General features: G+C 40.0%; 53 protein-coding genes and 1 other annotated feature. Of the genes, 15 read left to right on the top strand and 38 right to left on the bottom strand.

What is annotated here, in order from left to right; translation table 11 throughout:
* Positions 1-274: 274 nt before the first annotated feature.
* The 6 genes from glpO to BM057_RS04855 form a co-directional block, all read right to left on the bottom strand.
* Positions 275-2,098: a type 1 glycerol-3-phosphate oxidase gene (glpO, locus tag BM057_RS04880; protein ID WP_092091897.1), complete on the bottom strand. Its 1,824-nt coding sequence runs from the start codon at positions 2,096-2,098 to the stop codon at positions 275-277.
* A 26-nt stretch (positions 2,099-2,124) separates the two neighbouring features.
* A complete protein-coding gene (gene glpK / locus BM057_RS04875; RefSeq protein WP_047392454.1) occupies positions 2,125-3,627 on the bottom strand; it encodes a glycerol kinase GlpK in 1,503 nt (500 codons plus the stop codon).
* Positions 3,628-3,788: 161 nt separating this feature from the next.
* Positions 3,789-5,303 (bottom strand): helix-turn-helix domain-containing protein, encoded by a 1,515-nt coding sequence (locus tag BM057_RS04870; RefSeq protein ID WP_092091895.1) that lies wholly within the window; start codon positions 5,301-5,303, stop codon positions 3,789-3,791.
* A gap of 9 nt (positions 5,304-5,312) precedes the next feature.
* A complete protein-coding gene (locus BM057_RS04865; RefSeq protein WP_092091893.1) occupies positions 5,313-6,680 on the bottom strand; it encodes an FAD-dependent oxidoreductase in 1,368 nt (455 codons plus the stop codon).
* Between the two features lie 254 nt (positions 6,681-6,934).
* Complete coding sequence (locus tag BM057_RS04860; RefSeq protein ID WP_092091891.1) at positions 6,935-8,251, bottom strand: polysaccharide deacetylase family protein; 1,317 nt, start codon at positions 8,249-8,251, stop codon at positions 6,935-6,937.
* Positions 8,252-8,912: 661 nt separating this feature from the next.
* On the bottom strand, positions 8,913-9,878 hold the full coding sequence (locus BM057_RS04855) for a glycosyltransferase family 2 protein (RefSeq protein ID WP_092091884.1): 966 nt from the start codon (positions 9,876-9,878) through the stop codon (positions 8,913-8,915).
* 290 nt (positions 9,879-10,168) lie between these two features.
* Between BM057_RS04855 and BM057_RS11655 the strand changes: the two genes are divergently transcribed.
* Positions 10,169-10,321, top strand: coding sequence for a hypothetical protein (locus BM057_RS11655; RefSeq protein ID WP_177186178.1), 153 nt, complete (start codon positions 10,169-10,171; stop codon positions 10,319-10,321).
* A 158-nt stretch (positions 10,322-10,479) separates the two neighbouring features.
* Here the strand turns inward: BM057_RS11655 and BM057_RS04850 are convergent, their stop codons facing one another.
* The 4 genes from BM057_RS04850 to BM057_RS04835 form a co-directional block, all read right to left on the bottom strand.
* Positions 10,480-11,910, bottom strand: coding sequence for a M24 family metallopeptidase (locus tag BM057_RS04850; protein WP_092091882.1), 1,431 nt, complete (start codon positions 11,908-11,910; stop codon positions 10,480-10,482).
* A 181-nt stretch (positions 11,911-12,091) separates the two neighbouring features.
* Entirely contained in the window at positions 12,092-12,805 is a 714-nt protein-coding gene (gene deoC, locus BM057_RS04845; RefSeq protein WP_092091880.1) for a deoxyribose-phosphate aldolase, read from the bottom strand.
* A 96-nt stretch (positions 12,806-12,901) separates the two neighbouring features.
* On the bottom strand, positions 12,902-13,558 hold the full coding sequence (locus BM057_RS04840) for a uracil-DNA glycosylase (protein ID WP_047392063.1): 657 nt from the start codon (positions 13,556-13,558) through the stop codon (positions 12,902-12,904).
* A gap of 56 nt (positions 13,559-13,614) precedes the next feature.
* Positions 13,615-14,424: an aldo/keto reductase family protein gene (locus BM057_RS04835; protein WP_092091877.1), complete on the bottom strand. Its 810-nt coding sequence runs from the start codon at positions 14,422-14,424 to the stop codon at positions 13,615-13,617.
* Positions 14,425-14,645: 221 nt separating this feature from the next.
* Here BM057_RS04835 and BM057_RS04830 point away from each other — a divergent pair, with 221 nt between their 5' ends.
* Positions 14,646-15,026: a PH domain-containing protein gene (locus tag BM057_RS04830; protein WP_047392069.1), complete on the top strand. Its 381-nt coding sequence runs from the start codon at positions 14,646-14,648 to the stop codon at positions 15,024-15,026.
* 186 nt (positions 15,027-15,212) lie between these two features.
* The gene (locus BM057_RS04825) at positions 15,213-16,136 is read left to right on the top strand and encodes a 1-phosphofructokinase family hexose kinase (protein ID WP_047392072.1); all 924 of its coding nucleotides are present in this window, start codon (positions 15,213-15,215) and stop codon (positions 16,134-16,136) included.
* Between the two features lie 65 nt (positions 16,137-16,201).
* Here the strand turns inward: BM057_RS04825 and BM057_RS04820 are convergent, their stop codons facing one another.
* Entirely contained in the window at positions 16,202-17,512 is a 1,311-nt protein-coding gene (locus BM057_RS04820; RefSeq protein ID WP_092091875.1) for an NCS2 family permease, read from the bottom strand.
* 365 nt (positions 17,513-17,877) lie between these two features.
* Here BM057_RS04820 and BM057_RS11650 point away from each other — a divergent pair, with 365 nt between their 5' ends.
* The 4 genes from BM057_RS11650 (at position 17,878) to BM057_RS11530 (ending at position 20,291) form a co-directional block, all read left to right on the top strand.
* Positions 17,878-18,024 (top strand): hypothetical protein, encoded by a 147-nt coding sequence (locus BM057_RS11650; protein ID WP_092091873.1) that lies wholly within the window; start codon positions 17,878-17,880, stop codon positions 18,022-18,024.
* Between the two features lie 316 nt (positions 18,025-18,340).
* Positions 18,341-19,669: a Y-family DNA polymerase gene (locus BM057_RS04805; protein WP_177186177.1), complete on the top strand. Its 1,329-nt coding sequence runs from the start codon at positions 18,341-18,343 to the stop codon at positions 19,667-19,669.
* Positions 19,666-20,067, top strand: coding sequence for a hypothetical protein (locus BM057_RS04800; RefSeq protein WP_092091870.1), 402 nt, complete (start codon positions 19,666-19,668; stop codon positions 20,065-20,067). The genes BM057_RS04805 and BM057_RS04800 overlap by 4 nt, the downstream gene beginning before the upstream one ends.
* Positions 20,064-20,291 carry a hypothetical protein gene (locus BM057_RS11530; RefSeq protein ID WP_143074473.1) on the top strand — a complete coding sequence of 76 codons (228 nt, stop codon included), beginning with the start codon at positions 20,064-20,066 and terminating at the stop codon, positions 20,289-20,291. Before BM057_RS04800 ends, BM057_RS11530 begins: the two co-directional genes overlap by 4 nt.
* 240 nt (positions 20,292-20,531) lie before the next feature.
* Here the strand turns inward: BM057_RS11530 and BM057_RS12105 are convergent, their stop codons facing one another.
* Entirely contained in the window at positions 20,532-20,711 is a 180-nt protein-coding gene (locus tag BM057_RS12105; protein WP_425439017.1) for a hypothetical protein, read from the bottom strand.
* 236 nt (positions 20,712-20,947) lie between these two features.
* Here BM057_RS12105 and BM057_RS11915 point away from each other — a divergent pair, with 236 nt between their 5' ends.
* Complete coding sequence (locus BM057_RS11915) at positions 20,948-21,175, top strand: Rid family hydrolase (RefSeq protein ID WP_092091866.1); 228 nt, start codon at positions 20,948-20,950, stop codon at positions 21,173-21,175.
* A 104-nt stretch (positions 21,176-21,279) separates the two neighbouring features.
* Here BM057_RS11915 and BM057_RS04785 read toward each other — a convergent pair whose 3' ends face one another.
* The 6 genes from BM057_RS04785 to BM057_RS04760 form a co-directional block, all read right to left on the bottom strand.
* Positions 21,280-21,642 (bottom strand): thioesterase family protein, encoded by a 363-nt coding sequence (locus tag BM057_RS04785; RefSeq protein WP_092091865.1) that lies wholly within the window; start codon positions 21,640-21,642, stop codon positions 21,280-21,282.
* A gap of 19 nt (positions 21,643-21,661) precedes the next feature.
* Complete coding sequence (gene pgeF / locus BM057_RS04780) at positions 21,662-22,390, bottom strand: peptidoglycan editing factor PgeF (RefSeq protein ID WP_092091863.1); 729 nt, start codon at positions 22,388-22,390, stop codon at positions 21,662-21,664.
* Between the two features lie 310 nt (positions 22,391-22,700).
* Entirely contained in the window at positions 22,701-24,245 is a 1,545-nt protein-coding gene (locus BM057_RS04775; protein WP_047392100.1) for a C69 family dipeptidase, read from the bottom strand.
* Positions 24,246-24,640: 395 nt separating this feature from the next.
* Positions 24,641-26,077, bottom strand: coding sequence for a multicopper oxidase family protein (locus BM057_RS04770; protein WP_177186176.1), 1,437 nt, complete (start codon positions 26,075-26,077; stop codon positions 24,641-24,643).
* A 252-nt stretch (positions 26,078-26,329) separates the two neighbouring features.
* Positions 26,330-28,111 carry a DUF2207 domain-containing protein gene (locus BM057_RS04765; protein ID WP_245741801.1) on the bottom strand — a complete coding sequence of 594 codons (1,782 nt, stop codon included), beginning with the start codon at positions 28,109-28,111 and terminating at the stop codon, positions 26,330-26,332.
* Positions 28,112-28,496: 385 nt separating this feature from the next.
* Positions 28,497-29,699, bottom strand: coding sequence for an amidohydrolase (locus tag BM057_RS04760; protein ID WP_092091861.1), 1,203 nt, complete (start codon positions 29,697-29,699; stop codon positions 28,497-28,499).
* A 205-nt stretch (positions 29,700-29,904) separates the two neighbouring features.
* On the opposite strand from BM057_RS04760, the gene BM057_RS04755 reads away from it, so the two are divergent.
* A complete protein-coding gene (locus BM057_RS04755; RefSeq protein WP_092091859.1) occupies positions 29,905-31,098 on the top strand; it encodes a hypothetical protein in 1,194 nt (397 codons plus the stop codon).
* A 112-nt stretch (positions 31,099-31,210) separates the two neighbouring features.
* On the opposite strand, the gene BM057_RS04750 is transcribed toward BM057_RS04755, so the two are convergent.
* The 10 genes from BM057_RS04750 to sufC all read right to left on the bottom strand — a co-directional run bounded on the left by BM057_RS04750 (position 31,211) and on the right by sufC (position 41,736).
* On the bottom strand, positions 31,211-31,657 hold the full coding sequence (locus tag BM057_RS04750; RefSeq protein WP_047392108.1) for a GNAT family N-acetyltransferase: 447 nt from the start codon (positions 31,655-31,657) through the stop codon (positions 31,211-31,213).
* Positions 31,658-31,773: 116 nt separating this feature from the next.
* A complete protein-coding gene (locus BM057_RS04745; RefSeq protein ID WP_092091857.1) occupies positions 31,774-32,544 on the bottom strand; it encodes a hypothetical protein in 771 nt (256 codons plus the stop codon).
* Positions 32,545-32,715: 171 nt separating this feature from the next.
* Positions 32,716-34,140 (bottom strand): NAD-dependent succinate-semialdehyde dehydrogenase, encoded by a 1,425-nt coding sequence (locus tag BM057_RS04735; protein WP_092091853.1) that lies wholly within the window; start codon positions 34,138-34,140, stop codon positions 32,716-32,718.
* A 693-nt stretch (positions 34,141-34,833) separates the two neighbouring features.
* Positions 34,834-35,586: an Abi family protein gene (locus tag BM057_RS04730; RefSeq protein ID WP_245741800.1), complete on the bottom strand. Its 753-nt coding sequence runs from the start codon at positions 35,584-35,586 to the stop codon at positions 34,834-34,836.
* A gap of 2 nt (positions 35,587-35,588) precedes the next feature.
* A complete protein-coding gene (locus BM057_RS11910; RefSeq protein WP_245741799.1) occupies positions 35,589-35,852 on the bottom strand; it encodes a hypothetical protein in 264 nt (87 codons plus the stop codon).
* A 313-nt stretch (positions 35,853-36,165) separates the two neighbouring features.
* Positions 36,166-37,560, bottom strand: coding sequence for a Fe-S cluster assembly protein SufB (sufB, locus tag BM057_RS04725; RefSeq protein WP_092091851.1), 1,395 nt, complete (start codon positions 37,558-37,560; stop codon positions 36,166-36,168).
* A gap of 445 nt (positions 37,561-38,005) precedes the next feature.
* Positions 38,006-38,437: a Fe-S cluster assembly sulfur transfer protein SufU gene (gene sufU, locus BM057_RS04720; RefSeq protein ID WP_092091848.1), complete on the bottom strand. Its 432-nt coding sequence runs from the start codon at positions 38,435-38,437 to the stop codon at positions 38,006-38,008.
* Positions 38,424-39,656 carry a cysteine desulfurase gene (locus BM057_RS04715; RefSeq protein ID WP_143074476.1) on the bottom strand — a complete coding sequence of 411 codons (1,233 nt, stop codon included), beginning with the start codon at positions 39,654-39,656 and terminating at the stop codon, positions 38,424-38,426. The genes sufU and BM057_RS04715 overlap by 14 nt, the downstream gene beginning before the upstream one ends.
* Before the next feature lie 2 nt (positions 39,657-39,658).
* Positions 39,659-40,951 (bottom strand): Fe-S cluster assembly protein SufD, encoded by a 1,293-nt coding sequence (sufD, locus tag BM057_RS04710; RefSeq protein ID WP_092091844.1) that lies wholly within the window; start codon positions 40,949-40,951, stop codon positions 39,659-39,661.
* A gap of 11 nt (positions 40,952-40,962) precedes the next feature.
* Positions 40,963-41,736: a Fe-S cluster assembly ATPase SufC gene (gene sufC, locus BM057_RS04705; protein WP_047392123.1), complete on the bottom strand. Its 774-nt coding sequence runs from the start codon at positions 41,734-41,736 to the stop codon at positions 40,963-40,965.
* Between the two features lie 510 nt (positions 41,737-42,246).
* Here sufC and BM057_RS04700 point away from each other — a divergent pair.
* The 5 genes from BM057_RS04700 (at position 42,247) to nrdF (ending at position 47,745) form a co-directional block, all read left to right on the top strand.
* Complete coding sequence (locus BM057_RS04700; RefSeq protein WP_092091842.1) at positions 42,247-42,990, top strand: gamma-glutamyl-gamma-aminobutyrate hydrolase family protein; 744 nt, start codon at positions 42,247-42,249, stop codon at positions 42,988-42,990.
* Positions 42,991-43,369: 379 nt separating this feature from the next.
* The gene (nrdH, locus tag BM057_RS04695; protein ID WP_047392127.1) at positions 43,370-43,603 is read left to right on the top strand and encodes a glutaredoxin-like protein NrdH; all 234 of its coding nucleotides are present in this window, start codon (positions 43,370-43,372) and stop codon (positions 43,601-43,603) included.
* Positions 43,600-43,965 (top strand): class Ib ribonucleoside-diphosphate reductase assembly flavoprotein NrdI, encoded by a 366-nt coding sequence (gene nrdI, locus BM057_RS04690; RefSeq protein ID WP_047392130.1) that lies wholly within the window; start codon positions 43,600-43,602, stop codon positions 43,963-43,965. Before nrdH ends, nrdI begins: the two co-directional genes overlap by 4 nt.
* Entirely contained in the window at positions 43,958-46,135 is a 2,178-nt protein-coding gene (gene nrdE / locus BM057_RS04685) for a class 1b ribonucleoside-diphosphate reductase subunit alpha (protein ID WP_047392133.1), read from the top strand. Before nrdI ends, nrdE begins: the two co-directional genes overlap by 8 nt.
* A 635-nt stretch (positions 46,136-46,770) precedes the next feature.
* Positions 46,771-47,745, top strand: coding sequence for a class 1b ribonucleoside-diphosphate reductase subunit beta (gene nrdF, locus BM057_RS04680; protein ID WP_092091838.1), 975 nt, complete (start codon positions 46,771-46,773; stop codon positions 47,743-47,745).
* Positions 47,746-48,080: 335 nt separating this feature from the next.
* Here nrdF and BM057_RS04675 read toward each other — a convergent pair whose 3' ends face one another.
* The 10 genes from BM057_RS04675 to ald all read right to left on the bottom strand — a co-directional run bounded on the left by BM057_RS04675 (position 48,081) and on the right by ald (position 56,037).
* Positions 48,081-48,269 carry a hypothetical protein gene (locus BM057_RS04675; protein ID WP_047392138.1) on the bottom strand — a complete coding sequence of 63 codons (189 nt, stop codon included), beginning with the start codon at positions 48,267-48,269 and terminating at the stop codon, positions 48,081-48,083.
* A gap of 175 nt (positions 48,270-48,444) precedes the next feature.
* Entirely contained in the window at positions 48,445-49,293 is an 849-nt protein-coding gene (locus tag BM057_RS04670) for a MetQ/NlpA family ABC transporter substrate-binding protein (protein WP_092091836.1), read from the bottom strand.
* A 39-nt stretch (positions 49,294-49,332) separates the two neighbouring features.
* Positions 49,333-50,040: a methionine ABC transporter permease gene (locus BM057_RS04665; protein ID WP_425439016.1), complete on the bottom strand. Its 708-nt coding sequence runs from the start codon at positions 50,038-50,040 to the stop codon at positions 49,333-49,335.
* The gene (locus BM057_RS04660; protein ID WP_047392143.1) at positions 50,024-51,061 is read right to left on the bottom strand and encodes a methionine ABC transporter ATP-binding protein; all 1,038 of its coding nucleotides are present in this window, start codon (positions 51,059-51,061) and stop codon (positions 50,024-50,026) included. Before BM057_RS04660 ends, BM057_RS04665 begins: the two co-directional genes overlap by 17 nt.
* A 67-nt stretch (positions 51,062-51,128) precedes the next feature.
* Positions 51,129-51,391: a binding site (T-box leader), on the bottom strand.
* 65 nt (positions 51,392-51,456) lie between these two features.
* Entirely contained in the window at positions 51,457-51,804 is a 348-nt protein-coding gene (locus tag BM057_RS04655) for a glycine cleavage system protein H (protein ID WP_047392145.1), read from the bottom strand.
* Entirely contained in the window at positions 51,797-52,171 is a 375-nt protein-coding gene (locus BM057_RS04650; protein ID WP_047392147.1) for an arsenate reductase family protein, read from the bottom strand. Before BM057_RS04650 ends, BM057_RS04655 begins: the two co-directional genes overlap by 8 nt.
* 62 nt (positions 52,172-52,233) lie before the next feature.
* Positions 52,234-53,406 carry an FtsW/RodA/SpoVE family cell cycle protein gene (locus tag BM057_RS04645; RefSeq protein ID WP_047392150.1) on the bottom strand — a complete coding sequence of 391 codons (1,173 nt, stop codon included), beginning with the start codon at positions 53,404-53,406 and terminating at the stop codon, positions 52,234-52,236.
* Between the two features lie 203 nt (positions 53,407-53,609).
* A complete protein-coding gene (locus BM057_RS04640; protein ID WP_245741798.1) occupies positions 53,610-54,596 on the bottom strand; it encodes a YihY/virulence factor BrkB family protein in 987 nt (328 codons plus the stop codon).
* Between the two features lie 58 nt (positions 54,597-54,654).
* Positions 54,655-54,885, bottom strand: a complete 231-nt coding sequence (locus BM057_RS04635; protein WP_047392154.1) for a DUF2969 family protein — start codon at positions 54,883-54,885, stop codon at positions 54,655-54,657.
* A gap of 39 nt (positions 54,886-54,924) precedes the next feature.
* Positions 54,925-56,037, bottom strand: a complete 1,113-nt coding sequence (ald, locus tag BM057_RS04630) for an alanine dehydrogenase (protein ID WP_047392156.1) — start codon at positions 56,035-56,037, stop codon at positions 54,925-54,927.
* A gap of 198 nt (positions 56,038-56,235) precedes the next feature.
* On the opposite strand from ald, the gene BM057_RS04625 reads away from it, so the two are divergent.
* Positions 56,236-57,147 (top strand): AEC family transporter, encoded by a 912-nt coding sequence (locus BM057_RS04625; RefSeq protein WP_047392158.1) that lies wholly within the window; start codon positions 56,236-56,238, stop codon positions 57,145-57,147.
* Positions 57,148-57,671: the final 524 nt, after the last annotated feature.

Raw genomic sequence — 57,671 nt, 5'->3', positions numbered from 1 at the left:
TAAGTATAAAACTTTTTTGGCAAAAATTAATCGGTCTAAAGGATGATTTTCTGAAATCAGATAGAACAGTTAAAAAACGTCGTGGATCTTCCGTGTATAAAAAAACGAATGAACGAGTCAAAACAAGTTTTGAATCTGTATACTCAAAGAGACCTTTCCTGATAAGAAAGGTCTCTTTTTTACTGCTGTCGTTCAATTTTATAGGAGCCAATAGATTACGCAGCTAGAGTACTGTCTATTCACAACATTATCCGCATCTTTTAACCATCTTTAGTTACTTTAAGTCAGCTAAATCAGATTGTGCAATCGCTGCTTCCAACTCTTTCATCTGATGTTTTTTTTCTTCATCTGACCATTGATAGTAGCGCGCCATTTCGTCTATCACCGGTTGTTTGATATCATCCAGTGCATCACGCATAAAGAGCAGATGGTTGGTACGGCGCCAGAAGAAGTCGATCGGTCTGAGCGTCATTTCTTCCTCCAATGCATAATGCAAGCTTAGCGTCTCTTTCAAGCTCAATCCTGGTGCAGCTTCTAGTTCATCCATTAAGGCATAAACTTTCTGCGTGTTTGATCCATACAGATCAGCCAAGTAGGTTGCATCGTTTTTGCTCAAGCCCTTTTCGATCCCTATTTGAGCGATTTTGTCTAGTTCTTCCTCTACATTGGCAGGATCGATCTCGCCTCCAGAAACAGGGTAACGTTTAGAATCAATCAGTGTATAAGTTTGGTCAAATTCATCAGCTAAACGATCGCGTACTAATTTAACCGCGCCTTCTGCCATTTTGCGATAATCCGTCAACTTTCCGCCAGCTAACGTGATCAAGCCGTCTTTGGCTGTTTCAAGCGAACTGCCGCGAGAAACGGCTGAAGGGTTAGACTCATTTTCAGAAAGTGTGCTTTCCAAGTTGCTCAGTACGTCTTCTACATCCCAGCGTGAGGCTTCTTTGCGTTGATATTTGGAAACAACATCAATCACTTTTTCAAAACTTTGATCTGAAAGGCTGCCATTGTTGCCGCCGTTATAGTCAGAACCGCCATTTGAAGCAATCAACGGACGTAAGCCAGCCCAGCTCGCTTCGATATCTTGGATCGTCAAACCCACACCTGGATAGCGACGGTTAACGATCTCCAACAAGTAATCGACATCTTCTTTTGTAACGGTGGGGTGGTCATAATCGCCATGATAATCGGTATCTGTTGTGCCGAAATAAGTTTTGTTTTCGCGAGGGATCACAAAGATCATTCGTCCGTCTTGGTCGCCTGTATCGAAATAAGTCGGCTGCGGTACAGATAATTTCTTCGCATCTACAACTAAATGAACCCCTTTTGTTGGACGCATTTGTTCTGGGGTATCTTCTCGTTTGTCCAAGTCCCGTACAAAGTCCGACCATGGACCGCTGGTGTTGATCACCAAACGGGCTTGGATATCAAAGGTTTCACCCGTCAATAAATCTTTCGCTCGTACGCCATTCACTTTGCCTTGATCATTGTGCAGAATCGTTTCAGCTTTTACATGGCTGGCGATCTGTGCGCCATCTTGAGCGGCTCGTTTGATGTTTTCAATCACTAGACGGGCATCATTATTCTTGTAGTCTAAGTAGACACCGCCGCCTAAAAGATTTTCTTTTTGTAATTGGGGTTCCCTTTCCAGTACTTCTTCCTTTTGCAGCAAATAGTTTGTATAGCGAGGATCGGTCACATTTGCCAAACGATCATAAAGATCCATCGCCACCTTGACGGAAAACATATTGAATGTTGCACCTGGTTCATCGTAAATAGGAAGTAGCATCGGTTGCGGTTTAGGAATGTGTGGTGCGACGCCTTGGACAACGGCACGTTCTTGTACAGTATCCGCAACGACCTCAACATCAAATGTTTTTAAATACCGCAGCCCGCCGTGAACCAATTTCGTAGAGCGAGAGGACGTTCCCTCAGCAAAGTCCTGCATATCGATCAAACCGGTTTTCATCCCGGCAGCACTGGCTTGCAGTGCGACACCTGCCCCTGTGATCCCACCGCCGATGATCAGCAGATCGAGTTGTTCTGCTTTCATTTGTTGGATTGCCTGTTTTCTTGTCTGGTGTGAAAAAGCCATGCTCCATCTCTCCTTTGATTGTCGTTTTATTTGTGTTTAAACACTTGTGTTGCTGCAACTGCTTCTTGCCAACCTGCATATAAGTTTTCGCGTTTGTCTTCCGGCATTTGCGGGGAGAAGGTTTGACCCGTTTCATTGAACGACTTGATCTCATCCAAGTCTTTCCAATAACCGACACCTAATCCTGCAAGGAAGGCAGCACCTAGCGCTGTTGTTTCCAAGTCAGCCGCTTTTTGGACTGGTGTGTTCAATATATCCGCTTGAAACTGCATCAAGAAATCATTATTTGCCGCACCGCCATCAACTTTTAACAATGGGATCTCGATACCCGAGTCTAGGCACATCGTATCAATAATGTCACGTACCTGATAAGCAACAGACTGCAAAGTCGCTTTGATAAAATCTTCACGGGTTGTTCCGCGTGTCATTCCAAAAGCAGCACCGCGAGCATTCGGATCCCAGTACGGTGCACCTAGCCCCGTAAAGGCTGGAACCACATAGATTTCATTTTCGTTATCAGAAGCTGCAGCCGCTGCTTCTGAATCAGCCGCCGTTTTGATCATCCGCATCCCATCACGCAGCCATTGAACCGCAGAACCGGCTACAAAAATGCTTCCTTCCAATGCATAATAAACCTTTCCATTGATGCCGTATCCAATCGTTGTCAATAAGTTATTTCCCGATAATTGAGGCTTTTCGCCAGTATTCATCACAATAAAGGAGCCTGTCCCATACGTGTTTTTCACCATACCTTGTTCAAACGCCATTTGCCCAAATAAAGCAGACTGCTGGTCGCCGGCCATCCCAGAAATAGGAACTTCTCCACCATAAAAGTTCAAGCTCTCCGTATAACCATAAATTTCTGAATTCGAACGAACTTCCGGCAGCATCACTTTTGGAATCGATAACAATTCTAAGATCTCTTCATCCCATTCAAGTGAATGAATGTTGTATAGCATCGTTCGGCTGGCATTTGAATAATCTGTCACGTGAACAGCGCCATGGGTTAGTTTCCATACAAGCCAAGTATCGACTGTCCCGAAAAGCAGCTCTCCATTTTCTGCTCGTTCTTGAGCTCCAGCAACATGGTCCAGTATCCAACGTACTTTGGTCGCTGAGAAATAAGCATCAATAACAAGACCTGTTTTTTCGTGAATCATTTCTCCATAATTGTCTTTGATCAATTGATCTGCTATTTCAGATGTTTGCCGCGATTGCCAAACAATTGCAGGATAAATTGGTTTTCCAGTCTCTTTATCCCAAACAATGGTTGTTTCTCGTTGATTTGTAATACCGATTCCAGCTATTTGTTGCGGCTTGATCCCTAACTCGATCAATGCACCAGCCATAACGAACTGAACAGAATTCCAAATTTCCATCGCATCATGTTCTACCCATCCTGAATGTGGAAAGTGCTGTGTCAGTTCTTTTTGGTAACTCACAAGATTCTTTCCTTTTTTATCAAAAATGATTGCTCTTGTACTAGTGGTTCCTTGATCAATGGCCATAATATACTTTTCTTCTGACATTTTTCTATACCTCCAAAATAACTGTAACCTCTTTCATTTATATTTTTATCATAACGCTTTCTTTTAGTCAGAAACTATCAAGTTTTTTTACCGCTTTCAAAAAAAATGATAAAAAACGCTAGAAACCTTTAAAAATAAGGAAAGGCAGTGCTTTCTAGCGCTTAAATTTTTTCTTCTAACGGCATAGCCGGGAAAGAAGCTTTCTTTTGTTGTAAAATATGGTGCATTTCTTTTCTGATTTGTTGGAGATCATACTGTGACGCCAACTCAGAGAGAAGGTAGATGCGTTGTTCAGCAGAATAACGATCCTTTACCAATGTATTGGTGATCACTAAATCATACAGATGAGCTGGCTGATAGTGTTCTATCCGAATGCCATGATGTTCATTCAGACTTTGAATCAACACCGCAGTGAAGGCTTCTGCGTATAGTTTTTCCATTTGCAGATCGATACCCACCTCAATCGTTGTTTGATTGAGCTGTTCGATCAGCGCCAATATACTAGTGTAGCGAATCAAAGCTGTTGTTTGTAAAGTATTCATTTCGTCTAGCGGCTGTTGCAACGCATTCAATGTCATTTCTAGCAACTGATGAGCAAAACGTTGAACATCTGGACGTGTGAATCTTTTTTCCTTTTTTCGAATATTTTCTAGATCAAAGATCAGCAAGTCGCCTGTCAAAAAGTACAAACTTGCATGGGTTTGTGTTAAGTAATACTTGCTTTTTGGCAACCATGCCTCTGTTTCAGTTTGTAGTTGGAAGGACTGTTTGATTTGCAAAAGGGCCTGCTGATCAAGTGTGGTGACAGGTGAAATAAAATCATTTTCGTCCGTCCAAAGCGTGTTTTTTGCGGTTTCTGGCAAAATCGACATCGAGTTAAGAAAAATAAACAGCATCATCGCTTCCTCTTCTTCTGCTTCGATCGAATAACGGCTCAAAAAGCGAAACGTCAAGTCTTTCAATTCTATATATAATGTATGTTCCAGAAAAGGTTCCATCTTTCGACGCATTTGCCAATATGTCTTGTATTTCAATAGGATTCGTTTACGTGAGATCGTTAGCCACAAGTTCAATCGGCAGCGATCATGTTGAGGAAGGTTGAACGCTAAGTTTCGTTCTAAGATCCGAATAGCAGGCTGTTGCGGACTTTCGCTCAGCTCTTTCTGGTGTTGAGTATAAGGAACCAGAAACCAATATAATTGAAAGAAAAAATAACGGATTTGCAATTCCTCCCCATGCATTTTGCCATTGCGAACCTGAATATCAAATTCTTTCAAAAATCCATTAATTTCTTTTAAACGCCGATAAAAAGAAGCTTCACTGAGGGCCATTTTGCTGGTCAGCTGCGGAACACTAAAATCTTGGTGCTGATACAAGTAATCTAAAATTTGAAATTTCAAGCTCTCTTTGACATATAAATGAATAATATCTTGCAACATGCTTTTTTCTGACAGGTGCAGCGTCAATTCCTGACTTGTCCAATCAAATTCGAATAAGTGCGGAACCTTTTGAGCACGATCTTTTACATTTTCTAAATACTTGTCAAAAGAAGCTTTGGCGATATGCAGAGAAGCAAATAGTTCGCGGTAGGCAATACGTCCACCATTCAAGACCAGCTGGCGGATGATATAAATCTGGTAGCGTTCGCTTTTATCCAGTAAATCTTCAATCTCCATAGCGTTCTCTCACTTCTCTCTGTCTTTATTGTTCAATTTATCAGTCAATGCTGCCAAAGCCAATTTGCTCAATAGCGGTGTCAACTGGGTGTAGGGTGCATAGTAGACAGCATCTTGCACAGCTAGGTCTTCAAGTTTTTGATGTGCTTGAATCGCCATTGCCAACTGGTCAGCTAACGACAAGATATTATTTTTTGACAAGAATTGTCCCCCTACTACTTGGTGGTTCTCTTTGTCAAATATCAATTTCCCCATCACTTCAGACTCTGTATCTGCTTTTTCCCAGCTACGATCCGTTGATGTCAAACGAATGGCAGCAACATTCAAATCATAAAGCCTTGCTTCTTCTTCTGTCAAACCGCAGCTGGCGATAAAATACCCAAAGACTTGTGAGCCGATCGCCCGCAGAGAACCTTTGAACGGCAAGCGCTCAGCTGTCAAATTGAATGCAGCAACGGTAGCTGTGTGTACTGCATTGTTGACCATTGGCAAATAATACCGGTCTTCAGTAGGACGAAAAGGGACGCCTACGCAATCGCCAACTGCAAAAATATGGGGATCAGAAGTCTGCATATACGCATTTACCTTAATCGTGCCGTCCCCATTCAATTCAATCTGTCCCTCAGCAAGTTTAACATCAGGCCGAACATTTACGCTTAAAATGACCGCATCACTTTCAAATGACTGTTGCTGGGTAATGGCTTGAACAACTGTGGTGTCTGCTGTTTCTTTTTGACTGATTTCGTTGACCGTCTTTCCTAAAGCTAACGTGATTCCCTGTTTCTTCATTGCTTTTTCAATGATTTTAGCAAAGTCCTGATCCATATATTTAAACAAAATGTGATCCATACTATCGATCAGCTGCAGCTTTTTGCCATACTGGATCAAAGCATCTGCTGTCTCGATCCCGATCTGCCCACCGCCGATGATCGTGATTCTTTCAGCTGCTATTATACGTTGAAGCAATGCTTTGGGGTCTTCATTATTTTTATATCGCAGTACTTCGGACTGTTCACTTCCTTTGATCCGATTAGAATATTGACTAGAACCGACTGCTAAGATCAGCTTATCAAATTTCAGCTGCTTTTTAAGGTTCCCTTCTAGATAAGTCAATCTTTGTGCTGCCGCATGAAGTTTCACTGCGGTTCTTTCTAATAAAAGGCGAATGCCATTATTCTGCAGCTCTTGAGGACTAGCCAGTACAGTCTCCTCTAATTGAGCAGTTTGTCCCTTCAAAAATAAGTTGAGATGATTTGGCAATAGACCAATGTTTGCTTTCTTTTCAAGTAACGTAACGGTTGCTTCTGGATAAAGTTCTTTGGCTTTCAACGCTGCCGTTACACCTGCAAAGGAGGCTCCAATGATAACGATATTCATATTTGTTCTCCTTTCAAGGAAATCCTACTTTCATTAAAACCTAATCAGTCTTGCTTTTCAAGAAAAGGTTTTCGTTTAAAGTTTTTTGTTAGGCTAAATGGAAAGCTTTTTTATGCTAAACCATCTTTTTAACCTGTCACTGAAAAAGAAATCTCTAGATCTTCCTATGTGTTGTAAAACAAAAAATGCGCACTATCCTTTCTTTTTTGGAGAAGAAAGAATGATGCACATTTTTGATCATTATCGATTCTTTTTTAAGAAGACATTTCATCAACGGTTACAAATGAATATTGTTTTTCTAGGGCTGTCAATAATCCATCAACAGCGTCTACCGTTGTCGGATGGATATCATGCATTAAGATAACAGAATTTTTTCGTACTTGTTTCAATATTTTTTGTTGAACTTTAGCAGCATCTCTTGTTTTCCAATCCAGCGAATCTACAGTCCATAATACCGTCTTATAATTTTTCAGCTCTTTCCGCGCTGTTCCATTTAATGCTCCATATGGTGGGCGAACAGTTGTTGGCCATACACCAGATGCATCATGGATCAAGCGGCTGGTTTTTTCGATTTCTTGATTGATTTGATTTGGACTCAGCTTAGTTAATTGTGGATGATCATAAGAATGATTAGCGATTTGATGTCCTTCTTTGACGATCCGTTTCACTATTTTTTCATTTCCCCGCACATTTTCGCCCAAGACAAAAAAAGTTGCTTTTACATGGTGTTTTTTCAAAATATCCAATAATCTCGGTGTTTGTACAGCATGAGGTCCATCATCGAAAGTGATTGCGATGCGATTTTCCTTTCTCGCTTTTTCGGCTTGTTTCTCTCTTTCTTGGAGCACCTTTTTTTCATCTGCTGTTAAATACTCTTCTTTAAAATAAGGGAATATTTTTTTGATCGGAATTTGAATATCTGTTTGGTCAGCTGATTGAAACGTTATGGTCTCAGCAGACAACGAAGAAATTTTTTCATCTAATGCTTGAGCCAAAACCATTTCTCTTTCTTTATCGCTGATTTTTTCATCATCAAAAACAGCATTCAGTACGCGTCGTACTTCCTCATTATTTTCTTCGTCCTGTTTTAATAATGAACTGAAAGAAAGTTCTTCGCCTGTTTTACTGTCTATGTAATGCGTTTGTTTACTCTCTTTTTCAGTTTTGACATAGGCCTTTTTCTTTGGTTGGTAAATGACTTCTTTGTTTCGTACTGTTTCAATCTGCGGTCTAATCGGCTCTGTTTGGTATTGTACAAAAACCAGATGGTCCGTACGGTTATTTTTTTTCCATTCTTTTTTGATTCGTTCGACTTCTTTTGCTAAAAATGGAACTTCTTTTTCATCTTTTGTTGGTTCAGCATAATAAAAGTCGTTATGCGCGATATTGGCTTGAATAACCGCAGAAGAAAAATCAGAATGAGACAATGTTTTTACCTGCTTTTCGACAATTTCGGCTTTTTGCTTTGCTAACATTTTCGTCTGATAAACGTCTATACTCATTTTAATGGCAAAAATAGCCACTATAACACTTAAAGATGCTACTAGGAGTTGTTTGTTTCTTTTCGTCACTTGACTTTACCTTCTTTCCTTTCCATACCCTTTACTGCCGCTTTATTGATTTTTCTTTTTTTAAAATGGATTGTACGTTATCAGCGCCTTCCTTTTTTGTTGCACGAATGGCTTATAAGAATTCATCTTACCGTATACTGTTGCAGTATAAGGCAACTTTTTCTCGAAATCAATTCATTTTGTAAAATATGCAACGAAATTGTAATATTTCAGTTATTTTTTCTCATTTCCTTTTTATCGCCGCTTTTAAAGACATTAAAAAAACGGTTTTACAATATTTAACGTTGGTCTGGAAAATATCATTTTTTTTAATGCTAAACTCGTTGAGATCCTATTTCTAGAAATCTCAGGAGGCGCATAGAGTTGCTGACGACCCTGAAAAAAGATGCAATGTGAATCACTTAGTGTTAGGCTTTAGCCGTTACACTAAGTTTGAAGCTTGCAAGCATTGAGACGCAATTTTCGGCTCAATATGTTCTCATGGCTTTCCACCAGTAGCCCATCGACCGGTGGAAATTTCTTTACCAACGTTAAAAGAGGAAGAACCAAAAAAACTACCCTTCTCATTTCAAAGGATAGTTTGCCAAATGATGATCCTATTTCGTCGTGCGGTGCTTCTTATTCATTCTTCTTATCTTTTGTTTCAACTTCAATGAATCAGTTAGGCTATCACTTTATGATCATAGAATAATTTCCAACATAAGTGCCCTATGGTGGTATTGCTCTTTGTCATTCGATACACGATTTTTAAATGTTGATCTGTAAATCGTTCTGGTTCATACGCTAACATATCCTGCTTCCATTCATTGAGTTTGGTTTGGTCTACCCGTTTCTCTTCTATCAGACCATGCAACAGTTTAAGACTTAAATCGATATAATGCTCTTTTATAGCATTCATATCAAATTCAGGTAACGATTTAAGCAGCTGCATCGTTTCTTTGATCGCTTTTAATCCTGTCAATTTTTCTTTTTTGGTCAACTCATCTCGTTTGGCGTGTCGATGAACAACGTAATGATAATGGGGTGGCGGACTATAAACGATTCTGCGGCTCTTCAAAAAGCATTGAATAGTGACGAGCAAATCTTCATAATAATTGACTTTTTCATCAAAACGAATCGCAGGTTCAGCACGAAATAAATCTAATTTAAATAATTTATTGCAAAGAAAACCATGTGCTCTCTTTTGTGCCAGACAAAGGTCAACGGCTTCTTTTTTATTCATATAGGCTGTTGTTTCTGGTCCAGCCACGATCGATAACTTATCTGGTGTTTCTACATAATAACGACAAGTTACCATGTCTGCATTATAGTTGCTGACCGCATTGACTAACACTTCGATCATTTCTCTATCAATAAAGTCAAGCGGATGAACAAAACAGATATATTCGCCTTTAGCCTTTGAGATACCGAGATTTTTAATTGCTGAGTCATTCAGCGTTTCTGTGTAGATTGGATGAAACCTTGAATCCGATTTAGCATAATTTTCACAAACTTCTCGGCTTTGATCTGTGGAACCTGCATCCACTAGAACAACATCCAGATCAGTGTAAGTCTGTAGACGAATGCTATTTAAACACTTCGGTAAGGTCTTTTCATTATTATGTATTGGAACAATCACAGTGATCATATTGTTCCCTCCTTCTTCTGTAAACCATGCTTAGCCCTTTTCTTTTTTTATTGCCCATAGGAACAACACTTGGCTTATGCAGTCAGTATATCATCTTTAGAGCAGAATAAGGAGTCTTTTCCGTGTTTTTTTCTAATGTTTCATTGTTTCGGTTTTTCTCATCAACGAGTTCAATCATTTGAAAATAAATGAGCATTCTATTACTATAAAGGTTAAAAATCAACCATTTCATAAAACAAATGTTACCGTGTATATTGATGGTGCTCAAAAAAGATAAGGAGATGACAGCGATGAAAATCATTTTAACGATCAAAGAAATGGAAAACGAGGAAGACGCAAGTGAAGTTGTTTTAAGGCTGCTTCGCGTCAGCGGCTTCAAACATATAGAGACCGACTTGGAGAATCAAACCATCAGCTTGGAAAGTCAAAAAAGAAATGACTGATTCTGTCTTTATTGCTGCCCTTGGTGATAGCAAATATACTTTTGTCGAGCAAAGGGGAGCATAAAAAAAGGGGGAATGCGCTCAAGCAATAGATCCTCTGCTGTATAGAATGATTTAAGGACTGGACAAAAATAACTGTCCAGTCCTCTTTTTTTGTTTTATTGGTTGACAGATCCTGTAAATTTTAACGCCTTTTCCTTATTCAAGAAATAAGGTCGATAGTAGCCCACTGTATCCGATAAAGGCAGCAATTCAGGCGGAAGTTGAATATTCAGCTCCTCTTTCATATAGTTTCTTCTCTTTTCGAAACGTTCCCATAGTGCTGGATAATGTTCTTTTATTTTATTACGCAGCTTCTCATCAGCGAGCGCGATTCCTGTTTCGGCACTTGCTCCGCCATAGTGCGGAACAGATGGAATGATATCTACTTGGAATAACATACCGCTCTTTAATTCAGCCGTTGAATTCGGATAAACTGGTGAAGACATCCACTCTTCGTCAGCTGCTAAGTGCCCGGGATTCAAATGCCAGCCATAGGTTTCTTTCGGCAGTACACTTTCGATCATGTCATAGAGTGCTCCGCCCGTCATCCCGATGCGAATATTTTCCATCCAGGTTACGGTTGCTGCATAATAAGGAATTGCCACTCTTTCTAAATAATCTTCCACTTCTGCAGGAAGATCAGCTGTTTCATTTGCAATATAGCCTGCTCTGCTCGTCAATCCGCCTTTATAACCCGTAGTGATCGAGAACTTATCGCCTAACGCAACGGCTTTATCTCTTGGATAAATAACAGCATCTGTAAAGCGATCGCCCGTTGCACAAATCGTCGTAATATTGTGCGGTTGGCCATATCTGGATAAATAAGAAGCAATCTCTGTTTCCGTTTTACCGATTTCAATCAGATCCATTGCTTCTAAAACACAATTCGAAGCCAAGTTAGAGCCATATTCGTAATAATGAACTTCATCAGCATTATTAGTTGTTCTCACTCCGTCATGTTCACCGATAAAAAGCTCAGCTGCACTTACAACCGTCGCGTCCTGTTCTTTGGCTAATGACAGTAACGCCTCAACGATAAAGTAAGGGACATCATAAAGCTGGCGATTATCGTCAAATGAGCTTGTGAAACGTTTCCACCCAACGATTCCAATTTTTTTGCCTTTTAGATCAGTCTCTTCACTTAAAATAGCTTTGAAGCTTTTCGCATTGTCCATGGGTTGGTTCGGCAGAGAAAAATGAGGAATATGGACTAGTGATGCCGGCAAGCGTGAATGATTTGCCATTTTCAAGTTTTCATTCCCAAGAAACAGGCAAGCTTCTCCTTCTGCTGTCACTTCCAGCAATCCTTCTTCAAAACGCGGAATAAAGCCGGTTAAATATTCAAAGTTTCCTGCATGTTCACGATCTGCATAAATAAATACAGTATCCAATCCTTTGTTTTTCATTGCTTGCAGCAATTTTTCTTTGCGCTCCACAAGTGTTTCTTGTTTTAAAACAGGTGGTTGAGCATTAAATACTATAGAAGGGGCTTTCACTTCTGTTAATGAAAAACGAGCACTGTCGTATGTCTTTTTTAATTCATGCATGATTAGGTCTCCTTTATCTGGCCTCATCGTATTTTTTGCCGGCTGCTTTCTTGCTCCAGCATTTTAGTGCCAAATTCTATTATGCGTGATTTCAGATAAACTTTCAACTGCTCCTCGTCTTTTCGATATCTCCCCTTTGCTTGAACATCGTTTTATCTTCACAAGTCCATCAATCAAACGCTCAAATCTCTATTTCATCTACACCGTTTTGTCTCATGTATTCTTTCAGTTCTTCTATAATGGCAATCCCCGAGCTCGTGCCGATCCGTTCAGCGCCGCTTTTCAGCATATCGATAAAGGTTACAGCGTCTCGTATGCCGCCAGCTGCTTTAACTTTAACATTCGGACCAACTGTATCTTTCATGAGTTTAACATCTTCCGTGGTTGCGCCGCTGAGAGCAAAACCAGTAGAGGTTTTAATGAAATCAGGTTGAACTTCTTTAGCGATCTCGCTCAGCCTGATAATTTCTTCTTTTGTTAAATACGCATTTTCGAAGATCACTTTAGAGATGACGTGATGCGTTCGGCAAATAGAAACAATTTGTGCCATTTCATCCTTCACAGCAGCGTCATTCTTTTCTTTCACTTCTGTTAGATTGACCACATAGTCGATCTCATCGGCACCATTTTTGATCGCGTTTTTCGTTTCAAATACTTTCGCTTCAATCGTCGTCTGTCCGAGTGGAAAAGCAATGGCTGCTCCCACATGAATGTCCGTTTCTTCTAATTGTTGTTTACAAAAAGCGGTCTGTGCTTGGTTGATCGCCACCATTTTGAAATGGTGTTCCTTTGCTTCTTGGCATAACTGAGCTATAGCGGCATGATCAGCAAATGGTTTTAAATTTGTATGATCGATCAGCTGACTCAATTCATCTATCTGATAGTTCTTTGACATGCACTTTCCCCCTTATAAGCTTCATTTGATAAGACCGCATCTTCTCTTGCCTAGATCGCATAAGAAAAGAGGCGCTTAATTTCTTAGCTCTCCTCTTTACTTTTTAAGCTGCGCATCCATCTCTTCTTTTATTTGCTTGATCCCTTGGACAAACTTATTTTTTCCTCCTTGAGCAGGATGCCGGACTTTTTGACAGCTGATGCCTAATGTTTGGAGGCTGTCATTTGCCTTATTCCCCATCGCAACGACTTGCTCAATGTTAAATAAATCAATGAGCTGCAAAAGCGGTTTTTGTCCGATCAATAGCTCTTTCTGTAACGGTGTGCGGTTGCTTTTAGACTGCTCTTTTTTATGCGGATGAAAAGGAAAAGCATTCCACGATAAAAATAAAAGATCCTCTTCTAAAAGCGTGTTCCAAATGATCGTAGCCGTCGCTTCCTTTAACAACTTCTCTTTTTCTGCAACTAACCGGTAACCGTGTTCCTTTCCAAATAAAGTTAAACCTTCCATATTGTTCATCAGCAAATACTCACTCGTAAACGGCACGCCTGTTAATCGGCTGCCCCTATAGCCTGGCGCTTCTCCTACTAGTATCATTTTCGGTTCCAGCTTTGCCATTTGCCTTAAATAAATCAGCAAGTTGTCTCTTCTAATGGCATTTTCAGGATTGCCATATGCGTATTGGTTGTATACGTTAGGCGTAACTTCTGTCGTGGCCAATGCTTCTACAAATGCTACAAGTTTTTCTTCCATTTCATCTATCCTTCTGTGTCTGTTGATTTGACTTTTATCCTGCAAAAGTCTCTTCTTTAAAGAGATTTGATTTCTGCCATTTCATCCGTTGTCAGTGTAAAGTCAAATAGCTCTAAGTTTAATGTTTGTCGCTTAGCATTGTGTGATTTTGGTATGACCACTACACCTCTTTGAACTTGATAACGCAATAACACTTGTCCCCAATTTTTCCCATATTTCTCGCCTATTTTTGCTAAGGCGGATTCTTGGTCTTCCGTTACTTTGCTGAGTGGTCCCCATGCTTCAGGCTGAATATTATGTGCAAACAAGTAATCAATGAGCTCGTCATTCCAAGTATGCGGATTGGATTCGATCTGATTAACGGCAGGTTGGATACGGGCGAAAGATTTAAGAGTTTCTAACAGCTCGATATCAAAATTAGATACTCCGATGGCTTTGAGTTTACCTTGGTCAACAAAAGATTCCAATACTTGCCACGTTTGTTTGAGTTTCCCTTTATCTTCGATCGGATGATGAATCAAATACAGATCAATATAATCTGTTTGCAAATTTTTCAAGCTTTGCAAAACAGTCTGTTCTACTGATTCCGCTGAACCGATATACTCATCTTGCACCGGAATTTTAGTCGTTAGGAAAAATTCACTACGCTCTACTCCGCTGTCATGAACTGTTTTTCCGACACCGGCTTCGTTTCGATAAGAGATAGCTGTGTCGATCAAACGATAACCAACTTGAATAGCAGACGATAACGCACTGAAATCGCCATTCAATTCTCCTCTGTATTGGTTGCCTTCTTTTCCATACGTGTTCGTGCCTGTCCCAATCAGCGGCATCGTTGATCCATTGTTTAAGGTGATTGTTTCCATCATTTCATTCTCCTTTATCTTCTTTTATCTCCATCGTATACCAACTTTTTTCTTTTGTAAAAATAATGCACTGCTTTCGATTCATCCTTCATTGTTTTGCAAATATTTTCTCGTTGAAGGCTTTGTCTTTAATCGTCCCGGCAGCTCTTTTGGCTCTGATGCATCATTGCTTTTTATTTGGTATAATGAACAAATCACAATGGTTTAAAGGAGAATGTTAAATGGGTCTATTCGACGGTTTAATGGGCAATGCAAATGATAAATCAATTGCAGCTACAGAAAAAGAATTGGCAGATGTATTGATTCCAGGGGAGGAAGTTGATTTATCTTTTGTTCTTGTGCGCGATTTAATGGTATTTACTAATAAACGCTTGATCCTAGTCGACAAGCAAGGCATGACGGGCAAAAAGACGGAATATAAAAGTTTGCCGTACAAATCTATTTCTCGTTTTAGCGTTGAAACATCAGGACATTTTGATTTAGAAGCTGAGCTGCACATCTGGATCTCCAGCGCTGTAGAACCTTCAGTCAGTCTCCAATTTAGAAAAGATAAACATATCGTTACGATACAAAAAGCGCTTGCTGCAGCTGTTTTGAGATAGAAGGCAGCCAAACATTACCCTAGTTTTATGTTTTGAAACGAATATCATTTAAAAGACCTGGCGCAGATACATGACTATCTGCGCCAGGTCTTTTCTATGTGCACCTCTCAATGGCAATTAACTGTAAGTTTACTGAAAGAGTGCTACAATCATCATAAAAGAATGAAAGCGAAAGGAGTTGCAAACATGATCTATACCGTTACCTTGAATCCTACGATCGATCGGCTGCTGTTTCTTGAAGGAACTTTGACAAAAGGAAAAAACAATCGACTGGAAAAAATAGCGTATGATATTGGCGGCAAGGGACATCACGGTTCTTATGCCATGAATCAACAGAAAGTCAAAAACCAAGCATTAGGCTTTTGTGGAACCACCAATGAAAATAAATTAGAAAAGATCCTTGCTGACAAAGACATTCAACATGATTTTGTAGAAGTTTATGGCAAAGCAACACGAGAAAGTTATGTCATTTTAGAAGCAGAGGTCGGCGGAAGCATCTTGATCACAGAAAAAGGCTTTAGAGTCACAGACTATGACAGTGAACTGCTCTATGAAAAAATAGAATCAAAGGTACAAAAAGATGATATTGTATTGATTGCCGGCTCTTTGCCGCCTGGATTTGAGCTCAATGATTTAGAAGACTTGTTAAATCGGTTAAAGAAAATCGGCTGTTTTATTGCTTGCGATCTTTCAGGAGAAGCTTTAAAAAAAGCCGTTGAAATCGGTGTGAATTTTATCAAGCCTAACCGTTTTGAAATTCAGGAATTGATTCCCTCTGAAGCAAACTTTTTAGATCGTCTCAGAGAACTATCTAAAAAAATCGATTACGTGATCGTTTCTCTTGGAAAAGATGGCAGCATCTGCAGTCATGCTGGTGAATTGCTGCAAGTCAGTACACCGATCGTAGGACTTGTCAATGATACCGGAGCCGGCGATTGTTTTGTAGGAACCTTTTTGGCAAGCTTTTCACTCAAAAAACCGTTAAAAGAATGTTTGTCCCTTGCTAGTGCATGTGCAGCTGATCATATTCAATACAGCGACAGTACAACTTTCAGCATCAAAGCAGCTCGCAAATTGCAAAAGAAAGTCACTATTCAAACCCTGACTTAATCTAATAAAAAGAAGACAGAAAAAACGAGCGCATCATAAACTACGCTCGTTTTTTCGAATGGTTATCAAGCATTTAAGATCCACATAAAACCGATAAAGACAAAGAACAGACCATACATGATCGGCGATACTTCTTTGCCGCGTTTTGCTGCGATCATCGTGATGGGGTAAAAAATAAACCCAAGAGCGATACCGTCTGCAATACTATACGTTAACGGCATGCCGATGAGGATCAGAAAAGAAGGAATAGCGATCTCCATTTTTCCCCATTCGATTTGACTTAAAGAATGCGCCATGAGGACACCCACAATAATCAAAGCAGGTGCAGTCACTTGTGGTGTAACGACTGACAGCAATGGTGAAAAAAATAAACCAAAAATAAATAAGATCCCTGTTGTCACAGCTGTCAAACCAGAACGTCCCCCTACTGCTATCCCAGCAGAAGATTCTACATAAGCGCCAACAGGAGAAGTTCCTAATAGTGATCCTGCCAACATAGCCGTTGAATCAGAAGCCAAGGCTTTTCCAACCCGAGGCATTTTGTTGTCTTTCATAAAACCAGCTTGATTGGCTAGCCCTACAAGTGTTCCCGCTGTATCAAAAAAAGTAACCAACAAGAATGTCAACACCACTACCCACAATTGGATCGAGTTGATGTCTTTCACATGTCTCAATGCTACTAAAAAGGTAGAAGAAATACTTGGGGCGGCAGAAACGATTCGTTCAGGAGCTTGGATAAGATTGGTTGCCAATCCTAAAATCGTCGTTGTTGCCATTCCGATAAAAATACCGCCTGGTACACGGCGAACCATCAAAATAGCCGTCACGATCAAGCCGAAAATCGTCAACCATGTCGTACCGACATGAAGCGAACCTAATCCAACAAGTGTGGATTCATTTGAAACGATCAAGCCGCCCTCGCTTAATCCGATAAAAGCAATAAATAAACCGATACCGCCAGAGATAGCATATTTCAGATCGGCAGGAATCGCTTCAATGATCAATTCTCGTAATTTAAAAATCGTGATCACCATAAAAATCAAAGAAGCAACAAACACTCCGGCAAGCGCCGTTTCCCATGGTACGCCCATTCCTACACAGACAGAATAAGAAAAGAAGGCGTTGATACCCAATGCAGGAGCTGTTGCGATTGGATAGCGCGCCAAAACGCCCATCAGAATACATCCTAAAGCACTGGCTAATGCAGTAGCGGTAAACACTGCTCCTTCATCCATACCAGATGCACCCAAGACAGTCGGGTTAACAAATAAAATATAAGCCATTGAGATAAAAGTTGTAAATCCAGCTAAGACCTCTCGTTTGACCGTTGTTTGTAATGTTTCTAGTTCAAAATAGGAACTCAATTTGTTCTTCATCTTGACCCTCCAGTTTTCTAAGTTGTCAGCCATTTACTGACCACTACTTTTTTTCCTAAACCAACGAAATTAATCATATAATACTCCGCCCCACAAGTAAAACAAAAACTTGAGTGAATAAGGTTCCTTAAGTTTTAAAAATAGACTCATATTCATAGCAACCATCTTTTTCAATTTCTCATTCCTTTTTTGATGCATACGATTCTGTCCAGCATACGTTTGTTTTCCTCCATTTTTATTCATCATCATTAACCCAAGATTTCAAATGTTACATTTATAAAAAAAATTGCTTTTTTTATCAAAAACACTTGAATGTAAGCGGTATTTTTGCTATTATCCTCTCATGAATGGAGGTGTCTAGACCAATGTATGCCATCAAAATTTTCCATGGTTATTTGACTGTTACCGGCGCACGAACAAGAGATAAATCCAGCGCATTAACCTACACCTGTAAAAAAGAAGCTGAACGTTTCGCAGACAAGATAGGCGGGAGAGTAAAAAAAATTGGATAATCCTATCAGTTAGAAAGAGTGGTCAACTCATAAGAAGATGACTACTCTTTTTTATTTTTTGGCGTTTTTCCTTTCTATCTATAAACCTTTTCTAGAAAAAACCCCAAAAAGTGTTTGTCCCCTCTCTTTTAAGCTATTAAAAAAGAATCTTATCATAGTTTCTTTGCCATCCTGATTAAACGATGTTCCCCTTTCACCTCTTTTTCTTTTTTTCTGCCTAAAATTTTTACGTAAAAGGATGCTTTTTCTTTACAACAGGAACAAACGTTCGTATAATAAATTTGAAGATCATTTTCATTTGGAAGAAGGAATGATGATGAGTAACTTTGACTATACAAAAGAACCTTTAAGAGACATTTTGCTGATCGATGCAAAGTCTTTCTATGCTTCCTGCGAATGTGTAGCTCGCGGATTGCATCCTTTAAAAACAATGCTAGTCGTCCTATCCAACGCCGATAACACTGGCAGTGGGTTAGTGCTGGCGGCTTCTCCGTTAGCTAAAAAAGTATTGGGCATCTCAAATGTGACCAGAGCCAATCAAGTGCCAAATGATCCGCATTTGCTCAAAGTCCCGCCTCGTATGAACTACTATATCGACATGAACTTGAAGATCAATCAGATTTTTAGACAATACGTCGCTGATGAGGACTTATTGATCTATTCTATTGATGAATCTATCTTAGACGTGACTAAAACGCTCAATCTTTTCTTTCCGAACGCAAATATGTCTCGACAGGAAAAGCGCTGGCGTTTTGCTCGTATGATCCAACTTCATGTAAAAAAAGAAACAGGGATTTACTTAACGGTAGGCATTGGTGATAATCCTTTGTTAGCAAAGCTAGCTCTGGACATCGAAAGCAAACACAGTCCTACCTTTATTGCGGAATGGCGTTATAAAGACGTGGAAGAAAAAGTGTGGCAGATTGAACCTATGACAGCTTTTTGGGGAATCGGCAGTCGGATGGAAAAACAGTTTCAGCGCCTAGGCCTTTTTACGATCAAAGATGTGGCAAATGCGAACCCTGCTCGGCTGAAACAAGCTTTTGGCATTTTAGGTCTGCAGCATTATCATCATGCAAACGGTATCGATCGGACGATTTTGTCTGAACCTGCTCCTGCTATCCGCGAAAAAAGCTACGGTAACAGTCAAGTATTACCCCGTGATTATCAAAAGCCTGAAGAAATCGAAACGGTTATCAAAGAAATGGCTGAACAAGTCGCAGCGCGTATTCGCAAACAAGGCTGCAAGACTTCTTGCGTCCATTTATATATCGGCTTTTCTTATCATGAGGAGGCAGCTGGTTTTTCGCATCAAATAAAAATTCCGGCTACAGATTCTACTAAAAAACTGGTCGAGTATCTGCTTTACATATTCAGGAAGTATTACGAAGGAGAAGCTGTGCGGCACATCGGTGTTACCTATTCTAAGTTATCTTACACGACACACACACAGCTGAATCTATTTGAAAGTCCTGATCAAATCATTAGAGAACAAAACTTAGATAAAGTCATCGACAGTATCCGTGATAAATATGGTTTTACTGCTATTGTCCACGCCAATAGTTTAAGTCAAGGTGCTAGGAGCATTGCCAGAAGCGGACTTGTTGGAGGACACGATGGCGGTCAAAAGGAGAATAAAAGATGAATAACCCAGAATATCAAGAAATTTTAAGACAGTACCAAGACCGGAAAAAAGTAAAATGGGCTGGCTTTTATTTATCTGATCATGCAACTAAAATCAACGAAGAAAAAAAGGAGCAGAATTTTACCTGGTCTGCCAAAAAAAGGATGAGTTTAGCTGAGATCGATGAGGTGCTGTATACAGCTATATTGAAATCATCGCACATCGCGATCCAAAAAGAAGAAACGGATCTGGATGGCCGCTACTCAGCAGATATCACAGGTATCATAAAGGGATATGATGAATTAGGCATCTTTGTCGAAGAAGAAAAAATCCACTATGACGAGATCCGCCATGCTGAAATCGTGGATTTTGTGAAGTGGAGCGATCTGTCGGCTGAAGACAAAACGAGTGATGGTTGAATGGAAAAGATGTTTTTTTTACAGGAACCTCTACCGTTCTTATACTTAGCGTTTTAGGCGATGTTCAAACTTTAAGAGCTGTGATAGAAACAGGTTTTAGCTATCCCTTGCAAATTAACTACACTTTTTCGACCAAAACCATTACTGAAACCTGCATACATATTTTCAGGAAATATTATGGTGGTAACCCTGTCAAAAGACTTCAATTAGTTGTAGCAAAATAAGAAGTAAAAAAAGTATCCAACTCAACTTATTGGAATCGCTAGAAAACATCATAAAAAAGAAGAACTAGAAAATATAATCGATCAAATGCGAACTAGACATGGTTCTGCTTTCCTAATTTAGGCTAGCAGCTTAATCAGAGGCGGTATAGCTATTGGAAGAAGTGGTATAATGAGCGGTCATAAAGGATAAAGGAAGTTGCATCGTGACAAAGTGACAATGAAGATTACTGAGGTTCTCAGCTATTTAGACAATGAAAGCTCTATAGACTTGCAAGCAAAGCAATATATGTACACTTTAATAAATAATGATAAGCTCTTCAATAAGGCTGCATTCCAATTTTCTAAATTGGAACGCAGCCTTGTTTTCGATTCTATAACAAATAAGCTTAAATATTGGTTTTTATAATGTTTTTTTTCAATGCTTTTTTGGTAGGTTTATATGAAAGTTATATGTTCAGTTTCAAAGCACGCAGAAGCAAATATAATGTTAACTGAATACGCTTTAATAAAAATTGAGAGACAATTCAAAGAGGCTGCTAATCAAATTTAGAAAATTAGATTCAGCAGCCTCTTTATATTTTGAAAAAGAGCAGATTAACCTTTACAAGTATTGTATTTTTACTATAAAAAAAAATCCTTAAAAAGATAATTAAGATATACCTACTCAATTTTACTATGAATACAAAATAAACACAAAATCTCTTGCAGTTAAAAACTCTATCCTTAAAACAACTGTCTTGCTAAAAGACATCAATGACTTTCAAAAGATGAATCACATTTATGGTGATATATTTAATACAAATCCGCCTGCTCGAACAGCTTTTCAAGTAGCGGCTTTGCCAAATGATGGATTAGTTGAAATCGAAGTAATTGCAGTTAAATAGCATAAAAGTGGTTAGAGTATAAAATACTCTAGCCACTTTTTCATTATCACAGAAAGCTAGTTTATTTTACTGATCCCATCATAATCTCAATATGCTTTTCTGTATCAAATTGATTTCATGAACTTCTCGGTTTGGATGACTGCGCGTTTGTGTTCTGCCTTACCGATCCGTTTTCCTTCGACATGCGCCTCTATATGAAAAGTATAGATATTCTTTGTCGACTCCAGCAAAGTTACTTTCACATCCACTCGCTTGCCAACTGCTGTTGGAGCGGAATGTGTGAGATTCATTTCTATACCGACAGAGGTTTGGGTATCATCGAGTGTAGATTCCAACATTTTCCAAGCCGTATTTTCCATATAAGCAACCATATGCGGAGTGGACAATACCGGCAGTCCCCCTGAACCCATGGCTTCTGCTGTATCGGATTCTTTGACAATATATTGATTTTCAGCTGTTTCATCCATTCAAATATCCTCCATTCTTTCATGCCTTACCCAACATCGTAATCATGCCGTTCAACTGATAGTCTTTGCCTTCTTGGCGAGCTGAATGCAAATGATCACTTGTAAAAGTTGATTCTCGGCAAATGTCTATTTGTTCTTCTTTTAAACCAGCTTGTTTTAATATGGACAAGTTGGCATCTATCATGCTCAACAGATATTTTTTTCCGGAAGGTTTAAAAAACGTATCTCGATCTTTGAACGCTTTAAATGCTTCATATACTTCAGCTCCAACTTCGTAATGGTCCTGGTCGATAGACGGGCCGACGAAAACAACCAAGTCTTCTCTTTTTGTCCCAAATTCTTTTTCCATTTTTTTGATGGCTTCGACCGATATTTGCTGCAGCGTTCCACGCCATCCGGAATGAACACTGGCTTGGACTTGATGGATAGGATCAAATAAAACGATCGGTGTGCAATCGGCAAACTTGATTAAGAGTGCAACGCCCTTTTTGTCTGTGATTAAACCATCTGTATCCGGAAAAGTTCGTCCAAAAACAGCAGCCGCGCCATTTTCCCCATCACAATATTGAATCGCTTTCCCATGGACTTGGCTTCCTGAATAAACCACACCTGGAGCAATGCCCATTTCGCTTAAAGCCATTTCAATTTGTTCAGTGATGCTATCGCCGATTTGCTGATAGCGGAAATTAAAATTCGAACCGGCAATATAGTGAATCAAGCCATGTTTTTCTAATAAGATTGAATGCATAACTGTCTTCCTTTACTCATTATTAATTGAAAATCGTCTTAAAAAAGATGCAAAACTATCCCTTTCTTTTCTCTTTCTAGTATACAAGGAAAAGGCTCGTTTTAGAATAAAGAATCCCTAACAACATAAGGCCTTTGAGTCCATTTTATTTAATGTCTGCTGAAGGAAAGGTCTAGAACAAATGCAATCAATTGTTATGCCCAATAACTCAATAGAAAACGCTTAAAAAAGCTGCTTTTCCGATCCCTTTTAAAAAGAGAATGAAAAAGCAGCTGATTTTTTTATTTAGAAAAAGAAGCTATGGGCGGATCTACAAATCTTCGTTATGTTCTATCGTTGTTTTTTCTGTCATCTTCTTGATTAGATTGCTGTTTAATTTTTTGTATTCTTTCAATGAATCATGAGCCAATTCATTCGTCTCCTTATTTAGATAAGGAGCCAGCTTTTCAGGTGTCTTTTCACTTATCTGTTCAGCTTCGTTATCGATTGTTTTTACTGAATCAATCATGTGTTCCCAAACTTTTTGCTGCAGCGGTAAAATATCTTTAGTCTTAAACTCATTGTAATAAGGAACAGCTAACGCGTTTGTTTTACGATAGGTCCAGTAAGCCGACTCATCATCTGGTTGGTCGTTACCGATTTGATATTCTTTTGGTGTTTCCGTAATGGAGCTGTAGAAAGGAATATAGTTGCTGGTATCCGGTACACCAAGAGCCAGCCAGTGAATACCACTGATAGCTTCGGGAACATCATTTCTGATTTGCAAAATATGAGATTCCATTGTATTTGGCACACTGATTGGGCGATAATGGACGAGTTCTTTCTTTTCTTGTTTAAAGTTCTTTGTCAACTGAGCCCAAAAACCAGCTTGTGCAGCTGTCTGATCTGTTTCTTCTTCTTTAAAAGGATCATAAGCAGTTCCTTCATAATGAGATCCTAAAATATTAGCGATCTTTTGTGTAGAAATGGGCTCATCTGCTTTTTCAAAAAGAGCAAAGTCGGTATCGCTGATTTTTTTATCTGATTTTGTCAGCATTTGCTGTCCATACCATACTCGAGGTGTATTGTATTCTGCATCTTCTTCTGTATCGGCAAATATGTCTCTGATCGATATCATTTTGCTCGTATCTGCCAAATCATTTTCTTCAATAAATTCTTTTAAGTTTTTAGAGGAAAGGTAGTTTTCTGTGTCATTCCAGTCAAAGTCTTGAATCGAAATCGTATTGGCAATAACAGCATACTTATCATCCGGTACTCTTACCGCTGCCCAATGGTGACCGGTCAATGTTTCCATATACCAAATTTCATCATGGTCTGAGAAAATAACGCCATTTGATTCTGCGCTGCCTTTTTCTTCAATGATTTTTCCTAATCTTTCGACTCCTTCTTTAGCAGATTCAATATAAGGCAAGACAACGGTCAGCATAGCGTCTTCTGCGATTCCTTCTTCTTCCAATGGGTCAAACGCTAAAACACTATCCTTCGTTGTTGTTGATTCCGTTGCGCTCATTCCTACGTTCTGACTGTTAATTCCTGCTTCTTCATACAGTCCTTCAGAAACGTCCCATTCAGGAGTGGCCGTATATTTTAACTGTTCTTTTGGCAGCTCAATCGTAAATCCGTTTCCTTTTGACACGAAATGAGAATCATTTGTATCAGCCTCTCTTACAACAAAGCGTTTTGTCCAAGCTGTTCCCATGTCTTCATTTCTTGCGACCATGGTTGACCCGTCAGAAGTTGCTTTTTTTCCTGCCAAAACGGTCGTGCAAGCTTCAGCCGTCGAATAGGTTGTCATAAACAATAAACCAGTCACTGCAGCAAAACAAGTTATTTTCTGCCATTTTTTTGTTTTCATCGTTCTTATTCCTCCTAGTTTTTATTCAACTCTGACGCACTCAACTTTTTTAAAAACAGTAAAACGGACTCCCACTCCTTTTCTTTTTTTATTTATTATTTGTAAAGATTCATTTTTAACCTGTTGCTGTAAATTACTGTTACAACTTTCACAATAACAACTACATGATAGCGTTTTCTATAATAAAAGTAAACACTTTTATTCTGTTTTATTTGTTATTTAAATAAATTGGTTTTTCAAGATTTATTTTTTAAAAAACTTGTCCAGCTGGCGTTTCTAGTAGGTTATTGGCAACTTCAATTATTTCTATTTGCAATAAAAACTTAAAGGAAGCTGAACAGTCCTTTTCTTGCGGCTGTTAGCTTCCTTGTTTTCTTTTTTTATTTTTTACTGTCTTATTCTTCTACTTCAAAGTGAGTCATCATGCCGTGCTCTTGGTGTTCCAAGTTATGGCAATGATGCATGAATAATCCCGTATCTGGAAACTTGACAAGGATATCGACAGCTTCGCCTTTGTTGACGACCAAAGTATCTTTATAACCCATTTCATTTTTGTAAGGTAGCTTGCCGTTTCTGGCTAAAATCCTAAATTGCGTGTCATGGGCATGGAAAGGATGCGGCATATTTTCGATATCATCTTTTTGATTGATGATGCGCCAAACATAGTATTGGTCTTTCTTGTACGTCTCATCTGCCCGGCCTTGTTGGAATTTACGGCCATTGACCGCTACCCTTTCATCTGTTCCTTGGAAAAGAATGTGATGGAAAGGCAGATCAGCAACTTCTTCTGGATAAATCGTATTCAACAAGTCTTCTCGTAAAGAATAGATATAAGAGAAGTCTACATTTTCTTCCAGAGAGCCTGTTTTGCTGATTTCAAGAGCTTTAAAATCATTAACCATCAAATAGAGCGGTTCTTCTTCAGTATCTTTTAGGTCAATAACGATTTCGGCCCGTTCAGCAGCGCCTAAAATCAATGATTTCATTCCTAATGGATAATTTAAGAAACCGCCGTCGCTGGCAATTTGAAAGAATTGGCTTTGATCATTGAATGCAAACTTGAAGTTCGTTCGGTTTGAAGCATTCAATAAACGCAACCTCAAGAAGCGCTTATGGGTATTGAATTTTGTCATCAATGCGCCATTTAACAGCAAATGATCCCCTCTTGTGCCGTCTATACTAAAGACTTGTTCATAATCGACCACTCCATCTTCAACAAAGTAGCGGTCTTGAACGATCAGCGGAATATCATCGACACCGTGTTCATGCGGCAAATGCTTTTTCAATTGATCACTATTTTCGTCTTCAATGTAGATTAATCCCGCTAATCCTTGATAAAGCTGTTCTGGAGACAACAAATACGTATGCGGATGAAACCAGCAAGTAGCCGCTTCATTTTTTACATCAAAATGAACATCTGTCTGGCTGTGAGGTTCTACTACCCGCATTGGACCTCCATCAGCTTCAGCTGGAAGCATCAGCCCATGCCAATGATAAGTAGCAGGTTGTTCTAATTGATTTTCAGTTGTGATTGTGACTTCCTGACCTTTTCTCAAGCGCATAACAGGGCCTAACACATTCCCGTTGTATCCTTTAGAAGGACTTTTTATGCCAGGAAAATATTCTGTTTCTCCTTCTTGAGCAGTGATATGATAATGAACCTTTTCTTCTGATTGCGAGACAGGTTCCAATAATGCTGGAATCGGCAAATCTTGTCGTTCCATTTCAACAGATTTTAATGTTGGTTGAGAATCAAAATCATCTACTTGTGTCATAGAGTTTGGCTGCGAAGTAACATCCAATTGATGAAAGTAATTTTTTGTTGTTAACACACCATTCATCCTTTCTTATCTTTCCTTGCAAAACAAGGCTTTTCAAAGTTTATGATCCATGACGTTCTATTTCGGAATGTCTGACATCTCTAGTGTTGCACAACCAATAACCAAGTACAATCAATCTGCTTATCTGATTTTTTTCGAAAGTATTTCCATCTGGCAAAAGACATTTTTGAAAATTATTATCTAATAGTCAGTATCAAGTCTAGAATGCTCATGTTTTATTTTTCAAAGAAAGCGGTAGGTTTGTCAACGCGCACCTCCGCCTCCTCCGCCTCCTGCACCGCCACCGCCGCCAACAGAGGTCGCGCCACCAGCGCCCACTGAAGCTGAGGAAGCCGCTGAATGAAAGCCGCCGCTTGAAAGGCCGGTTGACCAATTGTGTCTAATTCCACTCGCCCCATTCCAATACCAATAATAATAAAGAGGCTGCTGGTTGGTATAATAAACATTGGGATCTGGGGTCAGTTCCTTGAATTGTTGCGTGATTTCTTCACTTCGAGCGTATAAAGTGCTCCACAAAAGAAAATCCTCAAGCGATAAACGGCTGAAATTTTTTTCGAAACCAAGGAGATCTGTTTTCTCTAGATAATTTCTGAACTGGACAAGATGATCAAACAGCCTATTTCCTTCCGCGCTGGCGATCACTGTCTCATTCTTCTTGCCCCATACTTCCACTTCTTCAAATCTTAACAGACCTTGTTCTTCCAAATAATCTTTAGAATAGTCGGTTAAGTAATCAGCATATTCTTCCACTTCATCTGCATGACGTTTTGCCCACTTTTTGATTCGTTCATCATTAACGAATCCATTTTTGTCAGCTGCATTCAGCAACATCAGCCATAAACCGACCTCATACGGCTCTTTTCCATCTTTGTCTTGCAATGCTTCAATAAACTCAGCAAACGAACGACCATCTAATTGACGCTCTTCTTCATAATCAAGAATTTCAAGATCTGTGGAAAAGGTATCTTCGAAAAAGGCTTTTCTTTTCTCTGTCACCATATGGATTTTGCCTTCGCTAATCCATTTCAACAAATAAATAGAGAAATAATCCTCAAAATAACCGGTATTGATTTCTTGCAGCAAATACGCAATGCCAGCTAAATCTTCTCCGTTGAATGGAACATCTTCAAACAGCTTTCCTTTATTTTCCTGAATACGTTTTTGTCCTGTAACCATTTGTCCTGCTGCTTCTTTTGCTTTCTTTACTTTCACTGCATAGGTTATGGCAATAGAAGCTATTCCACCGCCGATAAGCGCAATAGACGAAAAAATGATGATTGGAATCGTGTCTGAAGACGTATGGGAGTTGTAGGCTGATCCTTCCTTCGCCATTTCACTTTGTTCTTCTAACGTCTGATCAACAGAGACTTGAGTGTCGAAAAAGTTTGGCGGAAATTGCAGTAAAACGGTTACGTCGTTATCGCTCCCAACTTCTTCAGCCGCTTTCCACACGACTTGTCCATTTACGAGTTCAATATCTCCATCAAAACCAAAGCCCCATAACTTGGTATTTTCATGTGTAAAAGACTCTGGTCCGGAAATCTCAACCGCTAAGTTTTCAGCCGGAATGTCCGAAAAAGTGTCGAAGTTCCATAACAAAGCTTGCCCGTCTTCCAATTCACGTACTAAGTTCGACAGCGTATACGTTACTTCATATTCATTTGCCCCATATTTTCCAATTCCCCAAACCAATTCTAAGCCATTGTCTGTTTCCAGTATGCCATAATGTCCTGCTTTTTCTTTTAAAGAATCATCAGAGTCCCACTCTTTGGCTTCCGTAAAACCTGCCACAGAAAAATCCAGCAGTTCTGAATCTTGTAGCTCATCCAACACAATAAATAGTTCAGTCCCTTCATCCATCTTCATCTTCCGATGTTCAGTGACAATACCAGAGCCGTCTTTTTGTAATTCCACTTCAATGGTTAAATCAGTCAATTGATTTTCAGCAAAGACGGTTGTCCCAAATATCAAGTTAATAAAGAACACTGCACTCACTATCAGTCCTTTTTTTATAAGTTTGCCCATTTATTTCTCCTCCTTTTTGTCAACATCACGCTTAACAACTGTCTCCTAAAATCATTTGAACATTCCTAAGATCATTCCTAATTAAATTAAAACTGCTGCAACGCTCCTTCAATAGCTTTTTATGTATAAAACAACATCATTTTTACAGCTGACATGGCGCCAACGCTCTTTTTCTTTCTTATCTTTATTCTATCAAATGTGCGAAAGAATAACAGCGGATTCCTTTTTGCCTAACAAAATGCTGAAATTATGAATCAACCTTGTCTATTGTAGCAGTTTTAAAAAATTACAAAAGACATGAAAACAGACCTTCAAAAGTCAGCGATTTTCTCTAACTTTTAAAGGTCTGTAGATAGTGAATAAAGTTTTGCATTTCTATCTTTGTTTAAAACGCATCTTGAGCCAGGTACGCTAAAGCGTATTGTGCATACAATTCTGCACCAACTTTCAAAGAATCCTCATCAACATTGAAACGTCCCGAATGATGCGCCCAGAAAGTATCTTTTTCAGCATTTCCGCTGCCGACTGTCGCAAAAGCTCCAGGAATCTTGGTCATATAGTAACCAAAATCTTCTCCGCCCATTGTTGGTGGCAGGTTTTCCACACTTTCTTCCCCAAAGGCTTCCGCAGCTACCTTTTGGACAAGCTGGGCTGTATGCTCTTCATTATTGACCGGCTCTGTCATACGATCATATTCCACAACCGCTTGCCCGCCATATAATTGGGCAATTTCCTGTGCATAATGTTTAAGGCTGGCTTCTACTTTATCGCGCGTTTCCGGATCAAATGTCCGAATCGTCCCTTCGATCACAGCATTTTCTGCCACAACGTTAAAACGTGTGCCCACTTCCATTTTCCCTAACGTCACCACGGCTGGCTGCAATGGATCGACCTCACGAGAAACAATCGATTGCGCATTGATGACATACTGTGACGCCATGATGGCCGCATCAATGTTCAAATGCGGTTGTGCTGCGTGTCCTCCTCTTCCGGTAAAGTAGACCCGGATCACGTCTGCTGCAGCAAAAGATGGACCAGCTGGACAGGAAACTTCCCCAGTTTTGCCACCTGACCAAATATGAATCCCAAAAGCATTGTCTACTCCATCAACGGCTCCCTGCTCTACCATCAGTTTAGCTCCAGTCGCGATCTCTTCAGCAGGTTGGAAAATCAAGCGAACTGTACCATTGAACTGATCTTTCACTTGGTTTAATGCATATGCCGCGTTCAACAACATAGAAACATGGGTGTCATGCCCGCAAGCATGCATTTTCCCTTCTTCAATGGAGCGATAAGATACATCATTCAGCTGCTGTACAGATAAGGCATCCATATCTGCTCGCAACAATACAGTTTTACCTGGACCAGCTCCTTTGATCTCTGCAATGATCCCAGTCGGCTCCGTTAGACGATAGGAAATACCAAATTCATCTAATTTTTCTGCCAATGCTTTTGTTGTCTCGATTTCTTCTAGAGAAAGTTCTGGATGTTTATGTAAGTGACGACGAAAAGCAATCATGTCCTTTTCTTTAGACAGAATCAATTCTTTCACTTCACTGGTTAGTTTCTTTGTTTCCACTTGATTCATATTGCGTCTCCCTCTTTCTCTGCTGTTTTTTGTAGATTCACTATAACGAGTCCTTTTCCCTTTGTCAACTACAACTTTCATTTATTTTTAATCTTATACACCTGTATAACACGGTTTATGCTAACGAATTTTCTTTTCATTAGAATTGACAAAGATCACTCATTATTCTATTATGGATAAATCACTTACAGAAAAGAGGTCTTGTATGAACAGTCTTGCCGCTATTACCATTATTCTTTGCGTCTATGCTCTGGGCGATTTCATTGCCGTTCGAACCAAAAGTATTGTCTCCATGTTATTTACCGCTTCCGTTTTTTTCTTATTCGCTTTCTGGTCAGGGCTGCCTACGACCATTTTTCAAGATTCTGCACTTTTGCAAATAGGAACCGTCATGATCGGTTTTCTATTGGTACATATGGGTACGATGTTGAATATCAAACAACTCCTGCAACAATGGAAAACAGTCCTCATTTGTACAGCCGCTATCATTGGGATCACAGCTGCACTCTTGTTGATTGCTGCTCCTTTCATTGGTCTGGAAACAGCGCTTGTTGGAGCACCGCCTTTATTCGGGGGAGTGATCGCGGCTATTCAAATGTCCGAAGTGGCTAATACGATTGGACGGAGCGATCTAGCCTTGTTAGCTTCTTTATTAGTCATTGTCCAAGGCTTTGCCGGTTATCCTATTGCCAGCTGGGCATTAAAAAAGGAAGTCGCTTCTTTTAAACAAAAATATCAACAACAGGAAGTTCAACAAGAAATACAAGAAGAAGAGGTATCAAAATGGACCGTATTTCCTCCATTTCCTGAAAAATATCGTTCTTCCAATGTCTATTTAGCAAAAGTTGCTTTGGTCGTTTTGTTGTCTTCTTTTATTTCCAAAGGTCTGACTTCCTTACTAGGTTTTCAATTGATCGATGCAAATATTATGTCTTTATTGATGGGCGTTTTATTCAGCGAACTGGGATTTTTAGAGAAGAATATTCTAGTAAAAGCCAATTCGTACGGCCTTGCAATGCCTGCTTTGATCGTTGTTGTTCTAGCAAATTTATCTTCTGCCACCTTTGATGTGTTTGTGGAAATTTTGCCAGCATTGGCTACCACGATCATCGTCGGAACAATCGGAAACGTCATCTTTTCTCTGATCGCAGGCCGCATTTTAAAGATCACACCTTGGATGAGTATTGCACTAGGGATTACAGCGCTCTTTGGATTTCCTGGTACAGCCATTTTGCCCAGCGAAGTAGCAAATAGCAGCTTTTCCGACAAAGAAGAACGCGAACTCTTTTTAGAGTCAGTGACTTCAAAGATGCTGGTTGGCGGCTTTGTCACCGTCTCTATCGGTTCCGTTATCTTAGCCGGCTTCCTGGCACCGATTTTGATCAACGTAGCCGGTTAACAACTTTATCTTAGAATATGCAAAAGCTCTCAACATCGAAGTTCAATGTTGAGAGCTTTTTTATCACTACTAAACTTTTTTAGATATTTTGATACACTGTTGTTTCTATTATTTATCGAACGACATATTTAAAGATGAATTCTCCGTTTGGGTCTCTTTCGTTTGTATACTCAAAGCCAAGGCTTTTATATAAATGATAAGCTTTCTTATTCCCTTCGATGATACTGAGATAGAGAACATCAACGTCGTATTCTTTTGACACAACATCAATAAGCTTGATCAGTGCAGCTTTTCCTAACCCTTTGTCTTGGTATTTTTTATCGATCATGATCCGATCGATCCAGGTTTCTTTCTGAGGACCGAAACAGCCATACATCGCAAAGCCGACTAACGCCTCGCCATAATAAATGCCTACTGGGTGCCATTCGGAGCTGTGACTTGCTTCTTCCAAACAGTCATCCACGGTTTCAATAAACGTCTCTTGTCCTGCTTTTAATGTTAAATTCCTTACTTCTTGATTATTTGCAGCATCAATATCTTTAAAATGAATTTCAGGCATACAAGTGGTCTTTCCTTTCAAAAAAATCATCAAGTTGGTCTAATAATATCTTTCAATACATGTATTGTATCACTTTTCTCTACCGTTTGATTTCACAAATACCTTCCTTTTCTTAATTATAGAAGAAAATTAGAATCACGGCCCTGTTTTGCTTTTTCATATGCTGCGATCAGCTGCTCGCCGTATTGGTCTGTCAACTGCTTTTCCCATCCATGGTCGCCAGTTGTTCTTTGCTTAATAATCGGTTGGATCCATTGGTTCGTTGGCAGTAATCTTAACAAACGGCCTCTTGAGAATTGAGAAAAAAGCAGGTTTTTGCCAAATAACACGGCTAATGCTGCTTGGAAAGATTTTGCTTCTACCGGCAACAAGAAGTTGTTTAAGTTGTTTCGGTCGCCTAAAAACAAATCAGCTTTCATGAAATCATTTTTCAAATCAAGCGGAAACTTTTTGTGGCCTGCAAAAATAGCCTCAGGCAGACGAACAGCCCATATCAAGCCTTGTTTTTGACATTCATCTAGGAATTGCAGAACCGCTATTTCTAGTGGGAGCAAATCATAAAAGTCATCTTCTGCTTGGGGATCTTGAAAAAATTGCTGTACTTTAGCGGTTATCCCTAAAAGATCAGCGGGGTTGCCGAATTCGATCGATACTTGTTGGGCTTCTAGGAGCCATAAAGGATGATCCGCTAATCTGATGGTCAGCCAGTTTGTTGGCTTATTTTCCTGTCTTCGGGCCAATAGTCCGTAAAAGCTGATGCCGGCTCTTGAAAGATTATATGCTGTTAAAGTCACAAACGGCGGCAGCCCTTCTTTTAATGAGCGAACTAATTGTTCTTCCATCAATTTTCGTGCTCCTAACTCTTGAAAGATTCGATGATTTTGCATCCTATCGACTTCCTCTATTTTCATATTTTGTTTCCATATGTAGCATGTTCTTATCATCAGTTTACCAAAAAAGAAAAAGAGCCTTCCAACTTTTTAGGCTGGAAGAACTCTCTTTTGCTACTTTCGCTTATGTTGCATATGCAGCATCAGTTTATTTCGCCGGAAATGTTTTTATCCTAAGTCTACTGGAGAAACCAATCCGCCAGCAAGATTGTCCATATCTGGCTTGTCTGCTTTCATAATCAATTTTTCGTTAACAAAAGCCATTTGTCCCAATTTGCTCAGTTCTCTGCCATAGCCAGAACGTTTCACACCGCCAAACGGTAATTCAGGTAATGAATAGCGGATGTTGTTCACAAAGACCATTCCTGTTTCAATTTTCTCCGCTACTTCTGCTCCATGCTCGCTGTCGCCGGCAAACACGGTACCGCCTAGTCCATAGGAGGAATCATTTGCCAGTTTGATGGCTTCCTCTTCGGTTGAGACTTTATACACCACTGCGACTGGTCCAAACAATTCTGTCGTATGTGCAGGGTTGTCACGATCCACATCCGTTAAAATCGTTGGCATAAAGAATTGCCCAGGCAAATCGATCGGTTCATTTCCATAAACGACATGGGCACCGGCTTTGATCGCTTCATCTACTTGTTCTTGCAATTTTTCTTTGGCTTTTTTGGTATTCATAGGTGCTAAAGTCGTAGCTTCGTCTAATGGATCACCTGGTTTTACTTTACTGAAATTGTCTTTCAACCGTTCCACGAATTCATCGTACATGTTTTCCATCACAATAAAACGTTTAGATGACGTACATTCTTGTCCGCAATTGTAAAGACGCGAACGCCAAGCAATATCGGCGACTTCATCCATATTCGCACCGTCTAGGACAATAAACGGATCCATACCGCCAAGTTCCAGTGTTGATTTTTTCAAATGTTCGCCTGCCGTTTTTGCAACGGTTGAGCCGCTGCGTTCAGAACCTGTCAAAGCTACCCCTTGTACCCGAGGATCAGCAATGGCTTTGGACACTTGATCATAATTTAAAAATAAATTCGTCAACGAACCTTTAGGCGCACCCGCTTCTGAAATAACATCGGCCATTAATTGGGCAGTTGAAGGTGTATTTGAGGCATGTTTCAAGATCATTGGATTGCCCACCATAAAGTTTGGTGCAAACACACGCATGATTTGGTAGTATGGGAAATTCCACGGTTCGACCATCATGATAACACCGGTAGATTGATAATGAACTTCCGCCTTGCCGTTTGCGCCTGTTTCAATTTCTTCCGGTTTCAGCAGTTCTTCTGCGTTGTCCGCATACCAATCAGCAATAACGGCACACAACTCCACTTCACCTTCTGCTTCGGCTAATAGTTTTCCCATTTCGATCGTACAAGTACGAGCTAATTCCGTTGACCGTTCGCGTATATTTGCCGCTATTTGACGCAATTGCTCTGCACGTTCTTTGATGTCTTGTGTTTTAAACGTGTGGTATAACTCATGTCCGTTTTGTAAAGCCTCTTCTAACTGTTGATCTGTAGCTTCTGGATATTCTTTTACCGTTTCATTTGTATATGGATTGATTGTTTGATAAGCCATTCAGAAAACCTCCTCAAGTTTTAGCTTTCAATGATGCACAACCTGACACGCAAGCTGCTTGATACATCGTATAATTCCAATTTGACAAACCCTCATACTGACAAACGTAATCTTTCTTGAAACCAAATGTAATCTGACTGTATGTGTGTTTACGTTACAAATCTAAGTAGTTGATCATCCATCTACCTGCCCTCCAACATCAATTTGAGACTACGGCCTGCTCATTCAAGTATCAGCTGATATGCTGTAAAAAACGACCATACTCTACTTCTTTCATATCACAAAAACAGCACCAGTTGACAATCGACAGACCTCTTATCTCTATTTTTCCATCCTTCTTCACTGTAACACTAACTTTCCATCACTTAAAATAAAACGCTTTCCAAAAGTATAAAATTTGTGCTTCGCTATTTACAGCTGCCGTGCCTACAAAATGGAACAACTTAGATAAAAAATATTTTTGCATACAGAAAAAGCTAAGAACATTGAAGATCAATATTCTTAGCTTGGAGCTACTCATTAACTACTGACCCTTTCAGCTAAAAATTAATTTTGTAAATATTCATAAATTTAATCCAACATTTTCCGCTGGAAAAGCTAATGCTTTAGAAGTACATATTGCTATCTGTTTTTATAAATAGATAACTTTTTGATTGGGAAATAGATGAAAAACCGTTACATAAATGTGTGTTTTTAAATTTTCAAAGCAGCTTGCCAATTATCTGAAAAACCATTTTCTTCATCATTGAATAGTCCGTCGCTGCCCTCAGCCATTTCAGCTAGTTCATCTATAAATAGATTCCATTCTTCTTGGATAGCTCGATCTGGAATAAAAGAGAATAGCTTTTTCTCTGTAAATAGCATGACAAATAGATTATCTTTCTTTGAATTTTTTATATTGTATTGCTTTAAATCTTCTTTCGGCAAAGATGGAAAAACAACAAATCTTTTGCCATAAAATCTCGCGTAATGTGCTGACATATTTCTGATATATCTGGACATACCTATCCAACTTATGACAAATCTTCTATACTGCTTACCAAAAGTCTTATCGATCCACATATTTTTATACTCAGGTTTCAATTGTGAAATAAATGTATCTACCTGTCCAAATGTTAATTCCTCTATTAAAGCCCATATAGGAATGCAGCCATTTTTTTCTTTATGATGATGTTTAATAAACGTTTCCTTACTTCGGATAACAGTTTCAGCAAAGCTAGTTAAAGTTTCTTCGCCAAGTCTTTTCTTATTATAGATGTTTAAATCGAGATAAAATTCAGCTGGTTGGTATTCATCAGAATAATAATTATTACTGACTGCATTTGCAAAAGATGTTTTTATCCATTCTTCTAAAATTCCTGAGAAGTAACTTAGCTGTTTTCTTATATATTTATCCATGTTATATAAATACAAAACATTTGAAAAAGTTCTTTTATCATCTTCCATGATTAGTCTTGGAAAATTGAAAATCTGTAATAATTCGTGTATTGAAAGAAGACAAGAGCTTTTTCTTTCTCTTTAGAAGAAAATAAAACCTTATGTCCATAATCTTCTTTTTGAAGGATCTCAATAAACTCATATCCTTCTTTAGGTTCTTTCATTCTTTCGCCAACATCTGCGCTTTTTTTGAAATAAGTAAAATCAATACTTTCCCTCTCTCGACGTTGCTTTATGCTATTTTCAATGTCAGCTAACTGATTAAACAGGAACATTGTATTTTCACCTCTATATACAAAAAAAGACTTGCCGTGGTCCGCTGGTCTCCCTCGCGTGGCAAGTTCTGGTAAAAATGGTATAACACTATTGCAGCATTCCGTCGAAAATTTCCCTAGTTAAAATGATATGAAACTAGTTTGGAAAACTTACAATCATATCATTTTTAAATAAGTTGAAAAGTTTAGGAACCAATTAATTAAATATTTGACTTTCTGAAAAATAGATACATAAGTTTTCAGATAACTCTTTAAAAAAATAGAAAAGGCTAGGAAAGGCTTTATAATAGCACCCCTAGCCTTACTATTCCTCCTACCCCACTGATCCTTCCATCTCGTAAGCAATCAGGCGGTTTAATTCTACAGCGTATTCCATGGGGAGTTCTTTTGAAAAAGGTTCGACAAAGCCCATAACGATCATTTCGGTGGCTTCTTGTTCGGTCAGTCCGCGGCTCATCAAGTAGTAGAGCTGCTCTTCTGAGATCTTTGAAACTTTGGCTTCGTGTTCTAGCGAAACACTGCCGTTATGGATTTCGTTGAATGGAATCGTATCTGATTTAGATTTTTCGTCCATGATGATTGTGTCGCATTCGATGTGAGACATAGAGCCGGTTGCTTTTTTGCTGAAAGTGACTTGACCGCGGTAGTTGACTTCGCCGCCGTCTTTGGCGATCGATTTGGAAATGATCGAACTGGATGTGTTCGGCGCATTGTGGATCATCTTGGCACCAGTATCCTGGTTCTGGCCTTCTCCTGCCATGGCGACTGACAGCATCGTTCCGCGTGCGCCTCTTCCATTCAAATAGACACTTGGATATTTCATAGTCGTTTTAGCGCCTAAGTTGCCGTCGACCCATTCCATCGTTCCGCCTGCTGCAACGGTTGCGCGTTTGGTCACTAAGTTATACACATTATCGGACCAGTTTTGGATCGTGGTATAGCGGCAATAAGCGTCTTTTTTTACGATGATTTCAACAGTAGCGGCATGCAGACTGCTGCTGGAAAAAGTCGGAGCCGTACAGCCTTCAACATAATTGACACTGGCACCTTCATCCACAATGATCAGTGTTCGTTCAAATTGTCCCATTGCTTCGTCATTGATACGGAAATACATCTGTAATGGCACTTCAACTTTCACATTTTTCGGTACATAGATAAATGTTCCGCCAGACCAGACAGCGGCGTTCAATGCGGCCAGTTTATTGTCTGTTGGCGGCACAACGGTACCAAAGTGTTCTTTAAATAGTTCCGGATAGTCTTTTAGAGCTGTATCTGTGTCCATGAATACGATACCTAGCTTTTCATATTCTTTTTTCATATTGTGGTAAACCACTTCGGACTCATATTGGGCGCCGGCACCGGCTAAATATTTGCGTTCAGCTTCTGGAATACCGATGCGTTCAAACGTCTCTTTGATTTTTTCCGGGACCTCATCCCAGCTGCGTTCCGGCTTGCCGCTGGACTGGCGGTAATACGTGATCTCATCAAAATTGATTTCTGAAAGATTTGCGCCCCATTCCGGCATCGGTCGTTGTTCAAAATGTTGATAGGCTTTCAAACGGTAATCCAACATCCATTGCGGTTCTTTTTTATAAGCTGAAATTTCTTTGATAATATCTTCAGAAATACCTTTGCCGGTCGTATAAAGCGACTCGACATCGTCATGAAAACCAAATTTATAATCTTCTAGTTGAGGAACTTCAGACATCGCTGTGCCTCCTTTTTTATTTTGCACGAAAAATTTTTTACATGCATTGCAAGTTTTTTTGCCTGTTTTATTTAATGTCGGCTGAATAAAGGGAAAACGTATAGTTGACAATGTTTCTTGCTACTTTTTTAGTAGTAGCTGCAAGCTTTTAGATCACTTTGAGCAAAATCATGCAGTATTGCAGCGAAGCTGTCCCGGCGTGATAGGAACCAAGGAAGGCCTTGAGCGAATTAACCTTTGTTGCATTCGGAAGCGAATGCCTACAAAGGCTTTAAGGTCAAGCTTAAGGAGACTACAGGCTCCTTAAGTCTGCCTGGTTCCCTTCACGCAAAGAGACAGAAAAAGCGGAAATAACTGCTTGGTTTATGATTCAGCAAGCATGATTTTACTTAAGCTTTAGATACTTGTCTTCTCACATTTCCTGTTTCTGTAAGTTAAATCAGTTTCATGCAGGCTCTAAAGCTTTTTCCAATGCTTTCCAAGCCAAAGTCGCACATTTGATACGAGTAGGAAACTTAGAAACGGTCTGCAGCATCATGGCATCACCAAAAATTTCTTCTTGTTGCGGCGTTGAGCCTTGCATCATTAAAGAAAAAGCATTGATTAGTTGACGTGCTTCGGCTATGGTTTTGCCTTTCATCAAGTCGGTCATCATACTGGCACTGGCACGGCTGATCGTGCAGCCGCTGCCACTGAAACGGATATCTTGAATATGATCTTCCATTAGTTTGACTTGAACTTCGATGAGATCGCCACAAGATGGATTGTGCAATTCGACAGCCTGTGTCGGATCCGTCATGTCACCGTAATGATGCGGATGGCTGGAATGGTCGACAATGACTTGCCGATACAATTGTTCAAGTTTAGATAAAGCCATTTGCAAAAAACTCCTTTACAGCCTGAAGAGAAGCAACGAATCGGTCGACTTCTTCTGGCGTATTGTACAAGTAAAAACTGGCACGAACAGTCGCTGGTACATCCAATTCTCGCATCAAAGGCTGCGCACAATGATGACCTGCACGGACCGCAATGCCTTCCATATCTAAAGCGGTAGCCACATCATGGGGATGCAATCCATCTAAGTTGAAGGAAATGACCCCAGTCCGTTGAGCGATATCCTGTGGTCCATAAATCGTCAGACCTTCGATTTGCTGCAACTGCGGCCAAAGTCTCTGCAGCAGCAGCTGCCCATGTTCATGGATAGCTGTTCGATCTTGCTCATTCAAATAATCTATCGCAACACCTAACCCAATCGTACCGGCAATATTTGGCGTACCGGTCTCAAACTTCCAAGGCAGTTCTGTCCAAGTACTGTCTTGTTCATAAACAAAATCGATCATCTCACCGCCGAATTCAACGGGTTCCATTTGTTCCAGTAACGCGCGTTTGCCATACAACACACCCGTTCCAGTGGGTGCCAGCATCTTGTGTCCGCTAAACGCATAAAAATCAGCATCCAATTCTTGCACATCGATTGGCATATGCGGCACTGCTTGGGCACCGTCGACGACGATCACAGCGCCTGCTTGATGAGCCAGTTGCGCCAGTTCTTTGATCGGATTGATCGTTCCCAACACGTTTGAACAATGGGTTACCGCGACGATTTTCGTTTTGTTTGTGATCAAACGGGCTGCCTCTTCCATATCCAGCTGGCCATCAGCCGTCAAATGGATATAGTTCAATGCTGCGCCGGTTTTTTTCGCCAACTGCTGCCACGGGATCAAGTTGGCATGGTGTTCCATGATGGTGATCACGATTTCATCTCCAGCCTTTACATTGGCTTCGCCCCAGCTTTTAGCGACCCAATTCAAGCTTGTTGTTGCCCCTCTGGTAAACAGTACTTCTGCTGAATCGGCGGCATGAATGAATGCTCTTGTTTTTTCGCGAACCGCTTCATACTGGCTAGTCGCACGGTCAGCCAGCGTATGAACGCCGCGATGGACATTTGCATTACTAGTTTCATAATAGGATTGAACCGCATCTAAAACGGCAAGCGGCTTTTGAGCCGTTGCTGCGCTATCTAAATAAATCAGTGGTTCGTCATTGACGGATTGACTTAAAATAGGAAAATCGTTTCTTATTTTTTCAGCATTCAGCTTCACTCTATCAGTTTCCTTTCAATCGTTTCAATCAGCTCTTCACGGACGCCTTTCAAAGGAACCGCTTTGATGACGGAACCTAAAAAGCCGCGGATCACCAGCCGCTCTGCTTCCTCTTTTGAAATCCCTCTGCTCATCAAATAATACATTTCTTCCGGATCAACGCGACCCGCACTGGCTGCGTGTCCGGCTGTCACATCATGTTCGTCGATCAACAGGATCGGATTGACATCTCCTCTTGCTTTATCTGACAACATCAACACGCGGCTTTCTTGTTGTGCATCCGCACCGCTAGCGCCTTTTAAGATGTGCCCGATTCCGTTGAACGTTAAGGTAGCTTGCTCGCGCACCACACCATGTTGCAAAATGTGACCGATCGAATGACGACCGATATTGGTAACCCGTGTATCGATTGCTTGAATCTGGCGGCCCATGCTGATGGCAATCGCTTTGATTTCGCTATGAGCGCCTTCCTCCACGAGATCAGCATCAAAATCAGCGATTACATTGCCGTTGTTCATCACCCCAAGAGCCCAATCAACATGCGCATGGTGCATCAAATGTCCACGGCGATTAAAGTAAGCGGTGGTATTTTCGCCCAATTGATCCACAGCCGAAAATTTCACTTCAGCTCCCGGTTTTGCCACAACTTCGATGATACAGTTTGCCGTATTTGGCTCATGAAATAAAGTCTCAAATTTTTCAACATATGAAAAAGAGCTGTTTGTGTCCGCATAAATCAAGACATGTTTGACAAAAGGCTCTTTGATCCGGCTGTTTTGAAAAAAGTGAGCCTCCAATGGTTCGGTTAAGTGGACGTCTTTTGGTACATATAAAAATACACCCGAATTCATAAAAGCAGCGTGAAAAGCCGTTAAACAATCTTCATCAGGTTGGACTGCCAACTGCATATAAGCCTCTTTTACTAAATCAGGATAGTCCTTCAACGCTGTAAAGATGTCGGTAAAAATCACGCCTTGTTGCCGGTAAGATTCAGGCAGCTTTTCGATGACAGTGTGTTGGCCAAATTGAATGACTGCAGCTTGTTCGCTTTTTTCATCTATTTGAAAGGAAACACCTTCAAGATCATCAGCGGACATTGCTTGAAAAGCCTGTTCTGCTTCTAGCAGCGGCCAACGGTCAAATTGTACACGCTCAATATTCGGCAAAGGCAGAGCTTCGATTTTTGAAAGAGCCTGCATTCTCAGCTGCAGCATCCAATCAGGTTCATTTTTATGTTTAGAAAAAGCTGTCAGGTCATCAAGAACAGTTGTCTGCTTGTTTAATTTCATTTCTCCTCTTCCTACCCTTCTGCTGCTTCGATCTGCAAACCAAGTTCTTCGCTGATGCCTTTATACCCTTCTTTTTCCAGACGTTGAGCCAATTCTGGTCCGCCCGTTAGCGCAATTTTGCCGCCCATCATGATATGGACTACATCTGGCACGATATAATTCAGCAAACGCTGATAGTGGGTAATGATCATTGCGCCAAATCCTTCACCCCGCATCGCATTGACACCTTTTGCAACAACTTGCAGCGCATCAATATCCAAACCGGAATCGATTTCGTCTAAAATTGCAAAGGTTGGTTCGATCATCATCAGCTGCAAAATCTCATTCCGTTTCTTTTCACCGCCTGAAAAACCTTCGTTCAAGTAGCGTTCAGCCATTTCTTCCGGCATATCCAACAAAGCCAACTTTTCATCTAATTTGCGAATGAACTGCATGACGGGCATTTTATCTTCGTCGTCACGGCGAGCATTGATGGCCGCTCGCATAAATTCTGCATTGGTGATCCCAGCGATCTCGCTAGGATATTGAACCGCTAAAAACAAGCCAGCACGTGCACGTTCGTCGACTTCCATCTCTAAAACATTTTCGCCGTCCAATAAAATCTCACCCTGTGTAACCGTGTAGCTGGGATGCCCCATCACAGCTGCTGAGAGTGTCGACTTTCCTGTTCCGTTTGGTCCCATCACAGCATGCACTTCACCTGTTTTCAGTACCAAGTCGACACCTTTTAAAATTTCTTTTCCTTCAACAGAAACATGTAGGCCCTTTATCTCTAAAACTGACATTTTTTGACCCTCTTCTCTTATTTTCTTCTTGCCCTCCTTAAACGAGAGCGTTGTCTTGCCCTTATTTTAGACCATATCTAACTAATGTGCAAACTGTAACAAGCATTCTTTATCTAGCGTCTTTTCCGCTATTTTTGCTGCTTCTTTTATTCAGTTGCGATTGTTGGGAACATTTGCATGAAGTCGAAACAACACATGCGGTAACTTGGTCATAGAACAGGCTCCTGTGAACAAGTTGAGACAAAACTTGCGGTAACTTGGTCATAGAACAGATTCCTGTGAACAAGTCGAGTCAAAACTTGCGGTAACTTGGTCATTGAACAGACTCCTGCGAACAAGTTGAGACAAAACTTGCGGTAACTTGGTCATATATATCTTAGATTGACAATAACAGATACATTTATGATTTCTTTGCTGAACGGTTTTTGTGGTAAACTAAAAAAGAAGCGATTCGTTTATGCATATGTTTATCACTAATTTGTACCTTTATAGACTGAAAGGAGAAACAAGATGACACAACCCATTATCGGCATTCCTGGAAACCAAATGACCCATCTTTCCCCTGAATATCAAGGTCTCCCAATAACCTACACGCCACAAGGTTTTATTGCAGGCATCCAAGCAGCATGGGGCTTGCCAGTGATTCTTCCTATCAACGACCCTTCAATGGCTGAAGAGTATATCGATCGGATCGATGGCTTGCTGCTGGCTGGCGGACAAGATGTCTCACCTTTGCTTTACGGAGAAGAACCGGGATTAAAATTAGGTGCGATCAATCCTGAGAGAGACTTATTTGAAATTGCCTTGATCAAAGAAGCCGTCAAAAAAGAGAAACCGATCCTAGCTGTTTGTCGCGGTATGCAGTTATTGAATGTAGCATATGGAGGCACGCTTTACCAAGATGTGATGGACAATCCGGATTTTACCGTCCAGCATGTGCAACGCATTTTTTCAGGCACAGCCGCCCATACAATCGATATTGATCCCAGCAGTCGTTTAGGAGCGATTTACGGCGAGACTTACGTTGTTAATTCTTATCATCATCAAGCCGTGAAGCAGTTGGCTGATCCTTTCAAAGCAGTCGCATGGAGTAAGGATAATCTGATCGAAGCCTATGAAGCTAAAGACCCTGATACCAGTATTGTAGCGGTCCAATGGCACCCCGAGTTGATGGCACCGAATGAAGAAAAAATGCAAATATTATTCAAGGAATTTGTCAGTCGAGTGAAAAAATCGATTGCGCCAGCTTTATAGCATCCAAAGCTCAAAAAAATATAAAAGAAACATCAGTAACTTTTCTTTTTGTGAGGAACGTTATTGATGTTTTTTTGGTTTAAAGCTAAAATAGAACAAGCTTGTTGTTTTTTTATATTTTATTTTCATAAAGCAAGATGAAAAAGCCGCTTACAAACTGATAGCGGCTGCTTTATTGCGTTTTCATAGAAACACAATATATAGTATTAAAAACGATTGTGAACCAAATAATTAACTAAATATGGTATCTACAGATTGAAAAGGGTCCTGTTTATGTGTAGAATGAAGAGTGTCAAAGGAAGCTGTTTTTTTGATGGAACGGTGTTATCCATTCATTTAACAGCTCTCAGAATTATGGATAGAAAAAGGAGAATGCGTCATGGCGACTAAATCAGTTGTGGTTTACTCAAAACCAAATTGCATGCAGTGTAACTTTACAAAAAAATACTTGGATGATAAAGGAATCGCTTACGAATCAAAAGATATCATGGCCTCTCAAGAAGCTTTAGAAGAAGTTCAGGAATTAGGTTTTTCATCAGTTCCTGTCATTTTAGCAGAAGGTCTAGACGCTTTTAACGGTTTCCGCCCTGACTTATTAGATCAGCTGGCATGAAAGTCGTTTATCTCTCATTAACGGGTCAAACAAGAAAATTCGTCAAAAAACTCGATATGGATTTGTTGGAGTTATCTCCGACAAATCCATTTATCAGTATGGAAGAACCTTTTATTATTGTGACCCCAACTTATGAAAAGGAAGCTACCGAAATCTTGAATGATTTCATTGAAACGGACAATAATTTGCATTATTTCAAGGGTGTCGCGGGCGGCGGTAACTTGAACTTCGGCAAACTGTTCGTCTTTACAGCAAAAGACTTAGCACACGACTATAATGTTCCCCTGCTTCATGCCTTTGAATTCCAAGGAAACGAAGCAGATGTCGAAAAATTAAAGAAAGCGGTGAAGGACCTTGGATAAGCCTAAATTAGCAACCAAACCAAAAGAGGTTACCTATTACAAATTAAACAATGAATTAAATCGTCCTGTAGATGGAAAGATTCCTTTAGAAAAAGATCGTGAAGCAGTACGTGCTTATTTTCTGGAATATGTCAATCCGAATACCGTCTTCTTCTATACGCTGGATGAAAAAATCAATTACTTAATCGACAATGACTACATCGAAGCTGAATTTATCAACAAGTATGATCGCGCATTTATCAAGAGCTTGTTTGAAGAAATGTACAATCGTAAATTCCGTTTTCGTTCGTTCATGTCCGCCTATAAATTTTATACACAGTATGCGTTGAAAACCAATGACGGCAAACGTTTCTTAGAGCGCTTTGAAGATCGGATCGTTTTCAATGCCCTTTATTTGGCAAATGGGGATAAAGACTTGGCTTGGACATTAGCTGATGAGATTATCAATCAACGTTACCAACCAGCCACACCGACTTTCTTGAACGCTGGACGTAAACGTCGCGGCGAATTGGTTTCTTGCTTCTTGATTCAAGCAACGGATGATATGAACAGCATTGGTCGTGTGATCAACAGTGCTTTGCAGCTCAGTCGTATCGGCGGCGGTGTCGGTGTTAACTTGTCCAATTTGCGTGCAGCTGGAGATCCGATCAAAAAAATCGATAATGCTTCCAGCGGTGTCGTGCCTGTCATGAAGTTACTAGAAGACAGCTTCAGCTACTCAAACCAACTAGGTCAACGAAACGGTGCCGGAGCTGTTTACTTGAACGTTTTCCATCCAGATATCGTTTCTTTCCTTTCTACTAAAAAGGAAAATGCCGATGAAAAAGTTCGTGTAAAAACATTATCGCTTGGGCTAGTTGTGCCTGACAAATTCTATGAATTGGCTGCTAAAGATGAACAAATGTATCTCTTCAGTCCTTATGACGTCGAACGAATCTACGGCGAACCTTTCTCTTATGTAGATATTACAAAAGAATACGATAATATGGTCAACAACGAAGAAATTCGCAAATCCAAGATCCGTGCACGCGACTTGGAAAATGAAATTTCTAAACTGCAACAAGAATCTGGCTATCCATACGTTCTCAATATTGATACAGCCAATCGTGCGAATCCAATCGACGGTACGATCGTGATGAGTAACTTGTGCAGCGAGATCCTGCAGATCCAACAGCCTTCAATGATCAACAATGACCAAACTTATGAACATTTAGGAACTGATATTAGCTGTAACTTGGGTTCAACCAATATCGTTAACTTAATGAAGACGCCTGACTTTGGAAAATCAGTTGATGCAATGGTCCGTGCGTTGACATATGTTACGGACAATTCAAGTATTGATGCGGTTCCTTCTATTAAAAACGGGAACGACAAATACCATACGATTGGTTTAGGCGCTATGGGTCTCCACACATATTTGGCTCTCAACCAAATGTCTTATGGTTCACCTGAATCTATTGAGTTTACAGATCTTTACTTTATGCTGCTAAACTTCTATACCTTGAAAGCCAGCAACAATATTGCCATCGAACGCCAACAAACTTTTGAAAACTTTGAACAATCCGATTATGCAAATGGTTCTTACTTTGATACCTATACAGAATCTGATGTGGCTTTCAAAAGCGAAAAAGTCAAAGCACTCTTTAAAGACATCGATGTGCCAACTGCTGACGATTGGAAAGAATTGAAAGCTTCTGTTATGACACATGGTTTGTACCATCAAAACCGCTTAGCTGTTGCGCCAACGGGTTCAATCAGCTATGTCAACGAAACTTCAGCCAGCATTCATCCAATCACTCGTTTGATCGAAGAACGTCAAGAAAAGAAAACCGGAAAAACTTACTTCCCGGCTCCTTATTTGTCGAACGAAACGCTGCCGTACTACACTTCTGCTTATGATACCGATATGCGGAAAGTCATTGATATCTACGCTGCAGCCCAAAAACACGTGGACCAAGGCATGAGTTTAACACTCTTCATGCGCTCAGAAATCCCAGAAGGTTTATACGAATGGAAGAACGGTCGTACCAACAAACAAACTACACGCGATCTAAACATCCTACGTCACTATGCATGGCAAAAAGGCATCAAATCAATTTACTACGTTAGAACCTTTACCGAAAACGCCGACGAAATCGGTTCAAACGCCTGCGAAAGCTGCACGATTTAACACAGTGTGCGAAGCGAGGTCGACAGAGACGACAGAAAAATGAAAAAGCGCGGCGCAGAGCATCCCGCGCATGCGAGCGACTTTTGAATTTTACCCGAGACTCTACCTCGCGCAGCTCAACTACTAGGATGCGGAGAAAGCCTGCAAGAGTCACAGCAAAAATAGGAAGTTGTTGAAGAGAGCAGCGCAGCGCGCATCAAAACAACTTATCTTTTTTGCAAAGACTCTGGCTTTCGCAGCTAAACTAATAGGATGCGGGAAAAAACGTTTATTGCACACTCAACAGCTGAAATGTGTTTGAGTATGTGATAAGAGCTCGTTTATTGCACACTCAACAGCTGAAATGTGTTTGAGTATATGATAAGAGCTCGTTTATTGCACACTCAGTAGTTGAAATGAGTTTGAGTGTATGATAAGAGACCGTTTATTGCACACTCAGTAGTTGAAATGAGTTTGAGTGTATGATAAGAGACCGTTTATTGCACACTCAGTAGCTGAAACGGGTTTGAGTTTGCGATAAGAGCTCGTTTATTGCACACTCAGTAGCTGAAATGAGTTTGAGTTTGCGATAAGAGACCGTTTATTGAACAATCGTTACATGGATTATTCACGATGAAGAAAAGAAGGAGAAGCTTATGACAGAACAGTATAAAGCGATAAACTGGAATCAAATTGAAGATATGATCGACAAGCTGACATGGGAAAAACTAGTCGAACAATTCTGGACAGATACACGTATTCCTTTGTCGAATGACTTAGATGATTGGTATAATCTGCCAAAAAATGAAAAAGATATGGTGGGCAAAGTATTCGGAGGTTTGACACTGTTGGATACTTTGCAATCGCAAGATGGGATCCAAGCTTTAAAAGAATCGATTCGGACTCAACATGAAGAAGCTGTATATAACAACATTCAATTCATGGAATCGATGCACGCTAAAAGTTACAGTGCTATTTTCAGTACTTTGAATACCAAAAATGAAATTGATGACATTTTTCAATGGACCAATACAAATGATATGTTGCAAAAGAAAGCTGCTGCTATCAACGAAATCTATCATAGCGGTACTGATTTGCAGCGCAAAGTAGCAAGTGTTTTTCTAGAATCTTTCCTCTTCTACTCTGGCTTCTTTGCTCCTTTACATTACTTGGGCAATAATAAACTGCCAAACGTAGCAGAGATCATCAAATTGATTTTGCGTGACGAGTCCGTTCACGGCACTTATATCGGCTACAAGTTTCAAATTGGCTATAACCAACTTTCAGAAGCTGAACAAGAAAATCTCAAAAATTGGGCTTACACTCTTTTGTTTGAGCTCTATCAAAATGAAGTAAAATATACGGAATACTTGTATGATGAAATTGGTTGGACAGAGCGCGTAAAAGTGTTTCTACGTTATAATGCCAATAAAGCGTTGCAAAACTTAGGATTTGATCCTTTGTTCCCAGATACAGCTGACGACGTAGATCCAGTCGTTATGAATGGGATCTCTACGGGTACTTCCAACCATGACTTCTTCTCACAAGTCGGAAATGGCTACTTGCTAGGAATGGTTGAATCAATGGATGATAATGACTATACAAAATGGATGTATTCCCCTTCTGTATAAGAATAAGATGTTAAAAAAACAACCTCAGCTCCGCTATCTGGAGGGCTAGAGGTTGTCTTTTTATCTACTTCTTTTTCTTGGACAAATAGCACTAGAAATTTTGTGAGAAAATAGCTAAATTTTTGGAGCTATATGTTCGATCACATAAAACGAGCACCGCAAAGCTTAGTTCCTCTTTCTCTCTTTACTTTAAAAATATTCACTCATTCAGATAAAATAACTTTCTACGGCATCACTTGCCAGAATAGGGGCAGCTTTAAAATCATTTCATTGTTCAGAAAAAGAAGACTGCTTTGCAATCCTTCTTTGCAGTAGCAGTCTTCTTTATTGATTGATTAATCTTTTTTTTGTTTTTTTACAGTCATAATGGTGAGCGGCATAACCAATATAATATACCCGATGACCGAGATCAGTAGGATGTTTAATAGAACGGAGTCGATACTGAATTGTCGGACAATAAGATGCGAGATTAAAATAGAAACAAAATAAAATAAAAATAATTGGACAAAACGTTTGACGGACATATTGATCGTCAGCCTCCTTCTATCTTCAACCGATACAGCAAAAGTTAACTACTGCACTATCCGATTCCCTATCATACGCTCTATTTTCAGAAAATGCAATGGCTTTTGAGCAAAGGTTGTTTAAGGTTAAACAAGTAAAAAGCACACTGGAATAATCCAATGTACTTTTTTATGTTTATTCAGTAACAGGTACTACAGCGCCATTCCAAGTTTCACGGATATAATCTTGGACTTCTTTTGATTTCAGAACAGAGATCAGTTTTTGAATGGCTGGACTGTCTGCATCTTCTGTTTTCACAGCGACAATATTGGCATATGGGGAGCTTTCACTCTCAAGTGCAATAGAATCCTCTACTGGGTTGATGTCTTGGTCAACCGCGAAGTTGGCATTGATTGCCACGGCATCTCCTTCGCCTTGTTGGTAAAGCGTCGGCATCAAGGCTGGATCATTTTCATATTCAAACTTGATATGTTTTGGGTTTTCAGCAATATCATCAAAAGTAGCTGTCGTCAAATTGACACCTTCTTTGACTTTGACTAAACCTGCTTCTTGGAAAATGCTTATAATACGTCCCCAGTCAGATGTGTTACTGCTGACCAGTACTGTAGCGCCATCTGGCAATTCGTCTAGACTCTTATACTTTTTAGAGAAGATACCGATTGGCTCCAAATGAATGGCCCCTGCATTAACAAAGTCGTAGTTATTTTCTTCCACTGCTGATTCAAAAAATGGAATATGCTGGAAGTAGTTGGCATCAATATCCCCTTCAGCCAAAGCTTCGTTAGGGATCACATAGTCATTATAAGTTGTAATATCGAGTTCTATGCCTTCTTTTTCAAGAATGGGTTTAGCAAATTCTAAAATCTCTGCATGAGGTGTGTTGCTTGCCCCAATCTTGATGACGGTTTCTTCAGCTGAGGAGCCCTCTCCGACTTTATCATTTGCTTCGTTGTTGCCGCATGCCCCTAGTAATAACGTTGCGCCTACTGCCAATACAGACTTAAAAATCGTTGTTTTTTTCATTTTCCTTATCTCCCTAATCCTTATTTTTTCAAATTTTATTTAACGTTTATCTACACGTCTGACGATTCGATCACCGATTCCTTGAATCAGAAAGACAATGATTAAAATGATCACTGTTGCTGCAAGCGTAACGGCTGGCTTGTTGCGTTGGAAACCGTCCAAATAAGCCATATTCCCAAGTCCGCCTGCACCGATCACAGCAGCCATCGCTGTAAAACCTACTAGTGAAATCGTCGTTGTGGTGATTCCAGCTGCGATTGAAGGCAGACTCTCTGGAATCAAGACCTTAAAAATAACTTGCCATTTGTTAGCCCCCATTGATTCAACAGCTTCCACTACGCCTTTATCGATTTCACGAAAACCTGTTTCTACTAAACGAGCATAAAACGGTGCAGAAGAAACGATCAACGCTGGCAAAGCTGCTTTTGGTCCTACCATTGTGTCTAATAACTGTTTCGTCACTGGTATCAGCAGGACGATCAGAATGATAAATGGAATGGAACGAAAAACATTTACGAGGATACTCACAACACGGTAAGTGATGTTTGCTGCTAAAGAATGTTGATTGCTTGTTTCGTATAAAATCAAGCCAATGGCAAGACCTAATATAAAAACTATGATCACGGATCCAACTGTCATAAAAAGTGTTTCTTTCGTTGCTTCCCACATCTTATTCCAGTCAATTTCTTCAAAATCAGTATATTGCGATAAGATACTAGCAGCCAATACATTAAACTGTAACATCATTGATCACCTCCACTTCGACGTCCATATTTTTGATTTGTTGAATAGCCTGTTCGATCACATCATTATCCCCTGTTATTTGAACATAGAGGGAACCGATCGAATCTTCTTTTGCTTGTTGAATGCTGCCTTGGATTACATTTAATTCCACAGGATATTGTCGAATGATCCTTGATAAGACCGGTTGATTCGTTTGTTCGCCATGGAAAGTCAAATGTATCAGTTTTCCTTCTGGATATTCAGTCAGCAGCTGACTTAAAGCAACGTCCGTATCTTCGCTATCTGGGTTCGTATCTTGCCGGATAAAACGCTTCGTGATTTCCTGCTGCGGCTTTTTAAAAATATCTATCACATGGCCTTCTTCTACAACCTTGCCGCTTTCCATAACGGCTACGCGGTTACAGATTTTACGGATCACATGCATTTCATGGGTAATGATAATGATGGTCAGCTTAAGTTTTTGGTTGATATCGACCAAAAGATCCAACACTTCATCGGTCGTTTGCGGATCTAATGCACTAGTTGCTTCATCGCACAAAAGTAATGTAGGCTCATTGGCTAATGCTCGTGCGATCCCGACCCGTTGCTTTTGCCCACCTGAAAGTTGAGAAGGATAAGCTTCTTCTCTGCCTTCCAACCCCACTAGGCGGATCAATTCTTGTGCTTTTGATTTTTGCTCTTTTTTGGGTACACCTGCAATTTCTAGTGGCAGCAGCACATTCTCCAGTACTGTTCTAGACCAAAGCAAATTGAAGTGCTGAAAGATCATGCCAATCTTCTGACGTTTGCTCCGCAATGCCTTTCCTTTTAAAGCTGAGATCTTTGATCCATTGATCGTGACGTCTCCGCTTGTTGGCTTTTCCAAACCATTGAACATCCGGACGAGCGTACTTTTACCTGCACCGGAATAACCAATGATGCCAAAAATATCGCCATCGTTAATCGATAAGTCTACCCCATCAACGGCTGTAAGTTTGCCACGTTTCGTTTCATAGATTTTTTTAATATTCGCTAATTCAATCATATGTGTTCCCTTCTATCTTCATTAATCAATAAAAAAACTTCCGCCCTTACCACAGCACAATAGCTGAAATAAGGACGAAAGTTGAACTTTCGTGTTACCACCTTTTTTTATCGAGCCTTCGCAGGTTCGACCTCATCCAGTACTTGAACACCAAGATATTCGCATACTGAGGCACAATAACGGGTGCACCCGGGAAAAGCTTATGCCGCTTCGACATTCACTTGTCCTGCTCAAAGACCATCTTCAGTCCGTTTCTCATTACCTCTTTTCAGCTGCCGAGGCTCTCTGTGAATGTTCCGCAAAACTTACTCTTCTTATCATCGCAAAAATTAAAAAGTTTTCATTTTTATTGATTCTCATTTTAGCAGAGATGTCTATTCTCTGTCAATTGTTATTTACGCTTTGTCTGAAAGTTGTGCAAATGCGGCTGGATCTACGTCTTTCATTTCTACGATCCAGTTGTTCTCTTTTTCAGGTGTGTTCAATTTTTCAGGATGATCTTCCAACTCTTGATTGTAACGAACTACAGTACCTGCTAGAGGAGATTCTAGTTCTGTGACTGCTTTTGCCCCTTCAACGTTCAACAAAGCATCCCCCACATTGATTTGATCTGCTTCATCAGGTAATTCAATAAAAGCGACTTCCCCGATATCATCTTGACCTTTTTCAGAGATGCCTAAACGATAAAGCTCTCCTTCTTTTTGGATCCACAATCCTTTTTCGCTATATTTCATTTCAGCCATTTGATACGCTCTCCTTTTTCCATTTTTTCTGATAAACATTTTCCTTAAAACCAACTGTACATGTGCCGTCGTCAACTGCTAATGGACGTTTGACCAGCATTCCATCTTGCGAGAGAAGTTCTGCTGCTTCATCCAACGTGAGACCAGGAACAACAGTTTTTAAATTTTTTTCTTTGTAAACTGTACCACTCGTATTAAAGAAGGACTTGATCGGCAATCCAGATTGCTGGATCCATTGAATCCATTCTTCTTTTGACGGCGTCCGTTCTTTCAAGTTGATTTCTTCATAGGAAACAGCTTGTTGTTCCAGCCATTTGCGTGCTTTAGCGCATGTTGAACACTTAGGGATACAGTATAACTTCAACAACTTTCCGCCTCCTGTTCTTGCTTCTTTTACCAGTATAGCACTTCCCCAAAGTAAGCGAAAGCCTATCTAAAGTCTTCGTCTTTAGAAAAGACATAGCTGCGATGATGGTACCTCATCGACATGATCAAACCTATCCCCATCATATTCCCTAATAAAGCTGAACCACCTTGAGAAATAAAGGGTAATGGAATACCAGTCAACGGTAATAATCCAATACTCATTCCCACGTTTTCAAAGACGTGGAACAGGATCATCATAATCACACCAGTCGCGATATACGTATAAAAAATATTTTTTGTGTCAAAACACACTCGAATCATTTGATAAATCAGCATAAAGTAAATAAAAATCAATATGGCGCCGCCAATAAAGCCAAAATTTTCCCCAATCGTCGCAAAAATCATGTCTGATTCTCGTACAGGTACATAAACTTCTGAAACGCCGAAGCCTTTACCAAAAACTTTACCTGATCCAATCGCTTTGATACTCTGCATCAGCTGATACGCTGCGTCTTGTGTATCGTGGTATGGATTCAACCAAGAGTCGACCCGTTTGAATTGGTACGTTTTAAATCCTAATTTCAGTAAAAAATCGCGGTTATAAACAACCAGTAACAGCAAGGAAGCCCCAAGTCCAGCAACTGAGCCAAACAACGGCAGCAGTATTTTCCAAGTCACACCAGACATCAAAGTGATACCAATTACGATAGAAATGAAAACCAAATTTGTTCCTAAGTCTCCTTGGAGTTGAACTAAGATCATTGGAGGCAAAGACGTAAGTGCAATTTTACCCAGTAAGATAAAATCTGAGCGTACATCATGATTAGCGTAATCACTGTTGTGCTGAGTAACCACACGAGCCAGCATAATGATAAAGGCAATTTTCACTAATTCAGAAGGCTGAAATGTCAATCCAGCGATTCTAAACCAGCTCTTCCCCCCTGTACTTAAGTAAAGCGGTCGGTCGTAAAACAACAATACCAGTATCAAAAGCAAGATCCCGGTTGCATACGCATAAGGCGCCAACTTCCATAACTGTTCTGAGTCAAATTGCATAATAATCACAACAGCGATGGCGCCAACTACATACCAAGCAATTTGCATGATGGTCATCCTCAAACTGCTTCCTGCCATCACATAGGAAGTGGAAAAAAGCGTGAGGATGCTGATAATGGCTAGCAGCATAACAGACAAAATAATGCCGTAATCAATTCTAGCTTCTTTTTTTTCTTTCATTTTTGTGATTGATCTCCTTAGCTAAGTAAAATTCGCTTTTTTATTCACGTTAAAAAAAACATTAGACCTCAACTATTATATAAGAAAATAAATGTAAAAAAAAGGACCTTCAGCCTTTCTTAGTAAAAAAGACAAAAATCAGTCATCATGCAATCCACAACATAGAAAAAGGAGCAGAGATCAACATCTCAACTCCTCCTCTATTAAGATTCTTTTTGTTCTGCGACAGTTTTCACTTTGCGAATCTTTTGTCGTTGTTTCTTTTTCTTGCGGCCTTGATAAGGGTCTTTCTCATGCGGATCTTTTTTCTCTTCTTCTAACATGATTTCATGCTCCGCTACAGTTTGATGGTTCCTGTACTCATATACGATGCTATTGAGCAAACCGCCTAATAGAACAACTATCGCGGACAGGTATAACCAAAGCATCAGCACGATGAAAGCACCAAATGTTGCATTCCCAGCGGCCTCTCCACCGGCTAAGGATACGTACAAGGAGAACCCTTGAGACAAGACCAACCAGCCGACTGTGGCAAAAACAGCACCAGGTACAGCATATTTCCACGATAAATGATGGTCAGGCAATAAAATGTAAATCAGTCCAAACGACAGGATCAAAAGAATAAAAAGAATGATCCAGCGCAACTGTAGAAGCTGCAGGATGAAATTCAAATTGATGTGCAAAAGGCTCTCTACAAATTGAACGATCTGTTGACCAAAGATAAAGATAAACAGTACCACGCCTACTACTGCGACAATCGCTAATTCTACTAGTAAAGAAACCACTCTTACTAATATAAAATTCTCTTTTTCTTCTACACCATAAACTTCATTCATCACATCTTGCAGAATATTAAAGAACTTACTTGCCGACCAGAGTGAAGTGACCAACCCGATCGATAAGATGCCGCCATGTGTATTGCTCAAATAACTTTCCAATACAGGTCCTAACAAGTTATAAATATCAGGTGGTAAAGCTGTCTTTAAATAAGGTAAAATATCACCTGCTGAAATTGGCAAAAACGGAATAATATTGGCGGCTGCCAATATTAGAGGGAATAGAGACAGTAAAGAAAAGTAAGCCAGTTCCCCAGCTCGTGACGTAACATCTGCACGCTGCCAATTAGATTGAATAACCTCTATCAGTGGTTCAAGTTTTTTATATAACGACATGTTTTTCAGCTTTTCCATCATACCCTTCACATCCGTTTCCATATTGAATCGGGGACTTGTCTCACCAAATTGCTTGTTACATGTAATGCAAATTATAATCCATGATCAATTGGTTCATGGCATCATCAATGCTAGCGGCATTTGCTACTTTGCCGTCTCTTGTAACCAGCGTTACCGGCTTGTTGCCTTCTTGCTGGATCAGCCCGATTTTATTTTTATTGATAACGACTTCTAATTCAACAAAGTCTGCTGTGTTATTCGCTGTTTCTTTAATTTCTACATTATTTTTCTTGTTTCCTTTGGCCACTTTCCAGCACCTCGTTGTCATTATTTTGAATCTAGCTCATTAGAAGCACTTGCTGGCAGAGACGTATTCTTTATCAAGAGAATGCGCTACTTCTTTTTGAGTAACTTGGCCTTTCATTGTGTTGATCCCTGTATAGATCGTAGAATTGTCTTTTGCTGCTTGGATATATCCCTTATTGGCAATTTCCAATGCATAAGGAATCGTCACGTTGGTCAAAGCTTGTGTGGAAGTTTTAGCAACAGCTCCTGGAATATTCGCTACTGCGTAATGGATCACACCGTGGCGAGTATATGTTGGATCATCTAACGTTGAAACATGATCTGCTGTTTCCACGATTCCGCCTTGATCCACTGCAATATCCACAATGACTGAGCCTGGTTCCATTTGTTTGACCATTTCTTCTTTGACGAGTTGTGGTGCTTTTGCTCCAGGAATCAATACTGCCCCGATCACCAAGTCAGCTGTTTTCAATTCTTCTTCAATATTGAACGGATTGGACATCAAGGTTCTTGCTGTGTTTCTAAAGATATCGCTTAATTCTGCTAATCGTGTTGGATTGTTGTCTAGAATCGTCACGTCTGCGCCTAATCCAACTGCCATTTTCGCTGCGTTCGTTCCAGAAACACCACCACCGATGATCACCACTTTACCCGCTGCTACACCAGGTGTTCCGCCAAGTAAAATTCCTTTTCCGCCATGTGTGTTTTCCAAGAATTCAGCACCAATTTGAACAGCCATTCTACCAGCAACCTGACTCATTGGCGTTAACAGCGGTAAACCGCCATCTTGACCGACCATGGTTTCATAACCAATAGCCACTACGCCTGTTTTCATTAATTCTTCAGTCAATTCTTTGTTCGGAGCCAAATGTAAGTAAGTGAATAAGATCAAGCCATCGTAGAAATAACCATACTCTTCAGGAAGCGGTTCTTTAACTTTGATCACCATTTCTGCAGACCAAATTTCGGCAGGATTAGATACGATTTTGGCACCTGCTTCTTGGTACGCGTCATCCATAAAACCAGCTGTTTCACCGGCACCTCTTTCGACCAACACGGTATGTCCGCCTGCAACAAGGCTCTTTACTCCAGAAGGGGCAATAGCTACACGTTTTTCGCTGTTTTTAATTTCTTTTGGTATCCCAATCATCATAATATATAATCCTCCATACGTTTTTTTATTGCGTTCTCATCAATTTATTATAACGTACATTTTGGAGAAATCCAAATAAGACGGGTTTTTGAAGGATTATTTTTCTAGCAATCATTTTTTGAAGAGTAAAAATGAGTCTCTTCTTATGATCGCTGAGTGTGGTAAAATAGAAAGAACAGAAAAAAGAGGAGGGATCTTTTGCTAGCGATTTTGATCCAAGCCATACGCTTTATTGCAGTTATTTTAGCAGCTTATTTTTTCAAGCGTACTGGTTTCTTGAAACAAGCAGACGGAGATACTGTCTCGCGTATCATTGTTTATTTTACGCTTCCTGCCACCATTATCATCGGAATGAGTGGCACCGAATTGAATCGCACCGTTTTACTCTTTATGACCATTGGACTTTTGGCAAATTTGATGCTTTCTCTAGTGGGCGGCTTTCTTTGGCATAAAAAAGGGGCTATTGATCAATCTATGATGGTCTTCACCATATCAGGATACAACATCGGCAATTTTGCTTTACCCTTTATTCAAGGCTTCTTTCCTGCTGCGATCCCTTTATTAGGCAGCTTTGACATCGGTAATGCTTTGATGCTATCAGGAGGCACTTCTTTAATGGTTGATCAAATGGATAAAGAGCAACAAGAAAAAATTGTTTTTACGGACATGTTGCGGCGCCTGTTCGCTTCACCGCCTTTTACAACATATATTTTGATGTTTGGACTGGCCTTATTTCATTACACCCTTCCCTCTCCAGTGATGTCGGTCGTTGAAATATTTGCCAGCGGGAATGCGTTTCTTTCCATGTTTATGATCGGTCTCTATCTAGAACTCAACGTGAATCGTTTTCAACTCAAAAAAGCTTTTCGCTTACTAGGCATACGCTATGGCTCAGCCGCTATCCTTTCTGTGTTACTCTATCTTGTGCTTCCTTTGTCTCCGATAGAAAAAGGTGTGCTCGTGCTTGTTTTATTCTCGCCATTTGCTAGTTTACATGCCATTAATGCGATTCTTTATAAAAATGAGCCTTCTTTTGTTGGTTTTATTTCTTCTCTCAGCATTATCTGCTCACTAATTTTGATGACGGGAATTTTTGCCTTACTATTTTAGTTTCTTCTTTTGATGGAAGAGAGATCAGCTATTTATGCTATGGACTGCTTGCTAAATAATAAATTGTACAATTATTTTCGCTTTTTCTATCCATTTGCATAACGGAAACCAGACAGCTGAAGAAGAGCCTGTAGCTCTCCTTCAGCTCGATCTTAAAATCTTTGTAAGTATCCATTTCACATGCAACAAAGGCTGATTCGCTTGCCCATTGAGCTTGATTTGTTTCATCAATCTTTGCGAAATAGTACAAAGCGAGTAAAGCGAGACTTTGCACCATTTAAACCCTTTTAGCTTTCTTCTTATCACGTTGGAACTAAATCACTCCAAAACTGCACAAAAGTTGAATCTGTAAGCGAGTTTCAGGTTTTACATTCTGAACTTGTTTATAGAAGTCTATCCTGTGAACGAGTTGAAAGTTTTATGCTCTGAACTTGTTTATAGAAGTCTATCCTGTGAACGAGTTGAAAGTTTTATGTTTTGAACTTGTTCATAGAAGCCTATCCTGTGAACAAGTTGAAAGTTTT

This window comes from Pisciglobus halotolerans (assembly GCF_900113675.1).
GTDB lineage: Bacteria > Bacillota > Bacilli > Lactobacillales > Carnobacteriaceae > Pisciglobus > Pisciglobus halotolerans.
Note: the sequence above shows the minus strand (reverse complement) of the source record. Positions and strands in the feature narration are given on the sequence as shown.

Coding starts and splice junctions, on each gene's coding strand:
- BM057_RS04675 (WP_047392138.1), bottom strand. CDS start 48,269: ATGTCCGTCAAACGTTTTGTCCAATTATTTTTATTTTATTTTGTTTCT.
- BM057_RS04805 (WP_177186177.1), top strand. CDS start 18,341: ATGAGTAACTTTGACTATACAAAAGAACCTTTAAGAGACATTTTGCTG.
- BM057_RS04785 (WP_092091865.1), bottom strand. CDS start 21,642: ATGGATGAAACAGCTGAAAATCAATATATTGTCAAAGAATCCGATACA.
- BM057_RS04700 (WP_092091842.1), top strand. CDS start 42,247: ATGACACAACCCATTATCGGCATTCCTGGAAACCAAATGACCCATCTT.
- BM057_RS04645 (WP_047392150.1), bottom strand. CDS start 53,406: ATGAAAGAAAAAAAAGAAGCTAGAATTGATTACGGCATTATTTTGTCT.
- deoC (WP_092091880.1), bottom strand. CDS start 12,805: ATGTCAAAGAACTATCAGATAGATGAATTGAGTCAGCTGATCGATCAT.
- BM057_RS11650 (WP_092091873.1), top strand. CDS start 17,878: ATGTATGCCATCAAAATTTTCCATGGTTATTTGACTGTTACCGGCGCA.
- BM057_RS04665 (WP_425439016.1), bottom strand. CDS start 50,040: ATGATGTTACAGTTTAATGTATTGGCTGCTAGTATCTTATCGCAATAT.
- sufB (WP_092091851.1), bottom strand. CDS start 37,560: ATGTCTGAAGTTCCTCAACTAGAAGATTATAAATTTGGTTTTCATGAC.
- BM057_RS04800 (WP_092091870.1), top strand. CDS start 19,666: ATGAATAACCCAGAATATCAAGAAATTTTAAGACAGTACCAAGACCGG.
- BM057_RS04750 (WP_047392108.1), bottom strand. CDS start 31,657: ATGCCTGAAATTCATTTTAAAGATATTGATGCTGCAAATAATCAAGAA.
- BM057_RS04655 (WP_047392145.1), bottom strand. CDS start 51,804: ATGGCTGAAATGAAATATAGCGAAAAAGGATTGTGGATCCAAAAAGAA.
- BM057_RS11655 (WP_177186178.1), top strand. CDS start 10,169: ATGAAAATCATTTTAACGATCAAAGAAATGGAAAACGAGGAAGACGCA.
- BM057_RS04840 (WP_047392063.1), bottom strand. CDS start 13,558: ATGGAAGAAAAACTTGTAGCATTTGTAGAAGCATTGGCCACGACAGAA.
- BM057_RS04855 (WP_092091884.1), bottom strand. CDS start 9,878: ATGATCACTGTGATTGTTCCAATACATAATAATGAAAAGACCTTACCG.
- BM057_RS04775 (WP_047392100.1), bottom strand. CDS start 24,245: ATGAAAACAAAAAAATGGCAGAAAATAACTTGTTTTGCTGCAGTGACT.
- BM057_RS04670 (WP_092091836.1), bottom strand. CDS start 49,293: ATGAAAAAAACAACGATTTTTAAGTCTGTATTGGCAGTAGGCGCAACG.
- nrdI (WP_047392130.1), top strand. CDS start 43,600: ATGAAAGTCGTTTATCTCTCATTAACGGGTCAAACAAGAAAATTCGTC.
- pgeF (WP_092091863.1), bottom strand. CDS start 22,390: ATGCATTCAATCTTATTAGAAAAACATGGCTTGATTCACTATATTGCC.
- BM057_RS04830 (WP_047392069.1), top strand. CDS start 14,646: ATGGGTCTATTCGACGGTTTAATGGGCAATGCAAATGATAAATCAATT.
- BM057_RS04755 (WP_092091859.1), top strand. CDS start 29,905: ATGAACAGTCTTGCCGCTATTACCATTATTCTTTGCGTCTATGCTCTG.
- sufC (WP_047392123.1), bottom strand. CDS start 41,736: ATGTCAGTTTTAGAGATAAAGGGCCTACATGTTTCTGTTGAAGGAAAA.
- BM057_RS04825 (WP_047392072.1), top strand. CDS start 15,213: ATGATCTATACCGTTACCTTGAATCCTACGATCGATCGGCTGCTGTTT.
- BM057_RS04850 (WP_092091882.1), bottom strand. CDS start 11,910: ATGCATGAATTAAAAAAGACATACGACAGTGCTCGTTTTTCATTAACA.
- nrdH (WP_047392127.1), top strand. CDS start 43,370: ATGGCGACTAAATCAGTTGTGGTTTACTCAAAACCAAATTGCATGCAG.
- nrdF (WP_092091838.1), top strand. CDS start 46,771: ATGACAGAACAGTATAAAGCGATAAACTGGAATCAAATTGAAGATATG.
- BM057_RS04640 (WP_245741798.1), bottom strand. CDS start 54,596: ATGGAAAAGCTGAAAAACATGTCGTTATATAAAAAACTTGAACCACTG.
- BM057_RS04730 (WP_245741800.1), bottom strand. CDS start 35,586: ATGGAAGATGATAAAAGAACTTTTTCAAATGTTTTGTATTTATATAAC.
- glpO (WP_092091897.1), bottom strand. CDS start 2,098: ATGGCTTTTTCACACCAGACAAGAAAACAGGCAATCCAACAAATGAAA.
- BM057_RS04735 (WP_092091853.1), bottom strand. CDS start 34,140: ATGGCTTATCAAACAATCAATCCATATACAAATGAAACGGTAAAAGAA.
- BM057_RS04660 (WP_047392143.1), bottom strand. CDS start 51,061: ATGATTGAATTAGCGAATATTAAAAAAATCTATGAAACGAAACGTGGC.
- BM057_RS04820 (WP_092091875.1), bottom strand. CDS start 17,512: ATGAAGAACAAATTGAGTTCCTATTTTGAACTAGAAACATTACAAACA.
- BM057_RS04745 (WP_092091857.1), bottom strand. CDS start 32,544: ATGCAAAATCATCGAATCTTTCAAGAGTTAGGAGCACGAAAATTGATG.
- BM057_RS11910 (WP_245741799.1), bottom strand. CDS start 35,852: ATGTTCCTGTTTAATCAGTTAGCTGACATTGAAAATAGCATAAAGCAA.
- ald (WP_047392156.1), bottom strand. CDS start 56,037: ATGATGATTGGGATACCAAAAGAAATTAAAAACAGCGAAAAACGTGTA.
- BM057_RS04865 (WP_092091893.1), bottom strand. CDS start 6,680: ATGAATATCGTTATCATTGGAGCCTCCTTTGCAGGTGTAACGGCAGCG.
- glpK (WP_047392454.1), bottom strand. CDS start 3,627: ATGTCAGAAGAAAAGTATATTATGGCCATTGATCAAGGAACCACTAGT.
- sufD (WP_092091844.1), bottom strand. CDS start 40,951: ATGAAATTAAACAAGCAGACAACTGTTCTTGATGACCTGACAGCTTTT.
- BM057_RS04760 (WP_092091861.1), bottom strand. CDS start 29,699: ATGAATCAAGTGGAAACAAAGAAACTAACCAGTGAAGTGAAAGAATTG.
- BM057_RS04765 (WP_245741801.1), bottom strand. CDS start 28,111: ATGGGCAAACTTATAAAAAAAGGACTGATAGTGAGTGCAGTGTTCTTT.
- sufU (WP_092091848.1), bottom strand. CDS start 38,437: ATGGCTTTATCTAAACTTGAACAATTGTATCGGCAAGTCATTGTCGAC.
- BM057_RS04870 (WP_092091895.1), bottom strand. CDS start 5,303: ATGGAGATTGAAGATTTACTGGATAAAAGCGAACGCTACCAGATTTAT.
- BM057_RS04835 (WP_092091877.1), bottom strand. CDS start 14,424: ATGGAAACAATCACCTTAAACAATGGATCAACGATGCCGCTGATTGGG.